Below are 57,671 nucleotides of genomic sequence, written 5' to 3' on the forward strand. Positions count from 1 at the left end.
CGCGCCACAGGGCGACTCCGACGTCGCCACCCCGCACCGAGTGCTCATCGCCGAAGATGAGGCGCTCATCCGGCTCGATCTCGCCGAGATGCTGCGTGAAGAAGGCTATGAAGTGGTGGGGGAGGCCGGCGACGGCCAAGAGGCCGTGGAGCTGGCCGAGCAGCTCAACCCCGATCTGGTGATCATGGACGTGAAGATGCCGAGGCGCGACGGCATCGACGCCGCGGCCGAGATTGCCTCCAAGCGCATCGCCCCGATCGTGGTGCTGACCGCGTTCAGCCAGCGCGACCTGGTGGAACGTGCCCGCGACGCGGGTGCCATGGCGTACCTGGTCAAGCCGTTCTCCATCAACGACCTGATTCCGGCCATCGAGCTGGCGGTCAGCCGCTTCAGTGAGCTGTCGCAGTTGGAACGCGAGGTCGCCACCCTGTCCGACCGGCTGGAGACCCGCAAGCTCGTCGAGCGTGCCAAGGGCCTGCTGCAGTCCAAGCAGAACATGTCCGAACCCGAGGCCTTCAAGTGGATTCAGCGGGCCGCGATGGACCGCAGGACGACCATGAAGCGGGTGGCCGAGGTGATCTTGGAAACCCTGGATCCGCCAGCCGAGGCCGACCCCAGCTGACTCTGCTACGGCCGGGTTAAATCACGTCGGGATTTGGTAACGGATTGGTCACGACCACGGCTCTGGAAGTCGCGTACCTGCCTAAAGGGTTACCGTCTGGTGTCGGCTGCCCACGGGGTCCGGCAACCACACCGAAGTCCACGACAGAGGAGCTTCTCGATGATGACTGGGACTCTCGCCAGAGCCTTTGCGGTTCTGGGAGTCGCTTCCCTCGCGTTGACGGCCTGTTCGTCCAGCAGCGAGTCGACAGAAGAAACCGCGGCCTCCGAATCCGCTGAGGCCACCAGCGCACCTGCTGAGGCCGAGGTCGTTTCGACGGATTGCGAACCGCCGCAGGCCACTCCGGGTGCCACTCCCGACACCGCGCCGCTGAAGATCGGCACCCTGCTGCCGGAGACCGGCACGCTGGCCTTCCTGGGACCCCCTGAGGTGGCGGGCGTTCAGGTCGCCCTCAACGAGGTCAACGAGGCCGGCGGTGTGCTCGACCAGCCCGTCGCGCTGGTGACCGGCGACTCGGGCGACACCACCACCGACACCGCCAACGCCACCGTCGACCGTCAGCTCGCCGAGGGCGTCGACGTCATCATCGGTGCCGCTTCGTCCGCGGTGTCGCTGAAGGTGATCGACAAGATCGCCAGCGCGGGCGTGGTCCAGATCTCGCCGGCCAACACCTCCGACCAGTTCGTCTGCTACCCGGACAAGGGCATGTACTTCCGCACCGCCCCCACCGACGTGCTGCAGGCACAGGCACTGGCGCAGTTGATCACCGGTGACGGCGCCCAGCGCGTCGCCATCCTGGCGCTCAACGACCCGTACGGCACCGGCCTGGCCGCCAACACGGTCAGCGATCTCGAGGCCGCAGGCATCGCCTCGGACCAGATCACCAAGATCATCTATGACCCCAACGCCCAGTCCTTCAACGCCGAGGTCGATCAGGTCAAGGAGTTCAACCCCGACGCCGTGGCCGTCATCGGCTTCGAGGAGACCGCCAAGATCCTCACCCGTATGCACGAGGTGGGCATCGGCCCGTCAGACGGCATGCTGACCTACGGCACCGACGGCAACATGGGCAACGCTCTCGGTGAGGGCATGGGCCCGGGCCTGCTGGCCGGCATGAAGGGCACCACCCCGCTGACCGACGTCGGCCCCGAGTTCGAACAGCGTCTGCTGGCCGTCAATCCCGCACTGGTCGACTTCAACTACGCCGGTGAGTCCTACGACGCGGTGATGATCGCCGCCCTGGCAGCCGAGCAGGCCAAGTCGACGGCCGGCGTGGACATCGCGGCGAACATCAACGCGATCACCGCGGACGGCACCAAGTGCACCACCTTCGTGCAGTGCCGCGACCTGATCCGCGCGGGCACCGACATCGACTACGACGGTGTGACCGGCCAGCTGGCCTTCGGTCCTGCCGGCGAGCCGTCGGTCGGTTCCTACGGCAGCCTGCTGTTCGGACCGGACAACAAGCTCACCACCGAGGATTACATCATCGTCGAGAGCTGAGACCGCACAGAGAAACGGGCCGGAGCTGCCAAGCTCCGGCCCGTTTTGGTTGTCTCGGTTCAGGATTCGTCGTAGCCCGGCCCTCTCTCCCTCTCGTGCCTCGAGCTCGTCGACCGGGCTAGGTTTCGCGGCTGCCCGCCAACGTGCCGAGATACAGCTCGATCACCTTGGGATCCTTCATCAGGTTCGTGCCGCTGTCGGTGTAGGCGTTGGTGCCTTGGTCCAGCACGTACCCGCGGTCGCAGATCTGCAGACAGCGGCGCGCGTTCTGCTCCACCATGATCACCGAGACGCCTGCCGCGTTGATCTTCTTGCAGCGGATGAACACCTCGTCCTGGAACATCGGGGACAGGCCCGCCGACGGCTCGTCGAGCAGCAGCACCGAAGGCTCCATCATCAGTGCCCGGCCCATGGCCACCATCTGCCGCTCACCGCCGGACAATGCGCCGGCTTTGACCTTGCGTCGCTCCGACAGCAGCGGGAACAGTTCGCTCACGAAGTCGAACCGCTCGGCGAACTTCGATCGGCGTAGGTAGATCCCCATCTCGAGGTTTTCCTCGATGGTCAACGACGGAAACACATTCCGGTTCTGCGGGACGTAGCCCACGCCTTTGGTGACCAGTACGTGCGCCGGTGCCGACGTGATGTCCTCACCGCGCAGTCTCACCGAGCCCGACCGCACCGGGATGAGCCCGAACATCGTTTTGAGCAGGGTCGACTTACCGGCGCCGTTGGGGCCGATGATGCCGACGATCTCGCCGTCGCGCAGGTAGAAATCGCAGCCGCGCAGGATGTCCACGCCGGGTATGTATCCGGCGATCAGTTGGTCGCCGCGCACCAATGCTCCCTCGGCGAGGCGCTGATGCTCTTCCGGTGTGGCGGCCCGTTCGGCGGGAGTGAGTTCGGTCATGACTTACTGCCTTCGATGGTGCCGGGATCCTCGGACAGGTCGCCACCGGATTCCAGTGTCTCGGCTTCGGCGGCCTCGATCTGCTCGGCGAGTTCGGCGGTGGCGCCGGTGGGATTGCCCTCGTCGTCGAACTCGAGTGCCTGATCGTGGTGGCTGCCCAGGTAGGCGTCCACCACGGCGGTGTTGGACGACAGCTCATCGGGGCGTGACTCGGCGATCACCGAGCCCTGCGCCATCACCACCACCCAGTCGCTGATCTCACGGATGACGTCCATGTCGTGTTCGACGAACACCACCGTCATCCCGTCGTCGCGCAGCGACTTCACGTGTTCCAGCAGACTCTGGGTCAGTGCGGGGTTCACGCCGGCCATCGGTTCGTCGAGCATGACCACCTTGGGATCCGACATCAGCGCACGGGCCATCTCCAGCAGCTTGCGTTGCCCGCCGGACAGGGAGCCCGCCATGTCATCGGCCTTGGCATCCAGCTTGAACCGCGCCAGCATGGCGTGCGCGCGTTCGGTGATCTCCGCTTCCTGCTTGCGCCAGGTGAACGGCAGCAGGGCGTTGAGCATGCGTTCGCCGGTCTGGTGCGAGGCACCCAATCTCACGTTCTCCAGCACGGTCATCTTGGACAGGGCCTTGGTGAGCTGGAAGGTGCGCACCACCCCTTTGCGGGCCACCTGGTGGGGACGCTGGGTGTGAAAGTCCGTGCCGTCCATGGTCCATGACCCGGTGTCGGGACGGTCGAATCCCGTGATCAGGTTGAAGAACGTGGTCTTGCCCGCTCCGTTGGGGCCGATCAACCCGGTGATACAGCCTCGCTGGATCTCCAGATGGGCGACGTCGACGGCCTTGAGTCCGCCGAACGACCGAGAGATGTTGTCCACCACCATCACTGGATCGGGTTTGGCTGAACCCGGAACGGAGTCGATGCCGGTGAAGATGGCGGCCCGTTCCTCGGCGGACAGCACCTTGTGGGCAGAGTCGGTGTCAGCCATCGAGTTGCACCTCCCGTTTCTTGCCCATGATCCCTTGTGGTCGGTACACCATGAGCAACGCGATCAGGATGCCCAGAAGGATGAAGCGGATGGCACCCACCTGGGCATCGGTGAACGGCAGCAGCGGGTCGGGCCCGGAGATCGCTTGGCGCAGCAGCGCATCGGGAATCGCCAGCAAGAACCAGAACAGCATGGCGCCGATCACCGGGCCGAACACGGTGGCAGCGCCTCCCAGCAGCAGCGCGCCGAAGGCGTAGAACGTCTGGGCGGTGGAGAAGAAGTCCGGGTGCAGCGATTTGGTCTGCAGGGCGTTGAACACTCCGCCCAGGCCGCCGATCATGCCGCCCAGCACCAGCGCCTGCAGCTTGTAGACGAACACGTTCTTGCCCAACGCACGGGCGGCGTCCTCGTCTTCACGCACCGCCTTGAGCACACGGCCCCACGGGCTGTGGGTCAGCAGGTAGACGAAGCCGCAGAGCAGCAGCACCAGCGTCCAGCCCACCACCATCGCCCACAGGTCGTCACCGACGAACTTCAACCCCAGCAGTGAGTACTGCTTGCCGGAGTCGAACGGGCTGAAGGCAGTGAACGGGTCGGCGTAGCCGAACAGGCCGTTGGTGGATCCGGTCACCGGGTCGGCGGCGGTGGATCGGAACACCAGTCGCAGGACCTCGGCGGTGGCGATGGTCGCGATGGCCAGGTAGTCGGCTCGTAGTCGCAGCGTCGGGATACCGAGCAGCACCGCCAGTAGGGCGGCGCCGGCCAGGCCCACCAGGACACCCACCCACAACGGCTGCTGATAGGTGACGGTCATGATGCCGACGCCGTAACCGCCTACCAGCGCGAAGCCGATCTGGCCGAAGTTGAGCAGGCCGGTGTAGCCGAAGTGCAGGTTGAGCCCGATCGCCAGCAGGGCGTAGAAGATGGCCGACGGCCCGATCAGCTGAGCCAGCGCCACTTGAAAAGCACTCATGATGTCCATGGGTCAGCCCTCACCCGATTCTTTCTCGGGAGCCCAGGATGCCCTGGGGTCTGACGATCAGGATGATGATCAAGATCAGCAGGCCTCCGACGTACTTCAGGTCAGGGTTGATCACCAGCGTGGACAGCTGCACCAGCAGACCCACCACGATGCAGCCCAGCAGCGCGCCGTAGGCCGTGCCCAGGCCGCCGAGGGTGATACCGGCGAACATCAGCAGCAGCAGTTTGAAGCCCATCTCCCACTGCACGCGGCCGCCCAGCTCCGACATCGCCAGCAGCACGCCGCCGAGTGCCGCCAGGGCCCCGCCCAGGCACCACACCAGGGTGATGACGCGTTCGACGTTGATACCGGAAGCGGCAGCCAGGTCCTTGTTGTCCGAGACCGCCCGCATGGCCTTGCCGATGGCGGTCTTCTGCAGCATGACGGCAACGCCGACCAGAACCACGACGCTGATGATGATGGTCATCAGGTTGATATCGGTGATCGCGACCGGCCCCCACTGCCGCTCAGCGCTCACCGGGTAGTCCGCGAAGGCCTGAGAGCGATCGGAGAACATCGCGAGGATCAGGTAGCGCAGGCTGATGGCCAGGCCGATGGAGACCACCAGCTGTGGAATGAGCCCCACCCTGCGTTTTCGCAAGGGCTTCCAGACTCCGGCGTTGTTGAGCCAGCCGACACCGATACCCACCACGATCGCCAGCACCGAGGCCAGCAGCAGCGGCATCCCGAACGACACGTTGAACACCCAGGCGAACACCGCGCCGATGGTGACCATCTCTCCGTGCGCGAAGTTGGTCAGCCCGGTGGTGCCGAAGATCAGGCTCAGACCGATGGCCGCGACGGCGATCACCAGTCCGAACCGAAGCCCGTCGATGGACAGCCGGATGATGCGTTCGTAGAGCGGCGTCTCGATGGAGGTGCGCACCTCACCGAAAGTGAAGACCACGGTGTTGGTGCGTCCCGCGGTGATCTCTCGGTTGACGGTGCCCTGGACGCTGACGCCTTCGGGCAGCGTGTCCGCAACCACCTCGAAGGTGTAGCTGCCGACCGGGAGCTCGAAGGTCCACCGGCCGTCGGTGCCGGATTCGCCGGAGCCGGTGTCGGTTCCCGCCGCGTCGAGCGCACGTACCGTGGCGCCCGCGACGGGTTCACCCGAGTTCACCAGCCGACCGGCGACGGTGGCCGTTTCGGTTTCGGTGTCGGGCGCGGGTTCGGCGCCCGCCTGGCCTGCACACAGCAGCGCGGCCCATGCGGCGAGCATCGTCAGCAGAACGGTTCGCACAAAGAACATGTGCCTCACCCTTCGACCGACCTTGCGCGCTGCGTTCTCCTCGACGAGCCTGAGCGCACTACTGGACCTCCGTTGCGGTTGGTCTTTCGAGGGTAAGAAGCGATGGTCGGCACTGTATAAGTTTCGGCAGCAACAAGTGGCGTGGAGCAATGACAGGCATGTATCTGTTGTGTTTCGGATGCCCTGACTGACTTTGGCATGATTTTGTCGCTGCCTGACACTTCTGCCACTCCTGTCGCATTGTTGCAGGATGCAGCCTTGAGCCATGACACTTTTGATCGTTATCGCCCTGGTGTTGGCGGTGTTGGCGATCGCCGGAATCGCTGACCTGACGCCCGATACCCATCGCGAGACCACCCAGCACGGCGGCTTCGATTTCTGAACGGCGCGCGCCGCCGGACGTCTACTCCCCGCATGACGCGTGATCGTTGACTATGTTTACCGTCTAAGTGAGTGATCGACTCCGGAGGTTGCACATTGCGCGGTCGCAGCGTCAGTACGGCGTTGGGATGTGCGCTGACGGTGGCAATCATGTTCGTAGTGACGGGATGTTTCGGCCAGGGACAGGGATCCGGGCTGCGCATCGTCGGAGTGGCACAGATCAATCAGAACGGCGACACCGTCGCAAGCTCCGCCGATCCGCCCGCAGCTGTCGATCCGGCGGGCAGTGGCGACGCGATCTGCCCGCCGCTGTCCATTGCCGTGGCGGGGGCGTTGGAGGGCGTGGAATCCGGGCCGGGCATCGACATCGAGAACGGCATCCAGCTCGCGGTCGACAAACACAACGACGCCAACCCCGGCTGCCAGGTCCAGCTCAAGACCTTCGACACGCAGGGTGATCCGGGGCGCGCCGAGGAAGTCGGCCGTCAGATCGTCAACGACGCCTTCACCATCGGCATGATCGGTCCCGAGTTCTCTCAGTCCGCTCAGGCCACCGGCGCCATCTTCGACAACGCCGGCATGGTGGCGGTGACGGCGTCGGCCACGTCGGTGGCGTTGGCTGACAACGGTTGGCGCACCTTCTTCCGGGGCCTGGGCAATGACGGCGTGCAGGGCACTGCCGTCGCCAATTACCTCAAGCGGCAGTTGGGAAGTGGTCGCGTCTGTGTCGTCGACGACGGGTCCGAGTACGGCATCGGTCTGGCGTCGGCTGTGCGCGAGACCCTGGGCGCCGTCGCCGACGGGCGGTGCAACGTGTCACTCGGCGCTGACGAGCAGGCCATCGCCGACGCAGTGATCACTATCGGTGGCCAGGCGCCGGATTCGGTGTTCTTCGGCGGGTATTTCGCCCAGGCGGCCACCCTGGTGCGGCAATTGCGCGACGCCGGCGTGACGGCCACGTTCGTCGGCGGCGACGGCGTCAACGACGCCCAATTCGTCAGTGAAGCCGGTGATGCGTCAGCGGATTCGGTGATCTCGTGCTCGTGCGCCCCGGCGCCGGAGAAGTTCGTCCAGGAGTACACCGCACGCTTCGGTCGAGAGCCGGGGCCGTTCAGCGCGGGCGGCTACGACCTGGGGACCGTGCTGCTGCAGGGAATCGATTCCGGCGCCATCACACGGCCGGCTCTGCTCGAGTTCGTCCGCAACTACGACGGGCAGGGCCTGCAACGCCGATACCAGTGGACCGATGCCGGTGAGCTCACCAGCACCCTGATCTGGATCTACGAGGTCCAGCAGTAGCCTCAGCGTCGAGATCCCGTACGTAGCGGCCGGATCTGTGAACGTGAGCGTCCGAGTGCGATAGTTTGGGACTGCGGATCAACGTCTCACTCGGGCGCGGGAGCGCTCGGGTGTTCATCGCAGCTGAGCCGGGGGAGGCAAACGTGTCGAGCTCCGTTCGTGGCGTCGTGGACAGTGCGGCCATCGCCCTGGGCGCGCGCGTCCGGCATACCCGGGGATTGCGCGGAATCACGTTGCGTGAGATGGCTTTTCGTCTCGGTGTCAGCCCGGCCACCATGAGTGCTGTCGAGAACGGGCGCACCGGGATCAGCCCGCTTCGGCTGACCGAACTGGCCCGCGTCCTGGAGGTGTCGGCCGACGACTTACTGACGCCTCTGCCGCAGACCGGCTGCCCGGCCGAACAATCGACGACCGATGACGCGGCACTGCGGGACTGGCGGCGCTACGACCGGTTGGCGTTCGACGGTCCTCTGGGGGCCGCGCTCGAGGCGTTCCTGGACGTCGGTTACCACGGCTCGACCATGCGCGACATCGCGCGACGGGCCGGTCTGTCGGTGCCCGGCATCTACCACCACCACGCCAGCAAGCAGGAAATGCTGTTCAGTATCCTCCATTTCACCATGGCCGACCTCACCCGACGCTGCGAGCTGGTGCTCGCCGAGTCCGAGTCGGCGGTCGACAGGTTCAGCCTTCTGGTGGAGAACCTCGCGCTGTTCCACACACATCGCCGTGACCTCGGTTTCATCGGCGTCGTGGAGATGCGCAGTCTGGAAGAACCTGATTACTCACGAATCATGCTCATGCGCAACAAGGTCCAGGAGATGGTCACCACCGAGGTGGAGCGCGGCCGTCGGGAAGGCGCCTTCGTCGTCGACGAACCCCGCGAAGCTGCCCGCGCGGTCGTAACCATGTGTACCGGTCTGGCACAGTGGTTTTCACCCGGTGGATCCGCGTCGGCCGAGGAGGTGGCGCGCCGGTACGTCGGGTACGGCTTGCGCCTGGTGTGCTGTCAACGCGCCTAACGCGCCACGATCACCGACGATCCGTGACCGAACAAACCCTGGTTGGCGGTGACGCCGACGGTGGCGCCTTCGACCTGCCTGCCCGTCGCTTGCCCCTTGAGCTGCCAGGTCAATTCGCAGACCTGCGCGATGGCCTGTGCCGGAATGGCCTCACCGAAACAGGCCAGGCCGCCGGACGGGTTCACCGGCACCCGGCCGCCGATACTGGTGGCGCCGCTGCGCAACAGCTGCTCGGCCTCACCTTTGGCGCACAGCCCCAGGTGTTCGTACCAGTCCAGCTCCAGTGCTGTCGACAGGTCGTAGACCTCGGCGAGGCTGACATCCTCGGGGCCGATACCGGCCTCGGCATAGGCCGCGTCCAGGATCTGATCTTTGAACACCCGGTCGGGGCCCGGCACCACGGCCGTGGAATCGGTGGCGATATCCGGCAATTCGGGAAGATGCTGCGGGTACTGCGGCGTGACGGTACTGACCGCGCGCACCGACGGCACACCGTTGACCGAGCCGAGGTGCTTTTCGGCGAAGGACTTGCTGGCCACGATCAGCGCGGCCGCGCCATCGGACGTCGCGCAGATGTCCAGCAGCCGAAGGGGATCGGCCACCATCGGGCTGGCCAGCACGTCCTCGATCGAGGTCTCCTTGCGGAATCGGGCATTCGGGTTGTCCAGGCCGTGGCGGGCGTTTTTCACCTTGACCGCGGCGAAATCCTCCAAGGTGGCGCCGTAGAGATCCATCCGGCGTCGGGCCAGCAGCGCGAAGTACACCGGATTGGTGGCGCCGATGAGGTGGAACCGCTGCCAGTCCGGATCGTTGCGGCGTTCTCCGCCCACCGGGGCGAAGAAGCCCTTCGGCGTGGTGTCGGCCCCGATCACCAGTGCCACATCGCAGAACCCGGCCAGGATCTGGGCGCGGGCGCTCTGCAGTGCCTGAGATCCGCTGGCGCACGCGGCGTAGCTCGACGACACCGGCACGCCGTTCCAGCCCAGCTTCTGCGCGAACGTCGCGCCCGCGACGAAGCCGGGGTAGCCGTTGCGGATGGTGTCCGCTCCGGCCACCAGCTGGACCTGTCGCCAGTCGAGACCGGCTTCGGCCAACGCCGAACGTGCTGCCACCACACCGTATTCGGTGAAATCACGGCCCCATTTGCCCCACGGGTGCATGCCCGCACCCAGGATGTACACCGGATCCGGGCTCATGGCAGCCTCCAGGCGTAGGTGACGCGTTCGATGCCGTCGTCGTCGGTGTAGAGGGTCTCCAGCGTCAGTTCCATCTCGACGCCGATCGCGAGATCCGCGGCCAGCGTGCCGTCGACGACCTTGCCGAGCACGATCAGTCCTTCGTCGGCGAGTTCCACCGCGGCCACCGCGAACGGCTCGAACGGATCCGGTGACGGGTACGGCGGTGGGGGCGCGTAACGGTTCTCGGTATAGCTCCACACCTTCCCGCGCCGGGACAGCGGCACCTGTGCGAGATCGTCGCCGTCGCAGGCGGGGTTGGGGCAGTTGTTGGCCCGAGGCGGGAACACGTAGGTCCCGCACTGGTGACACTTGCCGCCGATCAGGTACGGGAGCCCGGACCCGTCGGTGGCGAACCACCCGTCGATCGCGGGTTGCACAGAAGCTGACACAGAGGGGAGCTTACTTACATCAGGCCCAAAACTGAAACGTGTTGCAGTTTTGGGCCGGTGGGACGTCGTTCGGTTGTCGGACGGGATGCCTAGAGTTAGTCCGGTGAGTCCAGCCAAGACAGCATCCGCCAAGGCGCCCGACCATGCGCCCGGAGACCAGAAGCCCACGTTGATGCTGCTGGACGGCAACTCCCTGGCGTTTCGGGCGTTCTACGCGCTGCCCGCGGAGAACTTCAAGACCCAGGGCGGTCTGACCACCAATGCCGTCTACGGCTTCACGGCAATGCTGATCAACCTCCTGCGTGACGAGGGTCCCACCCACATCGCGGCGGCTTTCGACGTCTCGCGGCAAACCTTTCGTCTCGAGAAGTATCCCGAGTACAAGGCGGGCCGCTCGGCCACGCCGGACGAGTTCCGCGGTCAGATCGACATCACCAAAGAGGTACTGGCGGCTCTCGGTATCACGGTGCTCGCCGAAGTGGGATTCGAGGCCGATGACCTGATTGCCACCTTGGCCACACAGGCCGAGGCTCAGGGTTACCGGGTGCTCGTGGTCACCGGTGACCGTGACTCGCTGCAGCTGGTCAGCGATGACGTCACCGTGCTGTATCCGCGTAAGGGCGTCAGCGAGCTCACCCGGTTCACGCCCGAGGCGGTCCAGGAGAAGTACGGCCTGACCCCCAAGCAGTATCCGGACTTCGCGGCGCTGCGGGGCGACCCGAGTGACAACCTGCCCGGCATCCCCGGCGTGGGGGAGAAGACAGCCACCAAATGGATCGCCGAGTACGGCTCGCTGCAGGACCTCGTCGACAATGTGGACAAGGTCAAAGGCAAAGTGGGCGACGCCCTGCGGGCGCACCTGTCCAGCGTGATCCTCAACCGTGAGCTCACCGACCTCATCAAAGACGTGCCCCTGGCGCAGACGCCCGACATGCTGAAGATGCAGCCGTGGAATCGTGACCAGATCCACCGGCTGTTCGACGACCTCGAATTCCGGGTACTGCGTGACCGGCTGTTCGACACCCTCGCATCGGCTGATCCGGAAGTCGAGGAGGGGTTCGACGTCCGAGGCGGCCTGCTGCAGCCGGGCACCCTGGCGGCCTGGCTGGCCGAGCACAGCCTCGGTCACCGCTTCGGCCTTGCGGTGGTGGGCACCCACCTCGCGTTCGACGCCGACGCCACCGCGCTGGCCATCGTCGCCGCCGACGGTGACGGCATCTACCTCGACACCGCCAAGCTCACCGAGGATGACGAGGCGGCGCTGGCCGCCTGGCTGGCCGATCCGGGCCCGCCCAAGGCGCTGCACGAGGCCAAGCTCGCCATGCACGACCTGGAGGGGCGCGGCTGGAAACTGGCCGGCGTCACCTCCGACACCGCGCTGGCTGCCTACCTGGTGCGCCCCGGGCAGCGCAGCTTCGCCCTCGACGACCTGTCGGTGCGCTACCTACGCCGCGAATTGCGCGCGGATACCCCGCAGCAGCAACAACTCTCGCTGCTCGACGACGAGGACGACGGGGTGGACGAGCAGGCGATACAGACGTTGATCCTGCGCGCCAACGCGGTGGGGGATTTGGCCAACGCCCTGGATGAGGAACTGGCCCGCATCGACTCTTCAGCTCTGCTGAGCGACATGGAGTTGCCGGTGCAGCGCGTGCTGGCCGAGCTGGAGACCAACGGCATCGCCGTCGATCTGAAGCTGTTGGCCGAGCTGCAGAGTGAGTTCGCCGACCAGATCCGGGACGCCGCCGAGGCGGCGTATGCGGTGATCGGCAAGCAGATCAATCTCGGCTCGCCCAAACAGCTGCAGACGGTGCTGTTCGACGAGCTCGAGATGCCGAAGACCAAGCGCACCAAAACCGGGTACACCACCGACGCCGACGCGCTGCAGGGCCTGTTCGACAAGACCGGGCACCCGTTCCTGCAACATCTGCTGACCCATCGCGACGTCACCCGGTTGAAGGTCACCGTCGACGGCCTGCTCAATGCCGTGGCCTCCGATGGTCGCATCCACACCACGTTCAACCAGACCATCGCAGCCACCGGCCGGCTCTCGTCCACCGAACCGAACCTGCAGAACATCCCCATCCGCACCGACGCGGGTCGACGCATCCGCGACGCGTTCGTGGTGGGGCCGGGTTATGCCGAGCTGATGACGGCTGACTACAGCCAGATCGAGATGCGCATCATGGCGCACCTGTCCAAGGACACCGGGCTGATCGAGGCGTTCAACACCGGTGAGGATCTGCACTCGTTTGTCGCCTCGCGCGCCTTCGACGTTCCTATCGACGAGGTCACCCCCGAGCTGCGCCGCCGGGTCAAGGCCATGTCGTACGGCCTTGCCTACGGGTTGAGCGCCTACGGCCTGTCGGCTCAGCTGAAGATCTCCACCGAAGAAGCCAAAATCCAGATGGAGCAATACTTCTCGCGGTTCGGCGGCATTCGTGACTACCTGCGTGATGTGGTGGATCAAGCGCGTAAGGACGGCTACACCTCGACGGTGTTCGGGCGGCGCCGGTACCTGCCGGAGCTCGACAGCAGCAACCGCAATGTCCGCGAGGCCGCTGAGCGTGCCGCGCTCAACGCACCCATCCAGGGCAGCGCCGCCGACATCATCAAGGTCGCGATGATCAACGTCGATACGGCGATCAAAGAGGCGGGGCTGGCCTCGCGCATCCTGTTGCAGGTGCACGACGAACTGCTGCTCGAGATCGCTGACGGTGAACGCGATCAGGTGGAGGCGCTGGTGCGCGACAAGATGGGCAGCGCCTACGCCCTGGATGTTCCCCTCGAGGTGTCAGTGGGCTACGGCCGCAGCTGGGATGCCGCCGCTCACTGATCGCAGGTGGCGGGCCGCAGCCAGTCGACCGCCCACACTGTGACGGCGGCCAAGGCCAACGCGCCCCCGAGCAGCGACGAGCCCGCCCACCCATGGGCGGTGTACACCGCGGTGGTTGCGGTGGCGCCCGCTGCCGAACCCAGTGCGTAGAAGATCATGTAGCCACCGATCACGCTGCTGGTGCGCTCGGGATGTGCCGTGGTGAGCACGTGTTGGTTGCTGACATGTACCGCCTGCACGGCGAAGTCGAGCAGCACCACGCCGACAACAAGCAGCCACAGCGATGTCGGTGCCTGCCCAATGGCGCCCCAGGACAACACCAGCAACGTCAGTGCACCACCGGTGACCAGTCGAACCAATCCGGTGTCTGCCCAGCGGCCCGCGCGGGCAGCACCCACCGCTCCGGCCAGGCCGATGAGACCGAAGAGGCCGATCTGTGCCGCGCTCAACTGCCACGGGGCCGAGGTCAGGGGCAGCGCCAGGCCGCTCCACAGCGTGCTGAACGAGGCGAACAGAAGGAATCCGATCGCGCCGCGGATGAGGAACACACGGTCGCCGAACAACCGGCCCAGTGAGGCGAGCGTCTGGCAGTAGGTGCTGCGTACGGGTCGAGGGTCGGGCGGCAGGAGTCTCAGGACCACAAACGTCAGGGTGATCATCCCCGCGGCGAGGGCGGCGTAGACGCCGCGCCATCCCACGGTGGAAGTCAGCGCACCGGCGGCTACCCGCCCGCCGAGGATGCCGATCACCACGCCCGCGGTCACCACGCCGATGGTGCGGCCACGTTCGGACGGGCTGGCCAGCGCGGCGGCGTAGGCCACCGTCGTCTGGACGACGGCGGAGAACACGCCGGCAGCAGCCAGTGCGGTCACGAGCAGCCAGGCTGTCCCGGCGGTCGCGGCCAGCGACACAGCAGTCGCGGCGAGCGCCAGGTGTGCGGCGATGAGTCGGCGTCGGTCGAACAGATCGCCGAGTGGAACCAGTGCGGCAAGGCCTATGAGATAGCCGAGCTGGCCGGCTGCAACCACCATCCCCAGCCGGTCCTGCGGCAGCCCGAGCTCGGCGCCGATCTCGGGGAGGATGGGTTGAGCGGCATAAACGGTCGCGACAGCGACGGCGCAGACGGAGGCCAACAGAATCCTGAACCGGCGGTCGGGGCCCATCCAAACCCTTTCGATAAGTTGCATTTTGAAACCATTCAGACGCTACGGCAGAATGGTTGCAATCGGCAACCGATGAGGAGGTGTGATGATCGACGCTGAGGCTGTCGACCAGCCGGTGTGGACCGACCCCACGTGCCCGGTGGCGCGCACTCTCGACCTGGTGGGGGACCGTTGGAGCCTGCTTCTGGTTCGCGACGCCATGGACGGTGCGCGTGCTTTCACCGACTTCCAACAGCGCACCGGCATCGCGCGCAACATCCTCGCCGACCGGTTACGACGACTGGTCGAACGTGGAGTCTTCGAACGGGAGGTGGGGCCGTCGGGCAAACGGCAGATCTACACACTCACCGCGGCTGGACGCGATCTGTTCACGGTGGTGGTGGCACTGCGTCAATGGGGCGAACGCAACACCCTGGTCCCGGGCGAAACGTACTCGGTGCTCGTCGACCAGAACGGAGTTCGGCTCCCCGAGCTGCGACCGCTGGACTCGCGCGGGGCGCGGGCCGATCTCGAGACCACCTCGGTTCGCAAGACGGATTGAGCGGGGCTCAGCGCGTCGGCGGTACCTGGAAGGCGGCCAGCGACTGCAGCGCGGGCGTATTGGATCGGACGGTCCGCAGCCAGTGGGTCTCTTCGCCGAACAGGGCCATCACCCGGTCGTCGGCGGACCCGCGGTCGATGCGGTCTTTGACAAACGCCAGTTCCACCACCTGGGCCGCGAAATCACGCACCGTCTTGCCCGCGGCCTTGCCATGGGAACGGGTCACGGCCGCGACGGCCACCTTCCGTGACTTGATGGAGCCCAGCCAGCTCGCCTCGTTGGCTGTGATCAGCCCCGCTGTCACCATGCCGGGCAGCTTCTCGGCGACCACCTTCTGTTCCCGTCGGCGCGCGGCGATGCTCAGCCAGATGGCCAGCGCGAAGATCGGCACCATCCACAGCACGTAGACCAGCAGATAGGTGCCGAAGCCCAGCACCGCCGAGCCGTTCCACAGCGCGTGCATGATCACCGCGCCCGCGTACCCCAGCAGCAGATATCCGGCCTTGGCCAGGACGTTGCGCTGTTTGAGAGCGAAGTACACCCCGATACCGATCGCAGTGGTGAACAGCGGATGTGCGAACGGGGCCATCACCAATCGCAGCGCCGCGGTCACCAGGGCATCACCCAGTGATTCGCCGCCTGCGATGTAGAAGATGTCCTCGAGCCAGGCGAACCCCGCGGCCACCAGGCCGGCGTACACCAGGCAATCGACCAGGGAATTGAGTTCGTGGCGGCGACGGCCGGTCATCATCAACAGCAGGAACGCGCCCTTGGCTGCCTCTTCGATGATCGGGGCGGCGATTGCGGTGGTGCGCCAGTCGCTCTCGGCGCCCCCGCTGACCACCGCTCCGAACACCATCTCAAAGATCACCGACACCACGATGGCGACGGAGGCGCCCCAGATGAACGCGAGCACCAGCAGCCGCGGAGGCTCAGGCTCGAAACGGTCCAGCCACAGGTACGCCAGCACCACTACCAGCATGGCCAGGGTGGACAACACGAAACCGATTGCGGTGCCGACCGGGTTGACCGCGGTGAGCAGGATCACCAGCAGCCCTGCAATCGTGCCCAGCCCGATGATCAGGGCAATCGGGGCTCCGACTTTGCGGACGCGGCGGGGAAACGGTGGCAGGAATGCCGGTGCTTGCGACGGGCTCGCGGGGGTGTGCACGTCAGCAGATTAGCGGTGCCACCTAGTGATGGGAGGGTGGGTTTGTCCAGGCAGTGCCCTGTCGAGTAACCTCGACAGGTATCTGTGTGCGTTTCGTGCTCAGGTCACCGAGCTCAACCTGCCCCTACTACCCAACCTGTCCGGAGCTATCCACCATATGCCAAGTCCCGTCGCCACCTCGCCGCAAGTAGCCGTCAATGATATCGGCTCGGCTGAGGATTTTCTCGCCGCCATCGACAAGACCATCAAATACTTCAACGATGGCGACATCGTCGAAGGGACCATCGTCAAGGTTGACCGTGACGAAGTCTTGCTCGACATCGGCTACAAGACCGAAGGTGTCATCCCTTCGCGCGAACTCTCCATCAAGCACGACGTCGACCCCAATGAGGTTGTGTCCGTCGGCGATGAGGTCGAAGCCCTCGTTCTCACCAAAGAGGACAAAGAAGGCCGACTGATCCTGTCCAAGAAGCGCGCTCAGTACGAGCGTGCCTGGGGCACCATCGAAGAACTGAAGGAGAAGGACGAGGCCGTCAAGGGCACCGTCATCGAGGTCGTCAAGGGCGGCCTGATCCTCGACATCGGTCTGCGCGGCTTCCTGCCCGCGTCGCTGGTGGAGATGCGTCGTGTCCGCGATCTGCAGCCGTACATCGGCAAGGAGATCGAGGCCAAGATCATCGAGCTGGACAAGAACCGCAACAACGTGGTGCTGTCCCGCCGTGCCTGGCTGGAGCAGACCCAGTCCGAGGTCCGCAGCGAGTTCCTCAACCAGCTGCAGAAGGGTGCCATCCGCAAGGGTGTCGTCTCGTCGATCGTCAACTTCGGCGCGTTCGTCGATCTCGGCGGCGTCGACGGCCTGGTGCACGTCTCCGAGCTGTCGTGGAAGCACATCGACCACCCGTCCGAGGTTGTCCAGGTGGGCGACGAGGTCACCGTCGAGGTGCTCGACGTCGACATGGACCGCGAGCGGGTTTCGCTGTCGCTCAAGGCCACTCAGGAAGATCCGTGGCGCCACTTCGCTCGTACCCATGCCATCGGCCAGATCGTGCCCGGCAAGGTCACCAAGCTGGTGCCGTTCGGTGCGTTCGTCCGGGTCGAAGAGGGCATCGAGGGTCTGGTGCACATCTCCGAGCTGGCTGAGCGTCATGTCGAGGTGCCGGACCAGGTTGTCGCCGTCGGCGATGACGCCATGGTCAAGGTCATCGACATCGACCTCGAGCGTCGCCGGATCTCGTTGAGCCTCAAGCAGGCCAACGAGGACTACACCGACGAGTTCGACCCGTCGAAGTACGGCATGGCCGACAGCTACGACGAGGCCGGCAACTACATCTTCCCCGAAGGCTTCGACGCCGAGACCAACGAATGGCTCGAGGGCTTCGACAAGCAGCGCAACGAGTGGGAGGCCCGGTACGCCGAGGCCGAGCGTCGCCACAAGATGCACACTGCGCAGATGGAGAAGTTCGCCGCTGCCGAGGCGGAAGCCGCCAGTCGGCCCGCGACCAGCGGAACCACCTCGTCCAGCTCGGGCGAGTCCGCTGGTGGATCGCTTGCCAGCGATGCCCAGCTCGCCGCACTGCGCGAGAAGCTCGCCGGTAACGCGTAGCAGCACAAAGACACTCAATTCGCCGAGTGAAGCCGCGCAGTACGTCTTCGGACGTACTGCGCGGTTCTTTTTTCGCACCTTCTAGATGAGGCAGGACAGTGCTGCGGATCGGTTTGTCGGGTGGTATCGGTGCCGGAAAATCCACCGTCTCAAGGACTTTCAGTGAGCTCGGGGGAGTCATCGTCGATGGTGACGTGATCGCCCGCGAGGTCGTCGAACCCGGCACGCCAGGGCTGGCGGCGCTTGTCGAGGCCTTCGGCCACGGCATCTTGGCGCCCGACGGTGCTCTGAACCGTCCTGCGTTGGCCGCCATCGCGTTCGGTGACGAGCAGAAGCGCCAGACTCTGAACGGGATCGTCCACCCCCTGGTGGGCAAGCGGCGCTCCGAGCTCATCGAGGCCGCAGCCCCTGACGCCGTGATCGTCGAAGACATCCCGTTGTTGGTGGAATCCCGGATGGCGCCGATGTTCCCGTTGGTGATCATCGTCCACGCCGACGAGGACGTCCGTGTTCGGCGGCTCATCGAGTACCGCGACTTCAGTGAGGACGATGCCCGGGCGCGCATCAAGGCTCAGGCCACCGTCGAAGAGCGCGAAGCCGTCGCCGACGTGTGGCTGGACAACGCCGGCTCCGCGGAGGAGCTCGCCGAGCAGGCGCGCACGCTCTGGCATCACCGGATCCTGCCGTTTGCGCACAATGTGGAGCACCACACTCCGGCCGTTGCGGCGTCGCTGGTGGTGCCGTATGACCCCGAGTGGCCGAAGCAGGCGCGGCGGGCGGTGGCGCGGCTCAACACCGCCTGCGGGCACCGAGCCCTGCGGATCGACCACGTGGGGGCGACGGCGGTGGCCGGCCATGAGGCTGCTGACGTGCTCGACATCCAGGTGACGGTCGATTCGCTGGCCACCGCCGATGAGCTCGGTGACGCATTGCTGGCGGCCGGCTATCCGCGTGTCGAGGACGTCACCGGAGACCAGCAGCTGGATTCAGACACCGATGAAGCTCTGTGGCACAAGCGCTTTCATGGCTCGGCAGACCCCGGTCGCCCGGCGAATGTCCATCTGCGCGTCGACGGGTGGCCCAATCAACGGTTCGCGCTGCTGTATCCGGACTGGGCGGCGGCCAATCCGGGGGAGTCCGGTGACGACATCTACGCCCGGGCGTGGGCGTGGGCCGATGCCACCGGCTGGCGTCCCTGAATCAGGCGGGCGGCAGAGCCGGATCCACTGGCTCGTCGGGCGGCGGCGGTGGTGCGGGCACGCCGGCCACCGGCGCTTCACAGGTCAGCGACCCGAAATCGGGGTCGTCGCGCTGCGGCAGTACCCGGGGTGCCACGAAGTCGTCGGCCTGTGCCACCAGCTGGTCGTCTATCAGGATCTCGCAGTGCAGGTTGGCGGAGTACGGCCACTGGATGGACAGCCGCACGTTGGCCGTCCCGGAGGCCGGCAGCACGGTCTGCGTCTCGAACACGCGCCCGGGCACCATGGTGGGGTTTTCGGTCTGGATGCGGTTGTCCTGGGCGGCCCAGGTGACGCTGGCGCCTCGGGACACGCCGTCGACACGGGTGCGGTAGGTGACGTTGTGCAGCACTTCGGTCGACGGGGCGGGCTCAACCGTGGGGGTGTCGGTGACGGGCTCCGCGGAGGCGACGCCGGGGGTGAACACAGCAAGCAGTAGCGCGGTGGCGGTAACCACGCGTACCGGGGAGTTCATGATCGCTGACACTATGCCTTCATCGCCAGGAGAGATTCATTCCGTTACTCGCTAGCCAAGCTAACAGATTATGCCCGTGTGCGGTCAACCCCGCGGTGGTGGACACCGCGGTATGGATTGCCTTTTCCGCAGTCCGGGCGCTGATCAGGCCCGCTTTGTGGGCCTCCAGCAGTTCGTCGACGTCGAGCAGTTCAGTGCTTCGATCGGTGCGCACCACCAGGTCGAGGTAGTGGTCGACTGTCCGCCAGACGTCGCCGTCGACGGTGATCTCGCCGATGTCGAGATAGAAGTCCTGATCGCGCTCGTGCCCGGCGTTCCAGTGGAAGACATTCGCGCGAAGATCGAGTGTGGGCAACAACCACGACTCCAGGTGATGGAACTGAGCGCGGCCGGGCGTCGGGCGGGCCATGTACAGGCCCCAGGGTTCACGCACGAAGACGTCGACCGCCCGGACGAACCCCTTCGGGTCGACGTTGGTGCGGGCGGCCAGGTCGAATGTCTCGTTCTTGGGTGGATGGATACGCCCAGCCTAGGCGAGGGAATCGCAGCTGTCGGTGCGTGGTTCTAACCTGGTGAACATGGCTTTCGCAACCGAACATCCCGTACTCGCGCACTCGGAGTACCGACCCGCCGCCGACGCGGTGGACGGCCTGCTGCGCGCGGGCGGCCAGTTCGAGGTGGTCAGTGAGTACCAACCGGCTGGGGACCAGCCCGCTGCCATCGAAGAGCTGGAACGTCGTATCCGCGCCGGTGAACGGGACGTGGTGCTGCTGGGTGCCACCGGCACCGGTAAGTCGGCCACCACTGCCTGGCTCATCGAGCGGCTCCAGCGGCCCACCCTGGTGATGGCGCCCAACAAGACACTTGCCGCTCAGTTGGCCAACGAGCTGCGCGAGATGCTGCCCAACAACGCCGTCGAGTACTTCGTCTCGTACTACGACTACTACCAACCCGAGGCGTACATCGCGCAGACGGACACCTATATCGAGAAGGACAGCTCGATCAACGACGACGTCGAGCGGCTGCGCCATTCGGCCACGTCCAATCTGTTGTCGCGGCGCGATGTGGTGGTGGTGGCGTCGGTGTCGTGCATCTACGGTCTCGGCACGCCACAGTCGTACCTGGACCGCTCGGTGGAGTTGAAGGTCGGCGACGAGGTGCCGCGGGACGGGCTGCTGCGTCTGCTGGTCGATGTGCAGTACACCCGCAACGACATGTCCTTCACCCGGGGCACCTTCCGGGTGCGGGGCGACACCGTCGAGATCATCCCGTCGTATGAGGAACTGGCGGTGCGCATCGAGTACTTCGGTGACGAGATCGAGGCGCTGTACTACATGCACCCACTCACCGGTGATGTGGTCCGCCAGGTCGATTCACTGCGGGTCTTCCCGGCCACCCATTACGTGGCGGGCCCGGAACGGATGGCCATGGCCATCTCCAGCATCGAGGCTGAACTCGAGGAGCGCCTGGCTGAGCTGGAAGGTCAGGGCAAACTCCTCGAAGCGCAGCGACTTCGGATGCGTACCAACTATGACCTCGAGATGATGAAGCAGGTCGGCTTCTGCTCGGGTATCGAGAACTACTCGCGGCACATCGACGGCCGGGGTCCGGGCACCGCACCGGCGACGCTGATCGACTATTTCCCCGAAGACTTCCTGATGGTGATCGACGAGTCCCATGTCACGGTGCCGCAGATCGGCGGCATGTATGAAGGCGACATGTCGCGCAAGCGCAACCTCGTCGACTTCGGTTTCCGTCTGCCCTCGGCGGTCGACAACCGCCCGCTGACGTGGGAGGAATTCGCCGACCGCATTGGGCAGACGGTGTATCTTTCGGCCACTCCGGGCGACTACGAGATCAGCCAGGCCGCAGGCGAATTCGTCGAGCAGGTCATCAGGCCCACCGGCCTGGTGGATCCGCAGGTGATCGTTAAACCCACCAAGGGCCAGATCGACGACCTGATCGCTGAGATCCGGCTGCGCACCGAGCGTGACGAACGCGTGCTGGTCACCACCTTGACCAAGAAGATGGCCGAGGACCTCACCGACTATCTGCTGGAGATGGGAATCCGGGTGCGTTACTTGCACTCCGAGGTCGACACCCTGCGGCGGGTGGAGTTGCTGCGGCAGTTGCGCCTCGGTGAGTACGACGTGCTGGTGGGCATCAACCTGCTGCGTGAGGGCCTGGACCTGCCCGAGGTGTCGCTGGTGGCCATCCTCGACGCCGACAAGGAAGGGTTCCTGCGCTCACCGCGCAGTCTGATCCAGACCATCGGCCGCGCGGCCCGCAACGTCTCCGGCGAAGTGCACATGTATGCCGACAAGATCACCGACTCCATGAAAGTCGCCATCGAAGAGACCGAGCGTCGCCGGGAGAAGCAGGTCGCCTACAACAAGGAGCACGGCATCGACCCGCAGCCGCTGCGGAAGAAGATCGCCGACATCCTCGACCAGGTGTACCGAGAGGCCGATGACAGTGACACGGTGGAGGTCGGCGGGTCCGGTCGCAACTCGTCACGCGGCCGCCGAGCGCAGGGGGAGAAGGGCCGAGCGGTCAGCGCCGGCGTCTTCGAGGGCCGCGACACCTCCAGTATGCCGCGGGCCGAGCTGGCCGACCTCATCAAGGACATGACGGAACAGATGATGGCCGCGGCCCGCGACCTGCAGTTCGAACTCGCCGGCCGGATCCGCGATGAGATCGCCGATCTGAAGAAGGAACTTCGCGGGATGGACGCCGCCGGACTGAAGTAGGCCGATTTGAACTGAACTGCGGTTGAGGTTCTACCGTCTACGGCGTGAACGAAACCGGGACGTGGCGTCAGCTGCTTGGTCCAGCCAACGTGGGCACGTCGACTGTGCTCGCAGGTGGTGTGGCGCTGTATGCCACCAATGAATTCATCACCATCAGCTTGCTGCCCAGCGCAGTCGCCGACATCGGTGGCCAGCGGTTCTACTCGTGGGTCACCACCGTGTACCTGGTGGCATCGGTGGTTGCCGCCACCACCGTGAGCCCCATTCTCACGCGCCTCGGTCCCCGAGTGTCCTACCTGGGCGCCATGTCGGTGTTCGCCGCCGGCACGGTGCTGTGCGCCTTGGCGCCCGCCATGGAGGTGCTGCTGGTCGGGCGGACGGTGCAGGGCCTGGGTGGGGGAGTGCTGGCGGGGCTGGGCTACGCGGTGATCAATGCGGCTCTGCCGCAGGCATTGTGGACAAAGGCGTCGGCGCTGGTGGCGGCAATGTGGGGAGTGGGCACCCTGCTGGGGCCGGCCGCGGGAGGGCTCTTCGCCCAATTTGGCCTGTGGCGGTGGGCTTTCGGATTTCTGTTGGTTGCCACCGCGGCTGTGGCTGTACTGGTTCCGTTCGCGCTGGCGGGCCGACGCCCGGGCGAGGAGGTGGCCCCGTTCCGCATTCCGATCTGGTCGCTGCTGCTCTTGGGTGCGGCGGCATTGACAGTGAGCGTGGCAGGCATACCGCGCAACCTGGCGCTCACCGCGGCCCTGCTGCTGCTCGGCGTGGCCCTCATGGGCATCTTCCTGGTGGTGGATCGCCGGGTAAAGGTATCGGTGTTGCCGCGCAGTGCTTTTGGGCCGGGACCGCTGAAGTGGATCTATCTCTCGCTGGGTGTGCTGATGGCTGTGACCATGGTCGACATGTACGTGCCGCTTTTCGGCCAGCGGTTGGCGCATCTGGTGCCCGTGGTGGCCGGTTTTCTCGGCGTCGCGGTGTCGGTGGGTTGGACAACCGGGGAGATCGCCAGCGCCTCTCTGCGTTCGCCATCAACAGCCAGGCGCGTGGTGGCGGTGGCGCCGGCGGTGATGGCCGTCGGTCTCGGAACGGCCGCCGCGACGCAGATGGTCGATGCCCCGCCCTGGGTAGTCGCGATCTGGGTGTTTGCCCTGTTGACGATGGGCGTCGGCGTCGGGATGGCCTGGCCGCACCTGTCCGCATGGGCGATGGCCGGCGATGCCGGCGACAGCGGAACCGCGGCGGCGGCCATCAACACTGTGCAACTGATGTGCGGTGCTTTCGGTGCCGGGCTGGCCGGAGTGGTGGTGAACCTGGGCCACGGCGGTGACGAGTCCGCTGCACGGTCGATGTACGGGGTGTTCGCGGTACTGGCGCTTGTCGGCGTAGTGGCGACGGTGCGAGCTACTCGGCCTGCTCGTCTAGTTGCCGCAGCGCTGTGACGCCGCTGATCTGCGCCAACACTGCCGGCGCCTGCAGAATGCCGGACCCGGACAGTGCCATCGTCACGCCCACCTGAGCAGCGCCCGACGACGGTGTGTCGGTCGGCAGGTCGGATGCCAGTTCATTGAGTCGCCAACGGTGCCGGTCGCAGATCTGCAGCACCTGCCGCATCACGCCCGCGTTGTCGGTATAGGTCAGGTGCAGTCTGATGGTGCCGCGCAGCCGGGCGTTGAGTCGACGCGCCACCGGGGCGAAGCCGAGGACGATGACGAAGTGCAACACCGTCACCGTGACGGCCAGCAGCAACAACCCGGCGCCTGCGGCCATGCCGATCGCGGCGCTTTCCCACACCGCCGCGGCCGTGGTCAGGCCGTGCACCGCCCCGCGGCGGGTGATGATCAATCCGGCGCCGAGAAAGCCTATGCCAGAAACGATCTGGGCGGCGACCCGAGACGGGTCGACCTCGACGGTGCCCGCCGCGAGGACATCGTGGAAGCCGTACTTGCTGACCAGCAGGATCAACGCCGCCGAGGTACCCACGATGGCCTGGGTCCGCAACCCCGCACTCTTGCCCTGGATCTCGCGCTCCAGGCCGATCAGCGCGGTGAGCGTAAAGGCCACCAGCAGTTCGATGATCTGCCGGCTGCCCTGCCCGGGCCCATCGAAGAATCCGGCCTCGGCCAGCAAAGTCTGCATTTGCGAACGTTATCCCGTTCCGTTGGGATCACGCAGATTCCAACGGTGTTGCGCGTCGCTGCCGTTTGGCACAGTCATCGGTAGTGCGGGTGTGGCTGAGTGGCAAGGCACCGGCCTGCAAAGCCGTTTACACGGGTTCGAATCCCGTCATCCGCTCGCACAGCGGGGCGTCATCGCCGAACCTGGTACCTCAGGTGCGCGACACCGGGAGCCTCAAGCACCCGGACCAGGTCGAGGTGGGGATTGCCCGGCGCAAAGCCCTCGAAGAGGCGTTCCCCGGATCCGAGGATCTCGGGGCTCACTTGCAGATCGATCTCGTCGACAATCCCCGCCGCCAGTGCCTGGCGGGCGCATGACGCTCCACCGGCGATCGAGATGGGCCCACCCGCCGCGATCTTCGTCGCTTGCCGGTAGGCGGACTCGATGCCGTCGGTGACGAAGAAGAACGTGGTGCCGCCCTTCAGCTCGATCGGCTCATGCGGGTAGTGGGTCAGGACGAACACCGGGCAGTGGTACGGCGGTTCCTCGCCCCACCAGCCGTGCCAGTCCGAGGATCCCCACTCGCCGCGGACGGGGCCGAACATGTTGCGCCCCATGATCGTCGCCTTCATGTCGTCCAGCATCTCCCCGGCAACCTGCTTGTTCACCGGATGGTCTGCGGCAGGCCCGATGTGCCAGGTGTGCAGTTTCTCGCCACCGACACCCAGTGGGTTGTCTGCGGACTGGTCGGGTCCGGCGACAAAGCCGTCGGCGGAGATGGACATCGAAAGGTTCGTTCTGCTCACGAGTGCCTCCGGTGCGGTGCTGTCGAGGGTGCTGATGTCACCTGGTTGGACACCGACAGACCGCAAAACTCATCGAGTAGAGGCCCGGGGAGAACCAGAGGGGATCGGCGCTCAGGGGGCCGGGGGCACCAGCGGTGCGGCAGGCATGCCGGGCAGCGGTCCCAGCCACTCGCCCTGCATGGGCGCCGTCGATGTGCCCGGCGCAGTCAGTGAGATCGTTCCCGGTGGCAACGGCGGGCCGCTGCCGGCTCCGGGAGGTGCACCGGGTGCCGGTACCGGCGGCGCGGTGAGTGCCCCCATCGGATTCTCGGTGTGGAAGGTCTGCCACATGTCGCCCAGATAACCCACCGGCTCCTGCATGGAGCCCGGGCCGTAGACCGGGTTCGGTATCGGGGGCACCGGTGGAGGTCCGGGTTCGGCGCTCGCGGTCCCGGCCGTCAACGCACCGAACGCGACGCAGGCGCCACCTACCAGGAGTCTGACCGTCATAGCGCCAGGCTACCGGGCCAGTCCGCGCAACAGCACCGCCAAACCCCATTCGAAGGCGTCGTCGGCCCTGGTCGGCTTGGGTGCTCCAGTGGCCAGCGCGGCAGCCAGGTCCGGGCCCACATCGGCACTCGCCGTCCACGGTTCATCCGGTGCGGCCAGGTCCAGGGCGGACCCCAGCACATAGTTGTCGATCAGCGTGATGGTCCGCAGAGTGTCCGCGGCGGTGAAGCCGGCGCGCGCCAGCGTCACCGCCACCGCGTTGTACATGATTAATGCCTGGGTGCTGTTCACCGCATGGATGGTCAGCAGGGGGATCAGCCGCGGATAGCGGGCGAAGCTGTCGCGGTAGGACCGCATGATGTCGGCAAGGGTGTCGGCCCACGGCCGCTCCGGGTCGTCGGCGGGCAGTTTTACCCCCGACATGGCGCGTTCGCGCAGCAGTTCGACGATCTGATCGCGCCCGGACACGTGGTTGTACAGCGAGGACGGCCGTACGCCCAGCTTGTGGGCGAGCGCGGGGATGGTGAATCCGCCCGTCGAATTGACCAGCTCCAGTGCCACGACGGCGATGCGGTCCGCGGAGAGCAGCGGTACCGGGGGTCTACCCATGTCACGTCCCTTGCGCTCGGCTGTGGTTGGTATCACACTAAACGAAACTCATTCGTTTTAGGAGATGGATGCTCACTGTCATGGCCGCTGCGCCCGATCCACTGTCACGGACCACCACGTCCGACCGGCCGCCGCTTCGGGTGGCATTGGTGCAGCACCGGTGGCGCCCGGACCGCGCCGAGCTGCTCGATGTCCTGCGCGGCGGCATCGCGCAAGCTGCCGCCGAGGGTGCACGGGTGGTGTTCCTGCCGGAGATCACGCTGCTGCGGTATCCGGCGGACGTGGCGGCGGGGGTGAATGCCGGTGCCCTCGCCGAGCCGCTCATCGGCGGGCCGACATGGCAGTTCGCCGTCGAGGCCGCCGCCGCCCACGGGATCTACGTGCACGCCTCGCTGTACGAGCGGGCCGACGGCGGCGACGGGCTGGGCTTCAACACCGCCATCCTGGTTTCGCCGGCGGGTGAACTGGTGGGGCGCACCCGCAAGATGCACATCCCGATCTCGGCGGGCTACTACGAAGACACCTACTTCCGGGCCGGGCCGGCGGTCGACGACGCCTATCCGGTGTACCAACCGAACGGCTTGGACGCGCGCATCGGGATGCCGACCTGCTGGGACGAATGGTTTCCCGAGGTGGCGCGCGCCTACTCCCTCGGCGGGGCCGAGATCGTCGTGTACCCCACAGCCATCGGATCCGAGCCGAAGTTCCCTGCCTTCGACACTCAGCCGCTGTGGCAGCAGGTGATCGTTGCCAACGGCATCAACAGCGGACTGTTCATGGTGGTGCCCAACCGCACCGGCGACGAAGGCACTCTGTCGTTCTACGGCTCGTCATTCATCTCCGACCCCTATGGCAGGGTGCTGGTGCAGGCTCCCCGCGACGAGGAGGCGGTCCTGGTGGCCGACCTGGACCTCGACCAGCGCCGGGACTGGCTGGAGCTGTTCCCCTTCCTGTTGACCAGGCGGCCGGACTCCTACGGCGCACTCACCGAACCCGTTGACACCCAACATCCTTACGGTGCCGGCCACGCCGCGACGGCGGTCGTCAAGTGAGCGCCACACTGTTCACCAACGGGGTGATCTGGACGGGTCCGGCAGGGGAGACCGACGCCCTGCTGGTCGCCGATGGAGTGGTGCAGGCCCTCGGGGACGCCGCCCGGGCCGGCGCGGGTGACGCCGAGGTGGTGGACCTGGCCGGCGGCTTCCTGATGCCGTCCTTCGGTGACGGCCACGCACACCCGCTCTACGGTGGGCTGGAAGCGGCGGGGCCGTTGGTGCGGCCTTGCCGCTCGGTTGACGAGATCGTCGAGACGGTCGGAAAGTACGCCGCCGAACACCCCGACCAGGAGTGGATCCTGGGCGCGTCCTACGACTCGAGCCTGGCGCCCGACGGCCTGTTCGACGCCCGCTGGCTGGATGCGGCCGTGCCCGACCGTCCGGTGGTGCTGCGGGCCTGGGACTACCACACGGTGTGGTGCAACTCGGTGGCCTTGGAGCGTGCCGGCATCACCGCCGACACCCCGGACCCGCAGATGGGTGAGATTCCGCACCGTGCAGACGGTTCCGTGTTGGGCACACTGCGCGAATGGGGAGCCGTCGACCTGGTGATGGCGGCCGCACCTCCTCGCGACGAGGAGGTGCGGGTGGCCGCGCTGCGCACCGCCGCGGACTACTACACCGCCCGGGGCGTCACGTGGGTGCAGGACGCCTGGGTGGAGCCCGCCGACGTCGACACCTACCTCGAAGCGGCGCGGCGCGGCGAACTGGGGGTTCGGTTCAACCTCGCGCTCTACGCGGATCCGCGGCACTTCGACGCGCAGATCGAACGGTTCGCCGAGTCCCGCCGCCGTGTCGACGAACTCGATTCCCCGTATCTGACCTGTCAGACGGTCAAGTTCTTCGCCGACGGTGTGGTGGAGAACGAGACAGGTGCGCTGCTGCAGCCCTACTGCTCGGGTCTGCACAGCCACGGGATGACGGTGTGGGAGAACGATTCGCTGGCCGAGGCCGCCCGCCGAGTCGACGAGCTCGGCCTGCAGATCCACATTCACGCCATCGGCGACGCCGCCGTCCGCCAGGCGCTGGACGCCATCGAATACGTGGTGCGAAACAACGGAGTTCGGGATCGCCGTCCGGTGATCGCGCACAACCAACTGGTCGATGACGCCGACATCAGCCGCTACGCGCAGTTGGGTGTCATTCCCAACATGCAGCCGTTGTGGGCGCAGCTCGACGACCTGATGACCGAACTGACGATCCCGCGGCTGGGCACTGAGCGGGCCGACAAGCAGTACCGGATGAACACGCTGTCGGGAACGGGTGCCGCCCTGGCGTTCGGTTCGGATTGGCCGGTGTCCTCGGGGGCTCCGCTGGACGGCATCGCCGTCGCGGTGTCGCGGCGCACGGTGGACGGTGAGCCGGCGGATGGGTGGACGGCGCAAGAGATTCTGCCCATCGAGGCCGCGTTGCTGGCCGGCACCGCCGGGGTGGCCTACCAGGCATTCGCCGAAACAAGTTGGGGCCGAATAGAACCGGGCGCCAGCGTGGATGTGGTGTGGCTGGATCGCGACCCTCGCACCGCAACGCCTCTGGACATTCCGGCCATCCGGATCTTGCGCACCTATCTGCGCCACCAACTCGTCTTCACAGCAACACACTGAAGGGATTCCCATGTCATCAACAGCGCCCGCGAATTCCGCGGCCGGCCAGCCTCTTCCGGGTGACAACGAGGGCAGGCTGCGTCGCGCACTCGGGTTCCCTCGCTGACGCTCTTCGGGTTGGTCTACATGGTGCCGCTCACCGTGTTCACCACCTACGGCATCGTCACGGTGGAATCCGGTGGCAGAGTGCCGCTGTCCTACGTCTTCACCCTTGCGGCGATGATCTTCACCGCCCGCTCGTATGCGCGCATGGCGGGGGCCTACCCCGTCGCCGGCTCGGCGTACACCTACACGCAGAAGACGTTCGGCGCCCCCGTCGGCTTCCTGGCCGGCTGGTCACTGCTGCTGGATTACCTGTTCCTGCCGATGCTCAACTACATGGTGATCGGGTTGTACCTGAACGCCGCTGTGCCCGCGATTCCGCAGTGGGCCATCATCATCGTCACCATCCTGGCGGTCACGGTGCTCAACATCGTCGGCATCGTCTCGGTGGCCCGAGCCAATGTGCTGATCATCGCGGTTCAGGCTGTCTTCATCGTGGTGTTCCTGGTGATGTCGGCAGTGGCGATCTCCGGTTCAGGCACCGTGGATGTCATGGCGCCGTTTGCCGGTGACGGTAGCGCCGGCGGACTGGCGCCGGTGCTGGCCGGTGCGGCCATCCTGTGTCTGTCGTTCCTCGGATTCGACGCGGTGTCAACACTTTCCGAGGAAGCCAAGGATGCCAAGCGTGATGTACCGAAGGCCATCATGCTGGCTACGCTCATCTGCGGTGTGCTGTTCATCGTCCTGGCGTACGTCGCCCAGCTGGTGTTTCCGTCCAACGCTTTCGCCGATGTCGACTCCGGCTCGCTGGATGTCATGACTGCCGCCGGAGGCGCGTTCCTGTCGGCGTTCTTCACCGCCGCCTACGTCGCCGGTGCCGCCGGCTCGGCGCTCACGTCCCAGGCTTCGGTGGCGCGAATCCTGTACGCCATGGGCCGTGACGGTGTGCTGCCGCGCAAGGTGTTCGGGCATGTCTCAGTCAAGTTCAGCACACCCACCTGGGCCATCCTGGTGGTCTCGGTGATTTCGTTGCTCGCGGTCGTGATCGACCTCGCGCTGCTGGCCTCGGTGGTGAGCTTCGGTGCGCTGGTGGCGTTCTCGGCGGTCAACCTGACGGTGATCAAGCACTACTTCGTCGACGCCGGTGAGAAGAACGTGCTGAACAACCTGGTGCTGCCCGGTATCGGCTTCGTGCTCACGGTGTGGCTGTGGACCAGTCTGTCGAGTTCCGCGCTGACCATCGGGTTGATCTGGCTGGGTCTGGGCTTCCTGTGGTTGGTAGCGGTCACCCGGGGGTTCCGGCGGCCCACCCCGGTGCTGGACATGCGCGAGTAGCCCCACGCAGAAGTGCTCGACGGCGCGGCGTCCCCAGGTACTCGGGGCGCCGCGCCGCCGTTGTGTGCGGGGCTGGCAGCGACCCTGGTTTGCTGCTAAATGGCTAACGTGTATTTACCTCGTCCGATTTGCGGTGCCGCCGCGTAGGTCCCGGATGTGGGACGCGCGACACGCCGATGGGACGGTCAAGGTGTTCCGCTCAACAGGCAAAACCCCTGTAGACGGTGGCGTCCGGTAACCGGATCGCCACTCCTTTGCAACGGTTCCATAAACCTGTGAATTGTCGCGCCGGCAAAGCAGCAAACCCTGGATACGTTCTGCCGCGAACACCGCTGTACGAGAAGCCGGGGAGAACATGTCAAAGACCACGAATCGCATCGCCATAGGCGCCGCTGCGACTGCAGGGTGTCTGTGGGCGGTTCAGCTCGTCACCCCGTTGACGATGATGCTCGCCGAGGCTCCTGCCAGTCCCGGCATCCCCTGTGTGGGAATTCTCAAGGACTTCGGTCCCGCGACTCCCGGCACGCCGGGCTCGGTGGAGAACATCACGACAGCAGTCCCCGGTGTCGGTTCACCCGGGATGGGCCCTGAGCAGCTTCTGCGGTCGACCACCAATTTGTTGCCAGGTTCGCCCGGGCTGCCCGTGACCGACGCAGCGGACTCGACCGCGCGGGTGACCCCGAACCTGCCTGGTTATCCCGGTGGGCCTGCCCCGACCTCGACCAGGGCTGCGCTGCCGGGCGTCCCCGGCGCCCCCGGCGGCCCCGCGGTCACCTCCACCTCCGGTGGAACTCCGCCACTCCCAGGCAGTCCCGGTTCCCCCGGGGTGGAGTCGACGACGGGTGTGTTGCCGGGTGGTCCCGGTACCCCGGGTGGCTCCGCCGCCGTTCCGACATCCGGTGCCATCCCGGGTGGCCCGGGCGGTCCCGGTGCTCCCGAGGTCGCGTCGACGACGGGTGTGTTACCGGGTGGTCCCGGTACCCCGGGTGGCCCTGGCGTCACCTCGACATCTGGTGCACTCCCTGGTGGTCCCGGCACACCCGGTGCGCCGCTGGTTGATTCCTCCGGCGCTGGGCTGCCTCCGGGCCCCGGCGGTCCGGCCTTGCCTGCCATCGACTCCTCCGCGGGCGTGCTTCCGCCGGCCCCCGGTGCTCCGGCGATCCCGACCGGCGGCGCCATCGACACCGCGCTGCCTCCCGGTGGTGCGCCGGTCCTCGACGCAGCAGGTGCCGGCGCCCCCGGCGCCGAGGGCGCCCCGATCGCTGATGCGGGTGCCCTGGGTGCCGGCGGAGGTGTCGGAGCGGGTGAAGGTCCGGGTGGCGGCGCCGGCGCTCCTGCCGCTGCCCCCGGCATCGAAGGCTTGCCTGTGATGGATGCCTCCGCCGGTATCGCCCCGGCCGCGGAGGGCGCGCCGCCGATCCCGACGGGTGGTGTCATCGACACGGGACCGCCTCCGGCTCCGCCGATCCCGGCCGCCCCCATCGTCGACAACGGTGGCGTCGTCGCACCTCCGGGACCCGGCGTTCCCGGCGCCCCCATCGTCGACAACGGTGGTGTTGTCGCACCTCCGGGACCCGGCATTCCTGGCGCGCCGATCGTCGACAACGGTGATGTGGTGGCTCCGCCCGCTCCGGGCGGTCCCGGTGTTCCGTTGGCTGACAACGGTTCTGGTGCTACACCGCCCGCCCCGGGTGCTCCCGGTGTTCCGGTGGTCGACAACGGTGGGGTGGTGGCCCCGCCCGCTCCGGGTGCTCCAGCTGTTCCGTTGGCTGACAACGGTTCTGGTGCCACGCCGCCGGCCCCGGGCGCGCCTGGCGCACCGGTGTTCGACAGCGGCGCTGTGGTCCATCCGCCTGCCCCGGGTGCTCCCGGCATCCCGGTGGTGGACGCCGGCAACATCGTGGCCCCGCCCGCTCCCGGCGTCCCCGGTGTACCGGTGGTCGAAACCGGAAACGTCGCGACACCTCCGACACCTCCGATGCCGGGTGGACCGGCCGGAGACAACGGGGTGGAGTTCACCCCCGGTACGCCGCCCACCCCGGGCGAGCCGCTGGTCGAGACGCACCAGATCGTCACCCCGGGTACTCCGGGCACGCCGGGTGAGCCGAGGATCACGCCCTACATCGGCTTGAACCCCGGCGAGCCCCCCACTCCCGAGCTGCGTACCGTCGAGCCGCCGAGCATCAACATCCCGCCGGGCGGCAGCTACCCGGCCACTCCGAGCTTGCAGCCCAACAATGTCTCGACCCCGCCTGTGCCGGGTGGTCCGGGCGCGCCGATCGTGGATTCCGGCAGTATCTCCACCCCGCCGCTGCCGGTCGACCCCGGTGTGCCGACGTTGGAGAACACCGGAATCTCGACACCGCCGGCTCCCGGTGTCCCGGGGGCTCCCGTGGTCGACAACGCCGGTGTGGTGACTCCGCCCGCTCCGGGTGCGCCCGGCGCGCCGGTGGTCGAGACCGGAAGCATCGACACTCCGCCCACCCCGGGAACCCTGGTGTTCCGGTGGTGGACGACGGTGGTGTGGTGACGCCGCCGGGACCCGGTACGCCTGGTGTTCCGGTGGTGGACGACGGTGGTGTGGTGACGCCGCCGGGACCGGGTACGCCTGGTGTTCCGGTGGTGGACAACGGTGGTGTGGTGACCCCGCCGGGACCGGGCACTCCAGGTATCCCGGTTGTCGACAACGGCGGCCTGGTGACCCCGCCCGGACCGCCTGCCCCGGCTGTGCCCGCCGGTCTGCCCGGTGGCGGCGCCGTCCCTCCGGGCGGTCTGCCCGCGGGTGCTCCCATCGCCGACGCCGGTGGTGCGCCGATCCCTCCGCCCGGTGCTCCGGGTGGCGCCCCGATCGCCGACGCCTCGGCGCTGGCCGCTCCGGCCGGAGGTGCCGGTGAGGGTGCTGGAGCTGGTGGCGGTGCCGGTGGCGCCGCGGGTCTGCCTGGTGTCCCGGGTGCGCCGATCTCGGATGCTTCCGGCGCGCCTATCGCTGATGCCGCCGGTGTCGGCCAGCCCGTTGGTGCTCCCGCGGTGGTCGGCGGACCGCCGGCGGGGATCCCGACCGGAATCGGAATCGGGAACCCGCCCACGCCGGGTGTGCCCGGTGGTGGTGTGCCGACGGGTGTGCCGGGTGTGACTCCGCCGGGGCCGGGTGTGCCGGGCGGTGGTGTGCCGACGGGTGTGCCGGGTGTGACTCCGCCGGGGCCGGGTGTGCCCGGTGGTGGTGTGCCGACGGGTGTGCCGGGTGTGACTCCGCCGGGGCCGGGTGTGCCCGGTGGTGGTGTGCCGACCGGTGGGCCTGCCGCGGTTCCTCCGAGCCCGGGTGGTCCCGGCACCAGCATTCCGACCGGTATCCAGATCAACACGCCCCCAACGGGTCCGGTCTCCGGGACATCGGCTGCCACCGACCTGGGTCTGACGACGCCGCCGGCACCGGGAACTCCCGGCGCGCAGGTGTTCGATCAGGCGTCGCAGATGCCTCCGGGTGTGCTGCCGGTGCTGGGTACCACGTCGTCGTGGGTCACCAGCCTGATCCCGCAGCCGACTCTGGGTGCTCCGCCGGCGAATGCCTCCGGATTCGCGAGCCTGTTCCCGCAGCCGGGTCTGGACCTGCCTGAGATCCCAGGCATTCCGGTGCCGCTGCCCGACAACATCCCGCTGAATCCCACCAGCTTCATCTGTGAGGGCACCAGCTGGTCGGCGACCGCCACGGACGCTGATGGCGTGACCCTGCCGGGTACCCCGCCGGCGGACCGCCGCGAGGGTTGGGGCTGAGCTCGGATGATGCCGCCCGCAGCTGTAGCAGTCAGCTGCGGGTGGTGTCCGGGATCAGAAGCGACAGAAGCCAACTGACGATGGACAGCACGATCGCGCCCCAGATCGCGGTCCACCAGAACTCGTCGACGTCCAGGCCCCAGTGGGTGGTGTTGCGGGTGATCCAGGAGGTGACCCACAGCATCCACGCATTGATGACGATGTGGATGAGGCCGAGCGTCAGGATGTAGAGCGGGATGGCGATGAACTGGACGATGGGCTTGATGATGGCGTTGACAAGCCCGAATATCACTGCCACCACGAAGATGATCCCGACGCGCGCTGCGGTGCTGTCCTCGCCACCCACGAAATAGATGCCGGGGACCAGCAGCGTGACGACCCACAGGGCGAATCCGGTGATCGCGGACCGAAGCAAGAACAGCGTCATGCAGTGATCTTGGCATGTGGGGAAACCGCTCGTGGCAACATCTTTCGCCCCCGACGGACAGGCCTCGAGTTGTGTTGTCCGCCAAGTGGTCCGGCTCACCGTGGGATCTCCACTGTGGTGGGGGCAACGTGGAGGCTGAGATGTTTGACACGTGTCGGCAAGCTCACCCGACTGGTTGGTGCACCGCTTTTTCTGCAGGTCGGGAACACAATCGGCGTGCGGATCCGGGCGTATGTGTCCGCCAAATGTGCCCGATGCCCACTGGTAACGGGTTACTGTTTCGGTTGGCGTTGTAACCGGAACGGTTGTGATCGAACTTCTTGGAGGGTATGGATGAGCGGCTACAAGACCGTGGTGGTCGGCACCGATGGCTCGGATTCTTCGCTGCGTGCCGTCGATCGGGCGGGAGCTCTGGCCTCGGATCCGGACGCGAAGGTCATCATCGCCACCGCTTACTTCCCGTCTGCCGAAGACTCCCGCGGCGCCGACATCCTCAAGGACGAGGGCTACAAGCTCTCGGGTAACGCGCCCATCTACGCGATCCTGCGTGAGGCCAAAGACCGTGCCAAAGCCGCAGGTGCGGCCAACATCGAGGAGCGGCCCATCGTGGGTGCTCCCGTCGACGCCCTCGTCGAACTGGCCGATGAGGTCAAGGCCGACCTGCTGGTGGTGGGCAATGTCGGGCTGAGCACCATCGCGGGTCGCCTGCTCGGTTCGGTGCCTGCCAATGTCGCACGGCGGTCCAAGACGGACGTTTTGATCGTGCACACCACCTAGGTCGCGGGTAGGTCGGCACCGCGGTCCAAAACGGACGTTTTGATCGTGCACACCACCTAGGTCAGAATCCTCGGTCGCGCCATTCGCCGAGGTGCGGGCGCTCCGTGCCCAGGGTGGTGTCGTCACCGTGACCCGGGTAGACCACCGTCGCGTCGTCGTAGACGTCGAACACCTTGGTGGAGACGTCGCCGAGCAGCGTCTCGAAATCTCCGGGCTGCCAGGTCTTGCCCACCCCGCCCGGGAACAGGCAGTCACCGGTGAACAGGTGGGTGACCCCGCCGGTGGCCTCGCCGCCGAGGGCCAGTGCCACCGAACCCGGAGTGTGGCCGCGCAGGGCGATCACGTCGAAGGACAGCTCACCGATGGTGAGAGTGTCCCCGTCGGCCAACACCCGGCTGGGCGGCACCGGCAGTTCCTTGCCGTCGACGGCGCTGGCCGCGGTGGGCGCACCGGTGGCCGAGGCCACCGCTTCCAGCGCCTGCCAGTGGTCGTGGTGCTGGTGGGTGGTGACGATCAGCGCCAACTTCGGGGCGTGGGCCTCGAGCACCTCGAGCAGGGTCTCGGCGTCGTTGGCAGCATCGATGAGTAGTGACTGCCCGGTCCGGGAACACGTCACCACGTAAGCGTTGTTGTCCATCGGGCCCACCGACACTTTGACCAGGGAGGCCGCAGGGAGTGAGCGCCGGGCTCCGGTGCCTGGTTCGACATGGCCGGTGTACTGGTCATCGATGACGGTCATGGTGGTCAGGTTACTGCCCACCGGAAACTTGTCGGTAGGGGCACATAGCATGGACGGCAACGTCTGTGACGGTTCCGGGGAACCGGTCACGAACTGCAGAAACAAGCTGAAAGGTACCGGGTGGCAGAGCGCCTGATCGTCAAAGGTGCGCGTGAGCACAACCTGCGCAGTATCGACCTCGACCTGCCCCGCGACGCCCTCATCGTCTTCACCGGGCTGTCGGGGTCGGGCAAGTCGTCGCTGGCGTTCGACACCATCTTCGCCGAAGGACAGCGCCGCTATGTGGAGTCGCTGTCGGCATACGCCAGGCAGTTCCTGGGCCAGATGGACAAGCCTGACGTGGATTTCATCGAGGGCCTGTCGCCCGCGGTGTCCATCGACCAGAAGTCGACCAACCGCAATCCGCGGTCCACCGTCGGCACCATCACCGAGGTGTATGACTACCTGCGTCTGCTCTATGCCCGCGCCGGCAGCCCGCACTGCCCGGTGTGCGGCGAGAAGATCGCCAAGCAGACTCCGCAGCAGATCGTCGACCAGGTGCTCGCCATGGAAGAGGGCACCCGCTTCCAGGTTCTGGCGCCGGTGGTCCGCACGCGCAAGGGTGAGTTCGTCGACCTGTTCGAGAAGCTCAACAGCCAGGGCTACAGCCGCGTCCGGGTGGACGGCACGGTGTATCCGCTGACCGATCCGCCGAAGCTGAAGAAGCAGGAGAAGCACGACATCGAGGTGGTCGTCGACCGCCTCACGGTCAAGGCGTCCTCCAAGCAGCGCCTCACCGACTCGGTGGAGACGGCTCTGGGCCTGGCCGACGGCATCGTGGTCCTGGAATTCGTGGACCAGGAGGAGGGCGCGGCACACCGCGAGCAGCGCTTCTCCGAAAAGCTGGCCTGTCCCAACGGGCACGCCCTGGCGGTCGACGATCTCGAACCTCGGTCGTTCTCGTTCAACTCGCCCTACGGCGCCTGCCCGGAGTGCACGGGTCTCGGTATCCGCAAAGAGGTGGACCCCGAACTGGTGGTCCCGGATCCGGAGATGACGCTGGCCGAGGGTGCGGTGGCGCCGTGGGCCATGGGTCAGACGGCCGAGTACTTCACCCGGATGATGTCCGGCCTGGGCGAAGAGCTGGGCTTCGACGTCGACACGCCGTGGAAGAAGCTGCCCGCCAAGGCACGCAAGGCCATCCTCGAGGGCTCGGATCACCAGGTCCACGTCCGGTACAAGAACCGCTACGGCCGCACCCGCTCGTACTACGCGGACTTCGAAGGGGTCATGGCGTTCCTGCAACGTCGCATGGAGCAGACCGACTCCGAGCAGATGAAGGAGCGCTACGAGGGCTTCATGCGCGATGTGCCGTGCCCTGTGTGCAACGGTACCCGCCTCAAGCCGGAGATCCTGGCCGTCACGCTGTCTGCGGGTGACCTCGGCGAGATGTCCATTGCCGAGGTGTGTGCGCTGTCCATCGCGGACTGCTCGGACTTCCTCAACGCGCTGACGCTCGGCGCCCGCGAGACCGCCATCGCCGGCCAGGTACTCAAAGAGGTGCAGTCCCGGCTGGGATTCCTGCTCGACGTGGGTCTGGACTACCTGTCGCTGGAGCGCGCCGCTGGCACCTTGTCAGGTGGTGAGGCGCAGCGCATCCGGCTGGCCACCCAGATCGGTTCCGGGCTGGTGGGCGTGCTCTACGTCCTCGATGAGCCGTCCATCGGTCTGCACCAACGCGACAACCGCCGCCTCATCGAAACCCTCACCCGCCTGCGGGATCTCGGCAACACGCTGATCGTCGTCGAACATGACGAGGACACCATCGCGCACTCGGACTGGGTGGTCGACATCGGCCCGGCCGCAGGTGAACACGGCGGCACCGTGGTGCACAGCGGGCCGTACCCAGACTTGCTGAAGAACTCGAAGTCCATCACCGGGGCCTACCTGTCGGGCCGAGAGAGCATCGAGGTGCCCGCCATCCGCCGCCCGGTGGATCGCAAGCGCCAGCTCACCGTGGTCGGCGCTCGCGAACACAACCTCAAAGAGATCGATGTGGCGTTCCCGCTGGGCGTGCTCACCTCGGTCACCGGGGTGTCGGGTTCGGGTAAGTCCACGCTGGTCAACGACATTCTGGCGACGGTGCTGGCCAACAAGCTCAACGGTGCCCGTCAGGTGCCGGGCAGGCACACCCGGATCAACGGGCTCGACCATCTCGACAAGTTGGTGCGAGTCGACCAGTCGCCCATCGGCCGCACACCGCGGTCCAACCCGGCCACCTACACCGGGGTGTTCGACAAGATCCGCACCCTGTTCGCGGCCACCACCGAGGCGAAAGTCCGCGGTTACCAGCCGGGGCGGTTCTCGTTCAACGTCAAAGGTGGTCGCTGCGAAGCATGTTCGGGTGACGGCACCATCAAGATCGAGATGAACTTCCTGCCGGACGTGTACGTGCCGTGCGAGGTGTGTCACGGCGCTCGGTACAACCGGGAAACCCTCGAGGTGCACTACAAGGGCAAGACCATCTCCGAGGTGCTGGACATGCCCATCGAGGAGGCCACCGAGTTCTTCGAGCCCATCAGCTCGATTCACCGGTACCTCAAGACCCTGGTCGACGTCGGCCTCGGCTACGTCCGATTGGGGCAGCCGGCGCCCACGCTGTCCGGTGGTGAGGCTCAGCGCGTCAAGCTGGCTGCCGAACTGCAGAAACGTTCCACCGGCCGCACCGTGTACATCCTCGACGAGCCCACCACGGGTCTGCACTTCGAGGACATCCGCAAGCTGCTGAGGGTGATCAACGGCCTTGTCGACAAGGGCAATTCGGTCATCGTGATCGAGCACAACCTCGATGTCATCAAGACCTCGGACTGGGTCATCGACATGGGCCCCGAGGGCGGGTCCGGCGGCGGAACCGTGGTGGCCGAAGGATCGCCGGAAGACGTCGCGTCGGTACCGGAGAGCTACACCGGCAAGTTCTTGCGGGAAGTGCTGGACGCGCCGGCGGCCAAACCCGCTCCGAAGAAGACGACCCGTAAGCGCAAAGTCAGCGCATAGCGATTGATTTGGACAGTGCGGACGGGAACCGGGGGTTCACCCTGGTTCCCGCCAGCCAGTCGGTGAGCTCGGCGGCTTTGCGGTCCAACGCTTTTCGAGCTCCGGACCCGGGGTCCTCGAGCAGGTGAAGTTGCACCCTGCCGCTGGTGTCCTGATTCCACGCGCCGATCGCGCGGCCGTCGTACCAGACGGTGGGCCCGGCGTTGCCGTTGGTGTCGAACAACTGGCCGCGGTGGCCGCCCAGATACCAGTCCCGTTCGAACCAGCCCATCACGGTGACGTCGAGGCTGGGCAGCAGCGCCACCCAGTGCTCCGGCGCGGTGTCCGGCTCTTCATCATCGGCCAGCACGTATCCGGGAGTGCCGTCCAGGTCGACCTCCACCGCCCCGATGGCGGCCAGCGCAGCGCGGCTCGCGGTCAGGGTGCTGCCGAACCACCACTTCAGGTCCGTGACAGTGGCGGGCCCGAAAGCTCGCAGCCAGGTCCGCACCAGCTCGGCGCGGGCCTCATCGGCGGGCAACCGGTCAACACGTCCCACCCACTGCTCGGCGCTGACCCAGCGTGGCCTCGAGGTGATCCAGGAACCGTCGTTGGGACCGCGGACGATGTCTCCGTGCACCGACATGACAGTCATGACGCGTGGTGCGATATGCCCGGCGCCGCCCCAGGTCTTTCCCGGGGCCGGATCGTAGGTTCCGGTGAGCTCCGGCAATGCTGTGCGCAGTTGTGTGGCGCTGGCCTCGCCGTGCTCGGCGAGGTGTGCGAGCACCGCCGTGGTCGCGGTCTTCAGCCAGGCGGCACCGTCGGCGGCCACGCCATTGGCTTCGACATCGGCGATGAGCCGCCGCCGCTCGTTGTCGGCCACCCGAGCGCTGGCGCCCGGCAGCACCATCGCAAGGTCAGGGGAGTTGACCAGCCACAGCGTTCGTCGCATCGCCAGCTGTTTGACCAGTCTGCGGTGCTGGTACATCTCGGCGTCCAGGGCGTCCACCGTGAATCCCGGCCGCCGGGCCCACAGTGACAGGTACGGCGTGGCCGGATCGGTAGCATGCCAGCCCACCAGCGCCGTCGTCATCTCCGGGATCGGGAGTTGTCCATCCGGTTCAGCGAGGAAATGGCGGTGCGCCAACCGGGCCCGGCGCTCGGCTTCGGTGAACGTCCTCAGCTGTCGTCCGACTTCATCTGCTCGCGGATCTGCGCCAGGCGTTCCGCCGCGGCCCGCTGTCGCGCCTCGTACTGCTCGTCGACACTGCGGCCTTCGGGAGTGGCAGCGTCCAGCTCGGCTGCGCCGATCGCGGTGCCGTATCGCGTCTCGATCTTCTCGCGCACCATGTCGAAGGTGGGTACACCGCCCGGGGTGTAGCCGGTCTCCTCAGGGGCCACCGGCACCGGTTCGGCTGGGGGCACCAACTCGGCGTCGATGATCGGCTGCTCGACAGGTTCGTCCGGCATGACCTCACCGTACCGCCGGCACCGCCGTGAGCTGACCTCACGACGCCCTAACGCCACGTCCGGGCACGATGGTCTGATGCGAGTTCTCGTGGTGGAAGACGAACAACTGCTGGCCGACGCGATCGCCTCCGGGTTGCGGCGGCACGCCTTGGCGGTCGACGTCGTCTATGACGGCGAGGCTGCCCTGGAGCGTGCCACGGTCAACGACTACGACGTGATCGTGCTCGACCGTGATCTGCCGCGCCGCTCCGGAGACGACGTCTGTGTGGAGCTGGCTCGGACCGGCGCCGCCGCCAGGGTTCTGATGTTGACCGCCGCCACCCGCGTCGAGGAACGGGTGGCCGGACTGGGGCTGGGGGCCGACGACTACCTGACCAAACCGTTCGCCTTCGCCGAGTTGGTGGCCCGGGTGCAGGCATTGTCGCGACGTGCCCGTCCGGCGGCGCCGACGGTGTTGGAGCGCGCTGGGATCCGGCTGGACCCACACAGCCACGCGGTGTCGCGTAACGGGACGCCGATCACGTTGTCACGCAAGGAGTTCGCGGTGCTCGAAGAGTTGCTCAGGGCCAACGGCGGGGTGGTGTCCGCCGAGCAGCTGCTGGAGAAGGCCTGGGATGAGAACGTCGATCCGTTCACCGGCGTGGTGCGCTACACCATCATGATGGTCCGCAGAAAACTCGGAGATCCTTCGGTGATCGACACCGAACCTGGTGTGGGATACCGGCTTTCATGAAACGGTCGACCATCCGCTGGCGACTGGCCCTGCTCTACGGAGGCGCCTTCTTCCTCGCCGGGGCAGTACTGGTGGCGCTGATGTACTTCAACCTTGCGCAGTCGATGGACCGCCGTCCCGGCGCCGCCGTCCAGGGATTGGTGCGCCAGTTCCTCAGCCGTAATGAGCTTCCCGACAAACCATTGGCCAATGACTTGTTCTCGGCCATCGTCGCGCAGGCAGAGCAGGAGCGCCGCGAGACCCTGCGCACCATGCTGGTGTGGTCGCTGGTGTCGCTGGGCGCCACCGGCATCGCCGCCGTCGGATTCGGCTGGCTGATGGCCGGGCGCGCGTTGGCACCGCTGCAGGACATCACGGCCACCGCCCGGCGAGTCGCTGACCGCAACCTTCACGAACGCATCGCCCTGAGGGGGCCTGATGACGAGATCAAGGACTTGGCGGACACTTTCGACGCCATGCTGGAACGGCTGGATCGTGCCTTCGACGGTCAACGTCGTTTTGTGGCCAATGCCTCCCATGAGCTGCGTACGCCGTTGACCATCAACCGGACATTGATCGAGGTGGCTCTCGACGACCCCGACGTCTCGGAGGACACCCGCCGCCTGGGTGCAACCCTGCTGCAGGTCAACCAACGCAACGAACGCCTGATCGACGGCTTGATCACGTTGGCGAGCAGTGAGGAGGGGTTGGCCCAGCGGGTGCCGGTGGATCTTGCGGAGGTGGTGCAGCGCGCCGTTGCCATTGCTCAGCCGGAAGCCGACCGAGTGGGCGTCGAGGTGTCGGTGTCGACATCGGATGTCACCGCCCTCGGCGACCCCGTGCTGCTCGAACGGCTGGCGCAGAACCTGGTGGACAACGCGATCCGGCACAACACATCCAGGTCGGGATGGGTGAGGGTGACGGTGCGTGACGGTGCACAGTTGACGGTCGAGAACTCCGGGCCCGTCATCCCGGCTGCCGCGGTCGACGGACTGCTTGAACCTTTCCGCCGCTGGGGCGGCGATCGGATAGCCGAATCGGGGGACAACAGCACCGCCCGAGGCGCGGGCCTCGGGCTGTCGATCGTGCGCTCCATCGTGCGCGCGCACCAAGGCAGTCTGCGGGTGACGGCCCGCGCCGAGGGTGGTCTGGCGGTGTCGGTGGCCCTGCCTGCTCAGTAGCTCGGGCAGGTTTCGGCAACTCGCGCCATGCGCGCCATCATCTGCTGACCGGCAGGTGTGGCCCGCCTCTCCTCGGCGATTCTGGCCATATCGGGGTTGCGGTCCAGGAATCCCTGGATGCGAGCCTGCCGTTGATCCACCGGCAGGCTGAGCAGTTCCTGGATCCGGTTCTGGGCGTTGGTATTACCGGCAAGTCGATCAGCGGCCTGCGGTGCTTCGACTCGCAGAGCCGCCTCGATCTGTGCGTAGCTGCAGGTGGTCTGGATCAGCGGACCGTCCAGTGGCAGCGCCTGGGCCGTCGGCGTCGCCACCGTCGCAGCGGCAGCCAGCGCGACCAGACTTGTCATGGCGATCCGGCTGGGTCTGGGCATTGGGTTCTCCTTGAACTGTGGGGATCACCAGTTCACCAAACCTGCTGTTGGAGCGGCGTTAGGACGCCAACGTGCCTGCTCCGGACGGGGTGTGCACGGCATCGGCCAGCCACGGCAAGGTCTGGGAGAACGCTGCGGTGGCGAAGGTCCAGTCATGGTTGCCCGGCATCGTGACCACCGAGCAGGTGATGTTTTCGGTGCGCGCCACGGTGCTCAAGGCCTGTGCGGCCTGTGCTTGGGTTGCCTGGCCGAATTGGGCCAGCGGGCTGACGAACAGTCCGGCCTCCGATGTGTACGGTCCGTGACGTGTCATCACCGTCGTGGGGTCGAAGCTCGCCTGTGCCGCGGAATCGCCGCCGTACAGTCGGGCCAAGGTCTGCTCCGGCGTGCCCGCATTGGGCGCCAGGTCGCCGGCTATGTCTTCGAACACACTGAACTGATCGGGGTGCATGGTTGCCAGGTCCACGGCACAGGTACCGCCCATCGACCAACCGGCGACGGCCCAGCCGGTCCGGTCGGGGCTGACTCCGAAGTGTGAAACAACATACGGAACAACGTCTTTGGTGATGTGGTCGGCCGCATTGCCCCGTGGTCCGTTCACGCATTCGGTGTCATTGTGGAAGGTGCCGACGGCGTCGACGAACAGCACCACCGGCGCATTGCCGTGGTGGGCGGCGGCGAAGGTGTCCAGTGTGGTGATCGCGTTTCCGGCACGCATCCAGTCGGCCGGGGTGTTGAACTCGCCGCCGATCATCACCACGGTCGGAAGCTGCGGCGGGGGACTGGTGGCGAACCACGCCGGCGGCAGGTACACGAACTCGTCGCGGTGGGCGAAGTGCGAGGCGTCGCCGGGGATACTCACCTCGACCACGCTGCCCTTTGCCGGAAGTCGATGCTGTTCGCGCGTATTGGCAACCAGTGCACTGACTCCCGTCGCGTCGATCTGGTCCGGCAGCGGCCCGGCGGTGAGCTGGTTCCATCCGGCCTGCACGTCCGGCACGTAACCCACCCAGAGGTTCACGCTCAGTGCTGCACTCACGACGCAGAGCAGGACCGCTGACACCGATGCCGCGCGGCGCCACCCTCGTGCGCTTCGCCAACCCAGTACCAGCACGCCGATAGCCACGCCGGTCAACCCGACCCAGGCCCAGAGACCGCCCGGCGGGGGTGTGCCACCCCAGCCTTCGTCAGCGATGTACCAGTACAGCCACAGCGTCAACGCGGCGCCGGCGAGCACACTCAACGGCACGAACACCCGACGCCAGCGTCGGGTCCGCCAGCCGACGGCAGCCACCAGCGTCGCGGCGGCCACCGCCTGTGTCACAAACGGCACTACACCGTGCAGCAGCGAAATGGGCACGTAACAATCGTGACCCGCGATCCTGACGGGTCGCTGCGAGCCTGCTGTGAGCTAGCGAGGTTTTGCCAAGGGGAAGGGCAGTGTCTCGCGGATGCTCCGCCCGGTGATCATCATGACGATGCGGTCCACACCCATGCCCAGCCCACCGGTGGGCGGCATCGCGTATTCGAGGGCCTGTAGGAAGTCCTCGTCGAGCTCCATGGCCTCGGGGTCGCCGCCTGCGGCGAGCATGGACTGCTCGTGCAGCCGCTTGCGTTGCAGCACCGGATCGGTGAGTTCGCTGTAGGCGGTGCCCAGTTCGACACCCCAGGCCACCAGATCCCAGCGTTCGGCAACGCCCGGCTTGCTGCGGTGCGGACGTGTCAGCGGCGACACCGAGGCGGGGAAATCGGTGTAGAACGTCGGCGCCTCGGTGCGGTCCTCCACCAGGTGCTCGTACATCTCCAACACCACTGCGCCTGCATCCCAATGAGTTTGGTAGGCAATGCCGGCGGCGTCGCACAGCTTGCGCAGCGCGGGCACGTCGGTGTCGACGTCGACGTGCTCACCCAGAGCGTCGGACACCGCGTCGTGCACGGTCTTGACCGCCCACTGTCCGGAGATGTCCACCGGTTCCAGGCTGCCGTCCGGTCCGGGGCGCATGATGACGTGCTCGCCGTTGGCGGCCATGGCGGCGTTCTGGATCAGTTCGCGGCAGCCGTCTATCCACACCAGGTAGTCGGCGTGCGCTTGGTAGGCCTCCAGAAGGGTGAACTCGGGATTGTGGCTGAAGTCCACCCCCTCGTTGCGGAATGCGCGGCCCAGCTCGAACACCCGCTCCACCCCGCCGACACAGAGTCGTTTGAGGTACAGCTCGGGGGCGATCCGGAGATACAGATCCAGGTCGTAGGCGTTGATGTGGGTGGTGAACGGCCGGGCGTTGGCGCCGCCGTGGATCTGCTGCAGGATCGGTGTCTCGACCTCGAGGAATCCCTTGTCGAACAACGTCTCCCGGATGGCGTGCAGCACCTGGCTGCGGGCCCGGATCAAGTCGCGGGCCTCGGTGTTGATGGCCAGGTCCACGTAGCGGGCGCGCACGCGGGCCTCCTGGTCGGTCAGGCCCTTCCACTTGTCCGGCAGCGGGCGCAGGCACTTGCCGATGAGCCGCCACTTGCCCACCAGGATCGAACGGGTGCCGTTCTTGCTCACACCCATCGTCCCGCTGACCTCCACCAGGTCGCCCAGGTCGATGGCGGCGGTGAAATCGGCTGTGCTGAGCACCGATTGGTCCAGCAGCACCTGTGTTTCCCCGGACCAGTCACGCAACTGCGCGAACAGCACGCCGCCGTAGTCACGCAGTCGCAGGATGCGTCCGGCCACTGTGACACCGGTGCCGTCGGGCTCGGCCAGGGCCGACGCCACGCTGTGGCTGGGTTCCTGGCCCACCGGGTAGGCGTCGACACCGTTGTCCTGCAACCACTTCAGCTTCGCCATCCGGACCCGGACCTGCTCGGGCAATCGAGGTGTGCCGGTCTCCTGGGACGGATCCTCAGGCAGTGCGGCGGCGTCCGGGGTGCTGCCGTCCCCGTGTAGGGCACCCGTCTTCGCCAGCGCCTCGGGTACCGCCGAGTGCTGACCGGTGTGCTGTTTGTTGCGCCGACTGAACGGCAACACCAGGAAGCCCTCGGCGATCACCGACGCCACGCCGACGCGTGGGGCCAGCCGGGCGTCCTCGTAGCAGGCGAAGCGCGGCACCCATTCCGGTTGGTACTTCATGTTGGATCGGTACAGCGTCTCCAGCTGCCACCAGCGGGAGAAGAACACCAGCAGGGCTCGCCACAGCCGGGCCACCGGTCCGGCGCCCAGTTGTGCGCCTTCCTCGAACGCCGAGCGGAACATGGCGAAGTTCAGCGAGATCCGGGTGATGCCCTGGTTCTCACCCTGCAGGCAGAGCTCGCTGACCATCAGTTCGACGGTGCCGTTGGGGGACTGCCGTGAGCGCCGCATCAGATCGAGGGACACCCCGTTGCTGCCCCACGGCACCAGCGACAGCATGGCCACGACTTCTTCCTTGTCGCCCTCGTGACTGACTGCTTCGGCCAGCAGGCAATCCGCGTCGGCCGGATCACCCAGCCGGCCCAGCGCCATGGAGAACCCGCGCTCGGTCTCGGTGTCGCGCCAGGCGTCGGCGCGTTCGATCACCTGGGCCATTTCTTCGGCGGACAGTTCGCGGTGGCGGCGTATCCGGACGGTCAGCCCGGCACGACGGGCCCGGGTGACGGCCTGTCGCACCGGTTTCATGTCCGGCCCGGACAGCCTGAAGCGATCCGGGTACAGGATTGCTTCGTCACCGAGTTCCAGCGCGTGCAGTCCGGCATCGCGGAACGCCTGTGCCGCCTGCGCGCTGGCACCCATGACTCCGGGGGCCCAGCCGTAGGTTTCGCACAGTCGCAGCCACGTTTCGATGGCGCCCGGCCATGCCCGGGGATCACCCACCGGGTCACCGGAGGCCAGGCACACCCCAACTTCCACGCGGTACGTGATCGCCGCCCGGCCGTCGGGGGAGAACACCACCGACTTGTCGCGGCGAGTGGCGAAGTAGCCCAGGGAGTCGTTCTTGCCGAACACCTCCAGCAGCCCGCGGATCGCGGATTCGTCCTCGCCGGTCAAAGCGTTGTCGGCTTGTTGTGAACGAAACAGCACGATCGCGGCGACCATCAGCGCCAGCGCCCCGAACAGGCCGAGCAGTGCATTGACGACGCTGCTGGGATGCTGGCCGTCGAACGCCCCGCCGTCCACCCCGGCGAAGGCCACCACACGGTTGATCGAGTAGGCAAGCCGGTAGTCGCGCTCCAGGCTGCCGGGGAACAGTTCCAGCAGCCCCCAGCCCACCATGATGCCCAGTGCCATTCCGGCCAGCAGCGTCGCGACGGCCTTGAACAGCGCGGCGCGGCGCACCCGCGCCCAGAACTGCTTGTGGGCAATCACCAGGAAGGCGATGGCGGCAGCATGGAAGATCAAGCCGATGACCTCGCCGAGATCCTCGCGGATCGACTCGTCGCCGCTGACCAGATCGCCGATGTTCACGATGATCGCCGCCACCATGTACAGCAGCAGGATCCACCAGGCGATGCGTTTGCGCGCCGCCAATGCCGCAGCCAGCAGCGCCAGCACGAATGCCCACGCGAAGCTGGTGTCGGGGAAGTTGAAGATGTAGTCGTCGACGAACTCGCGGGGAATCCTGATCACGTGCCGCACCACCGGCGAGACGCTGGCCAACAGCGACAACGTGGCGATGACGCCGACGGTCCAACCGGCCGCCGCGGGGACCCAGTGGTAGCGGGAAGGTGTTCGGCTCACCGTACGGTCGACGAGGGTCATGGCCGGGAGGATATTCGCTGGCTCGACAAATAGTGCGGAGAAACCCTGGCCACGGCGCGGCCGGCTACCAGACCGGGCCGGTGTATTTCTCGCCCGGGCCCTTGCCCGGTTCGTCCGGGTGGGCGCTGGCTTCCCGGAACGCCAGTTGCAGGCTCTTGAGCCCGTCGCGCACGGGTCCGGCGTGCGGGCCCAGGTACTCGACCGACGCCGTCACCAACCCGGCCAGTGCGGTGATGAGCCGGCGGGCCTCGTCGAGGTCGCGGTAGGGGCTCTCGTCGGGGTCGGGATGGGAGAGCCCGAGCTTCTCGGCGGCGGCACTCATCAACATCACCGCTGATCTGGTGATCACCTCGACGGCGGGTACCTCGGCGAGTTCGCGAACCTCCTGAGCGTCCGCGGGTGCAGCGATTCTGGGATCTTCCGTCATGCCTGATAGACTTCCATGCGCGACCGTCCCGGCTCACGCCAGGGACAGCAAGTGGAGTCCCACTCCCACCGTTCACCGCACAGGTGCAACGGTCCGGTCACCGACATCCTAGATGTCGCTTCTGCGTCATGCGCAGGCGGTTTGTTCCGCGACCGGTCGGCTTTGGGCCCTGCTACGTGCAGGGCTTTTTTGCTGATGATGTGGTGTTCCCGGCTGTTTTGCGGTCAAAGACAGTGGAACAACCAGGGAGGCCCCATCAGCACTGAGACCCGCATCAACGAGCGCATCCGCGTACCCGAAGTCCGTTTGATCGGACCGGGTGGCGAGCAGGTCGGCATCGTGCGCATCGAAGATGCTCTGCGCGTCGCCGCCGATGCCGATCTCGATCTTGTCGAAGTGGCGCCAGACGCCAAGCCGCCGGTCTGCAAGATCATGGACTACGGCAAGTTCAAGTACGAGACGGCACTCAAAGAGCGTGAATCTCGCAAGAACCAGCAGCAGACCGTCGTCAAGGAACAGAAGCTGCGTCCCAAGATCGACCCGCACGACTACGAGACCAAAAAGGGTCACGTCGTCCGCTTCCTGGAAGCAGGGTCCAAGGTCAAGGTGACCATCATGTTCCGCGGACGTGAGCAGTCCCGGCCCGAGTTGGGTTTCCGACTGCTGCAGCGCCTGGGCGCCGACGTCGCCGACTATGGCTTCGTCGAGACGTCCGCCAAGCAGGACGGCCGAAACATGACGATGGTGCTGGCACCGCACCGCGGTGCGAAGACTCGCGCCAAGGCAGCTCAGGACGCGGACACCACTCCCGCTCCTCGCTCTGGCGGCGCGGAGGCACAGCCCACCGATAACCCAGACACCACCCAGCAGAACTGAGGACCACATGCCCAAGGCAAAGACCCACAGCGGCGCTTCCAAGCGTTTCCGCACCACCGGCACCGGCAAGGTCGTGCGGCAGAAGGCCAACAAGCGCCACCTGCTCGAGCACAAGGCCACCAAGCGCACCCGTCGTCTCGACGGCCGCACCGTGGTTGCGGCCACCGACACCAAGCGTGTCAAAGCGATGCTCAACGGCTAGACCCACTGACCTTCTGACCGATTTTTAGATAGAACGAGGAACATCCATGGCACGCGTCAAGCGCGCAGTCAACGCCCAGAAGAAGCGGCGCACAGTACTCAAGGCGTCGAAGGGTTACCGCGGGCAGCGGTCACGCCTCTACCGCAAGGCCAAAGAGCAGCAGCTGCACTCACTGACCTACGCCTACCGGGATCGCCGGGCGCGCAAGGGTGAGTTCCGCAAGCTGTGGATCTCGCGGATCAACGCCGCGGCCCGTGCCAACGACATCACCTACAACCGGCTGATCCAAGGTCTGAACCTGGCCGGTGTCGAGGTTGACCGCAAGAACCTGTCGGAGATCGCCATCAGCGATCCGGCCGCGTTCACCGCACTGGTCGAGGTCGCCAAGGCCGCTCTGCCCGCTGACGTCAACGCGCCCGCTGGAGAGGCTGCCTGACGCTCACCGAGCGCTCCAACCGGGTGGCTGCCGCGCTGAAGCTGCAGAAACCTTCCGGACGTCGCCACGCCGCACGTTTCCTCGCTGAAGGTCCCAACCTCGTCGAGGCAGCGCTGCGGCGTGGTCTCGTTGAGGAGGTGTACGTCACCGAGGCCGCGTTGGAGCGCTTCGCTGCGCTGCTGGATGGTGTGTCCGTCCAGCTGGTCACCGAGCGCGCCGCGAAGGCGTTGTCGGACACGGTGACTCCCGTCGGCTTGGTGGCGGTATGCCGCCTGCCGTCGGTGTCGCTCGCCGACGTGCTCCAGGGCTCGCCCCGTCTGGTGGCGGTGGCCGTAGAGACCTCCGATCCCGGTAATGCCGGCACCTTGATCCGGCTGGCCGACGCCATGGGCGCTTCGGCCTTGGTGTTGGCCGGCAACAGCGTCGACCCGTACAACCCGAAGTGCCTGCGATCCTCGGCGGGCAGCATCTTCTCGATTCCCGTGGTCGAAGCCCCTGACACGCTGGGTCTGATCAACGATCTGGTGGGCGCCGAGTTGGTGGTGATGGCGACGACGTTGGACGGAGAACGATCCTTGGACGACGTCGATCTCGGCGTGCCGACGGCCTGGCTGTTCGGTTCGGAGGCGCACGGATTACCTGTCGAGGTGGCTGCCGCTGCCGATGTCCGGGTGAGCATTCCGATGTCCGGTGGCGCTGAGAGTTTGAATGTGGCTGCGGCCGCGGCAATCTGCCTGTATCAGAGTGCGGCCGCGCACCGGGCCGCTCAGTAGTCACATCCGCCCGCGGGCGGAGTGCTTTTCAGAATGCCCGCCTCTGAGCGACATCTCAGCGACAACCGACTACGCCGCTTCGCGCCACCCGGTAGTGGCGCATCTCCCAGCGCAACGCATCCGAGACCGCCTTCGACGGCCGGCCGACAATGTCGAAGCCCTGACAGGCCAGCCCGGCAACGAGTTCATCAACGGTTGACGGTCCATGGTCGAACAGATACGTCGTCAGTAGGTACCGCAACTCGATGCCCCGCACCGGTACGCCGTTGGTCATGTCAGCGCCCTGGCACGGGCGCCCGACATTTCGGTTTGTCGCTGATTTGTCGCTCAGAGCCGGGCATTTTCAAAGCGTTCGACCTGCAGGCCGCTCTCAGTGCTCCCGCAGAAGGCCCTTGGCGACGTGGGTGATCTGCACTTCGTTGCTGCCTGCATAGATCATCAGCGACTTGGCGTCACGGGCCAGCTGCTCCACCCGGTACTCGGTCATATAGCCGTTGCCACCGAAGAGCTGCACCGCCTCCATCGCCACGTCGGTGGCCGCTTGAGAGCAGTAGTACTTGATGGCCGATGCCTCCGCCAGTGAGATAGCCGCTCCCGTTTGCCCGGCCTCGATGACGCGGAACAACATGTTGCGCACGTTCATCCGGGCCACTTCCATGTTGGCCAGCTTCAGCTGGATCAGTTGGAACTGGCCGATCTCCTTGCCCCACAGGGTGCGGGTGCGGGCGTAGTCGACCGACAGGCGAAGGCACTCTTCGATGACGCCCAGCGCCATCGCTGCCACACCGATGCGTTCGGCGGAGAAGCTGGAGCGGGCGCTGTCGCGGCCGTCTCCGGAGGCGTTGTTCTCGGTTTCGCCGAGCAGCCTGTCACGACCGAGGCGGACGTTGTTGAAGAACAGCTCGCCGGTGCGGGATGAGTGAATACCCATCTTGCGCAACGGTTTCGACTGGACAAACCCCTCCATGCCCCTGTCCAGGACGAAGGTCAGAACCTTGCGGTCTCGTTTGTCGATACTCGGGTCGCCCTCGTCCAGCTTTGCGTACACGACGACGACGTCGGCGTCAGGACCGTTGGTGATGAATGTCTTCTGGCCGTTGAGGATGTAGTCGTCACCGTCACGCACCACATACGATTTCATGCCGCCGAAGGCGTCGGATCCCGAATCGGGTTCGGTGATGGCCCAGGCACCCACCTTCTCGTAAGTGACCAGCTCGGGTAGCCAGCGTTCCTGCTGTGCCAACGTTCCGCGGCTCTGGATGGTCGGAACGGTGAGGCCGAGGCTGACACCCATGCCGGTCACCACGCCCATCGACACCCGGCAGAGTTCGCTGATCACGACAAAGCCCATGCCGCCCTGCTCGCCACCGAACATCCCGCCACCACCGCCGGACTTGGACTCGCCGCCGTCGCGCAACCTGGTCAGCCGTTTTTCCAAGGACTCGCGTGCCATCACGTCGATTCCGAAGGAGGTGAACAGTTTCCGGATGATCGGGTAGGGCTCCATCTCGCCGCTTTCCAGGGCGTCGACGTGCGGTCGGATCTCCTTGTCGACAAACTGGCGCACGGCGTCACGCACCGCGAGGTCAACGTCGGACCACTCGATCATTGAAGGTGTCTCGATTCGGTTGTGTTGTATCGGTCAGATCATGCTGCCGAACGTCGGCCCCTGGCGGGGCGGAATCCGGCCAACGAGAACGTCGTGTGCACGAAGGTGCCTGCGGTCTCGGTCAGCACCTTCGGGATGGGGGAGCGGCGTTTGGGCACATAGTGCATCGGCATGCCCTTGCGGTCGCGCGGCGGGTCCATGAAGAACGGCGCCTCGACCAACGGCGCGTCGGGGCTGTCCTGACCGGAGGCCCGGCGATACGCCGCCAGTGCTCGGGGATGCAATCGGATCTCGTCGGGCACCACCAGGAACGCCACCTGCACTGCCTTGCCGAACAGCCGCAGCAGCACCTCGTCGCTCGGGGTCCAGCGCATGCCGGCCTTCTCGCGCAGACTCTCGTCGAACAGTCCGGCGGCGATCCACCGTTGCCCGGCCACCATCGGTTTGAACAGCTGATCCCACACCGGGGTGGGCATCAGCACGAACTTCGGCTTCGGGATTCGGATGGTGAAGATGTCGCGCGTCGCCCGGTTGATCTCCAGCTCGTCGCGGCAGGTGCGCTCCCAGTACTCGCAGAAGTCCTCCCACGTCTGCGGCACCGGTCGCATGCTCATGCCGTACTGCCGGTACCACTGGATGTGCTCGTCGAACAGCTGCCGCTTCTCCGCCTCGGTGAGCCCGCCGCAGAAGTACTCTGCCGTCTTGAGGATCAGCACGAAAAATGTGGCGTGGGCCCAGTAGAAGGTCTCCGGGTTGAGCGCGTGGTAGCGGCGACCATGGGTGTCGACACCTTTGATGGTGGTGTGGAAGTTCTTGATCTGCGCTCCGGTCTGGCTGGCCCGGTCACCGTCGTAGACGACGCCCATGATCGGGTAGACCGACCGTGCCACGCGCTGCAGGGGCTCACGCAGCAGGATCGAATGGTCTTCGACACCGGCGCCCAGTGATGGGTACATGTTCTGGATCGCCCCGATCCACACCCCGAGCAGCCCGGTGCGCAAGTCGCCGAAGTACTTCCAGGTCAACGAATCTGGGCCCAGCGGATCAGCCGGGTTGTGTTGGGTCATCCTGCCTCCCGTCTGTGCGAGGTGCAGATGACGATAGTGCTGACAACCGGGGTTGTCCATGGTTGGCGGGGTTTGCTGATCAGGCTGTTACTGAGGTGATACCGAGGGCGGATGATGATCTTGATGAATAGCGCTGGTTGCGCGTGGTTTTTACTTGCGTGCCGTGGCTGACGGTGATGTAACAAGAGCTCTGAGCCTGGAATCGCCGAGCCGACCTCGGTGTAAATCCTCACCGATGACGTTCTGCGGCAACAACTTCAGCGAAGCGCTGTTCGAGTCCAGCCCTAGAGGTTCATGCAGAGACGACGCGCGTCGTAGATGGCCGAATGGACGCCTCGATGCGATACGGCGTCGCCAATCCGGAACAACTGAAATCCACTACCAGCAGAGGCCTGGGCAATACCTGTCTTGAACAGTTCGAGATCAACCTCACCTCGGTTCGTCGATTTCTCGCGTAGCTGTTCGTAAACGTCGGTGTTGGGTTCGGTGCCTTGCTCCACCACTACGACGTCTGCGACGAGCGTCGAGGTTTGATCGGTGTAGATGTGCATCAGGCTGACCGAAAGCTTGCCGTCAGTTTTGGTGACTGACCGCACCTCGTTGTTGGGAACAACCGTGGCGCCCGCTGCGAAGAGAATCCGCTTGAAATCGGGGATGATGGTGTGCCCTACCTCGAAACCGATGTCTCCGTCGACAGTGACGATTTCGACGGTGTTGCCTTCGCCACTCAACAAGTGCTCGGCCGCCGTGAGCGCCTGTTCGCCACCGTGGTCGTCATAAACAAGGTATGCCGTATTCGATCCCGGCCCGCGGCTCAAGACGTCCACCGTCGTCTGTACGAGATGACCACCGCCGTCGGGGAGATCGGTTCTGTGCAACCCGCCCGTAGCGACGATGACGACGTCCGGCTCGAGCGCCAGAACATCCTCTCCGTCGACATAGTGGTCTACCTTCAGTTCGGCTCCGGCATGGCGGGCTTCGGCGGCGAGCCACTCCGTGATAGACCGCTTCTCCGATTGTCGGTGGGTCCTAGACATGGGAAGCACCTGTCCACCGAGCTGAGAGGATGCTTCGAACAGCGTCACGCGGTGACCGCGTTCGGCGCTGACGCGCGCCGCTTCCAGGCCACCGGGGCCTCCGCCGACCACGACGACGCGCAACGACACAGTTGACGGTGTCGTCAGGTGGGGGATCGTCTCCTCACGACCGGTGGCGGGGTTGTGGATGCACAGCGTCTCCGCGCTCAGGCATTGGCTGGCTCCGACGCATGGCCGTATACGTTCTTCCTGACCTGACTCGAGCTTGCGAACGATGTGCGGATCGGCGATGTGCGCGCGAGTCATACCAACCATGTCCACGAGATTCTCGCGGATGGCGTAGCGAGCGGTTGCCAGGTCGGCGATTCGGCCCGCATGGATCACGGGTATGTCGACGGACGCCCGGATGCGAGCGGCGACCGGCAGGTGACCCCCTAGCTCACGGCCAGTCGGGGGGATGAGGTCGGCGAGCTCGCGGTGGGTGAAGCCACTGCCGTAGACCACTGAGAAGTAGTCGACCTGACCGGTGCTTGCGAATCGCTGCGCAATCCGGACGCAGTCGTCGGGGCTGATGCCGGTGGCTGAACCCTCGTCGCCAGGAATGCGCAGGCCGACGACGAATTCGGTTCCGACCGCCGCTCTTACCGCGGCGAGCACCTCCAGGGCGAATCTCATCCTGGATTCGAGATCACGGGTGCCGTACTCGTCATCGCGGTAGTTGGTTCGATCGGCGAAGAATTGGTCCAGTAGATGACCTGCGTGTGCAGAGATCTCCACTCCGTCGAGGCCGCCGGCCTGCGCGCGCAGTGCTGCTTCGACGAATTTTCGCTGTACGCGTTTGAAGTCGAAGTCTTCCATCGTCTTGGGGTAGCTGCGGTGCGCCCGTTCCCGCACTCCGGATGGACTGATCGTCGGTAGCCACGAACCGGACTTGTCATCGCCACGACGCCCGAGGTGCGTTATTTGCACGAAAGTCTTCGCCCCGTGGCGATGGAGACGATCTGCGAGGTCTTGGTAGAACGGCACGATCTCGTCCGAACTGGCATCGAAGGCTCCGAAGTGACTGCGGGAGTCGGCATCGACGTAGCTGGAACCGCCGAACATGACGAGGCCCGCACCGCCGCGAGCCTTTTCCTCTTGGTAGAGCGCGTAGCGGAGGCCAGGCTGGTCGTTGATGTCCAGATAGCCGGCGGGAGCGTGCCCGCTACTGAAGATGCGGTTCTTGATCGTGACCGAGCCGATCGTCAGCGGCTCGAGCAGTGGGTCGGGCATGAGCGTCCTAAGGAAGGCGGAGTGCATTACCGTTCGATGTCCTATTGTAGGACAGTAGATCGTCCCTGTCTTTCTGGAGCGCCTTCGGCGGTAGCTGTTCCTCGAACCCGCTGATCGGTGCAGTCTCTTCGACTTCCTGCGCTTCGGGGCGGTTGCGACGAATAGTTCAACTGTCATACAGTCGTACGGTGAGCAGGGGCGTCCTGTGGCATGGCAAGGGAGCGGCAGGCTCGTAGCCGTCACGGCCAGGTCGGCCGTCGCTGGCGGCTTCGGTCGTCGGCCCCAGATCTCCTGTGTCTCGGGTGGTCAACATCGCATCACTCGACCCGACCAAGGAGGCATGTCATGACCACCCTTGACCAACCGCAGAAGAACGCGGCGGCGCTCGCCGCGGTACCGACCGGTCTGCTCATCGACGGCAGCTGGCGACCTGCCCGCGACGGCGCCCGCATGGACGTCGTCAACCCAGCCACCGAGCACGTCATCGCCCAGGTGGCCGATGCGGGTCTCGACGACGCGCTGGAAGCGGTGGATGCTGCGGTCCGCGCACAAACCCTCTGGGGCACCACGGCGCCTCGCGTGCGTTCCGAGCTGTTGTACCGCGCATATGAGGAGGTCATGCGGCGGCAGAACGACCTCGCATTCATCATGACCTCTGAGATGGGCAAGCCGTTCGCCGAGGCATGCGGGGAAGTCGCGTATGCGGCCGAGTTCTTCCGATGGTTCGCAGAGGAGGCGGTGCGCGTTGGCGGTGACTTCACGCAGCGTCCCGACGGTTCGGCGCGCACCATAGTGATGCGTCAACCGGTCGGGCCGTGCTTGCTGATCACTCCGTGGAACTTTCCGATCGCGATGGGTGCGCGGAAGATCGGTCCAGCCCTCGCTGCCGGCTGTACCGTTGTGCTGAAGCCGGCTCCGCAGACTCCGCTGACGAGTCTCGCGCTTGCGCAAATTCTGCAGGACGTCGGTCTACCGGACGGTGTGGTAAACGTCATCACGACCTCGCGGGCGGCTGAGGTCGTCGAGCCGATACTCACCGGCGGGTCGATTCGCAAGCTGTCTTTCACCGGCTCGACCGCCGTGGGCAAACTGCTGCTGGAACAGGCGGCCAAGCAAGTTGTCCGCACGTCGCTCGAACTCGGCGGAAACGCTCCCTTCATCGTGTTGCCCGATGCCAACCTCGAGGTGGCCGTGGAGGCCGCTGTGCAGGCGAAGATGCGCAACATGGGGGAAGCCTGCACCGCCGCCAACCGGATGTTCGTGCACTCCTCATTCGTCGACGAATTCGCGCGGGCTCTCGCGGATCGGATGACCGCCATGCCGGTGGGTAACGGAATGACCGACGGCGTTCAGGTCGGCCCCATGATCGATGCGGTCAGCCGCGACAAAGTCCTTCGCCTGATGACAGACGCGATCGCACGCGGCGCGACGGTGGTCGGTGGCGGTCACGTCCCGGGCGGCATCGGTTACTTCATCGAGCCGACGGTGTTGACCAATGTCCACCCCGACTCTGACCTGACCTCCACCGAGATCTTCGGGCCCGTTGCCGCGATTCAGAGTTTCGAGACGGTCGAGGAGGTCATCGCCAAGGCCAATGCCACCGAATGGGGGCTTGTCGGTTACGTGATCACCCAGGACGTCGACCTTGCTCTCGAAGTCGGCGAACGCTTGCAGGTCGGCATGGTCGGCCTGAACACGGGCCTCGTGTCTACGCCCTCAGCCCCGTTTGGTGGTATCAAGCAGTCGGGCCTCGGTCGCGAGGGTGGCCGCCTCGGGATCGAGGAGTTCCTCGACGTGAAGTACATGGCGATGCCCATTCGGGCGCGAGGTCGCGCTTGAGCGTGCGCGCTACGGCGCCGCGCGGACCGACGTCCGCTCGCATGTCTGCGGCCACTGCCTGGTTCGCTTGCTCGGTCGGGGATGTCGCGAGTGTTTCGCTGCCGCAGGCGTCATGGGCACGCATGACGGTCCTGTTACGAGTCACTCCACTGGCCACGGATCGGTTGCGAGGGTCTTCTGCATGGGTTAGAACTGTTCTACAACTCAACAGTACGGCGAAAATGAGCAGTCTATTGAGGTACACCCCCAAAAGGAGCCAGAGCATGAAGAGAGCCACCGGGCCTCGCAACCGCATCGTCGGCGCAATCGCTGCTGTCACACTTGTGTCGGTCGTGACTGCATGCGGTGGCTCCACTGGGGACACCGCTGCCAGCAGCGCACCCTCGGAGAAGATCCAGGAGATCGCCGATCTCGTGCCGCCGTCGATAGCGGAGACCGGCACGCTGAAGATTGCCGCCGCCGCGTATGCACCGGCAGTCATCGCAC

At 66.1% G+C, this 57,671-nt stretch carries 50 protein-coding genes, 1 tRNA gene and 1 pseudogene (2 of these 52 only partly in view); 26 read left to right on the forward strand and 26 right to left on the reverse strand.

Annotation, left to right across the window (positions count from 1 at the left end):
* Both BVC93_RS24440 and BVC93_RS24445 read left to right on the forward strand, forming a co-directional pair.
* Positions 1-622: the 3' portion of an ANTAR domain-containing response regulator gene (locus BVC93_RS24440; RefSeq protein ID WP_083739704.1), read on the forward strand. Its footprint begins 5 nt before the window's first position; only the last 622 of its 627 coding nucleotides appear in the window; its start codon lies beyond the left edge, outside the window; it ends in the stop codon at positions 620-622.
* 159 nt (positions 623-781) lie between these two features.
* Positions 782-2,125, forward strand: a complete 1,344-nt coding sequence (locus BVC93_RS24445; protein WP_083739705.1) for an ABC transporter substrate-binding protein — start codon at positions 782-784, stop codon at positions 2,123-2,125.
* Between the two features lie 118 nt (positions 2,126-2,243).
* Here the strand turns inward: BVC93_RS24445 and BVC93_RS24450 are convergent, their stop codons facing one another.
* From BVC93_RS24450 to BVC93_RS24465, 4 genes are read right to left on the reverse strand one after another with little or no spacing between them, the layout of a single operon-like run.
* Entirely contained in the window at positions 2,244-3,035 is a 792-nt protein-coding gene (locus tag BVC93_RS24450) for an ABC transporter ATP-binding protein (protein WP_083739706.1), read from the reverse strand.
* A complete protein-coding gene (locus tag BVC93_RS24455; RefSeq protein ID WP_083739707.1) occupies positions 3,032-4,033 on the reverse strand; it encodes an ABC transporter ATP-binding protein in 1,002 nt (333 codons plus the stop codon). Before BVC93_RS24455 ends, BVC93_RS24450 begins: the two co-directional genes overlap by 4 nt.
* Positions 4,026-5,015 (reverse strand): branched-chain amino acid ABC transporter permease, encoded by a 990-nt coding sequence (locus BVC93_RS24460; RefSeq protein ID WP_083739709.1) that lies wholly within the window; start codon positions 5,013-5,015, stop codon positions 4,026-4,028. Before BVC93_RS24460 ends, BVC93_RS24455 begins: the two co-directional genes overlap by 8 nt.
* A gap of 10 nt (positions 5,016-5,025) precedes the next feature.
* Complete coding sequence (locus BVC93_RS24465) at positions 5,026-6,306, reverse strand: branched-chain amino acid ABC transporter permease (RefSeq protein ID WP_157517061.1); 1,281 nt, start codon at positions 6,304-6,306, stop codon at positions 5,026-5,028.
* 531 nt (positions 6,307-6,837) lie between these two features.
* Between BVC93_RS24465 and BVC93_RS24470 the strand changes: the two genes are divergently transcribed.
* Positions 6,838-7,986: a branched-chain amino acid ABC transporter substrate-binding protein gene (locus BVC93_RS24470; RefSeq protein ID WP_083741305.1), complete on the forward strand. Its 1,149-nt coding sequence runs from the start codon at positions 6,838-6,840 to the stop codon at positions 7,984-7,986.
* A 143-nt stretch (positions 7,987-8,129) separates the two neighbouring features.
* A complete protein-coding gene (locus BVC93_RS24475) occupies positions 8,130-9,008 on the forward strand; it encodes a TetR family transcriptional regulator (protein ID WP_192860090.1) in 879 nt (292 codons plus the stop codon).
* On the opposite strand, the gene BVC93_RS24480 is transcribed toward BVC93_RS24475, so the two are convergent.
* Together BVC93_RS24480 and BVC93_RS24485 are read right to left on the reverse strand one after the other, a co-directional pair.
* Positions 9,005-10,204, reverse strand: a complete 1,200-nt coding sequence (locus BVC93_RS24480; protein WP_083739711.1) for a lipid-transfer protein — start codon at positions 10,202-10,204, stop codon at positions 9,005-9,007. The two genes, BVC93_RS24475 and BVC93_RS24480, sit on opposite strands and share 4 nt — an antisense overlap.
* On the reverse strand, positions 10,201-10,635 hold the full coding sequence (locus BVC93_RS24485) for a Zn-ribbon domain-containing OB-fold protein (RefSeq protein ID WP_083739712.1): 435 nt from the start codon (positions 10,633-10,635) through the stop codon (positions 10,201-10,203). The genes BVC93_RS24480 and BVC93_RS24485 overlap by 4 nt, the downstream gene beginning before the upstream one ends.
* 85 nt (positions 10,636-10,720) lie before the next feature.
* Here BVC93_RS24485 and polA point away from each other — a divergent pair, with 85 nt between their 5' ends.
* The gene (gene polA / locus BVC93_RS24490) at positions 10,721-13,471 is read left to right on the forward strand and encodes a DNA polymerase I (RefSeq protein ID WP_192860091.1); all 2,751 of its coding nucleotides are present in this window, start codon (positions 10,721-10,723) and stop codon (positions 13,469-13,471) included.
* Here the strand turns inward: polA and BVC93_RS24495 are convergent.
* On the reverse strand, positions 13,465-14,634 hold the full coding sequence (locus BVC93_RS24495) for an MFS transporter (RefSeq protein ID WP_083739714.1): 1,170 nt from the start codon (positions 14,632-14,634) through the stop codon (positions 13,465-13,467). The genes polA and BVC93_RS24495 overlap by 7 nt on opposite strands.
* An 85-nt stretch (positions 14,635-14,719) precedes the next feature.
* On the opposite strand from BVC93_RS24495, the gene BVC93_RS24500 reads away from it, so the two are divergent.
* On the forward strand, positions 14,720-15,175 hold the full coding sequence (locus BVC93_RS24500) for a winged helix-turn-helix transcriptional regulator (RefSeq protein ID WP_083739715.1): 456 nt from the start codon (positions 14,720-14,722) through the stop codon (positions 15,173-15,175).
* A gap of 7 nt (positions 15,176-15,182) precedes the next feature.
* Here the strand turns inward: BVC93_RS24500 and BVC93_RS24505 are convergent, their stop codons facing one another.
* Positions 15,183-16,346 carry a PrsW family intramembrane metalloprotease gene (locus tag BVC93_RS24505; RefSeq protein ID WP_083739716.1) on the reverse strand — a complete coding sequence of 388 codons (1,164 nt, stop codon included), beginning with the start codon at positions 16,344-16,346 and terminating at the stop codon, positions 15,183-15,185.
* 157 nt (positions 16,347-16,503) lie between these two features.
* Here BVC93_RS24505 and rpsA point away from each other — a divergent pair, with 157 nt between their 5' ends.
* The gene (rpsA, locus tag BVC93_RS24510) at positions 16,504-17,949 is read left to right on the forward strand and encodes a 30S ribosomal protein S1 (RefSeq protein ID WP_083739717.1); all 1,446 of its coding nucleotides are present in this window, start codon (positions 16,504-16,506) and stop codon (positions 17,947-17,949) included.
* A 98-nt stretch (positions 17,950-18,047) separates the two neighbouring features.
* Complete coding sequence (gene coaE, locus BVC93_RS24515; RefSeq protein ID WP_083739718.1) at positions 18,048-19,148, forward strand: dephospho-CoA kinase; 1,101 nt, start codon at positions 18,048-18,050, stop codon at positions 19,146-19,148.
* Between the two features lies 1 nt (position 19,149).
* Here coaE and BVC93_RS24520 read toward each other — a convergent pair whose 3' ends face one another.
* Together BVC93_RS24520 and BVC93_RS24525 are read right to left on the reverse strand one after the other, a co-directional pair.
* Positions 19,150-19,662 carry a hypothetical protein gene (locus tag BVC93_RS24520; RefSeq protein WP_083739719.1) on the reverse strand — a complete coding sequence of 171 codons (513 nt, stop codon included), beginning with the start codon at positions 19,660-19,662 and terminating at the stop codon, positions 19,150-19,152.
* Positions 19,663-19,681: 19 nt separating this feature from the next.
* Positions 19,682-20,182 carry a DUF402 domain-containing protein gene (locus tag BVC93_RS24525; RefSeq protein ID WP_083739720.1) on the reverse strand — a complete coding sequence of 167 codons (501 nt, stop codon included), beginning with the start codon at positions 20,180-20,182 and terminating at the stop codon, positions 19,682-19,684.
* Positions 20,183-20,240: 58 nt separating this feature from the next.
* Between BVC93_RS24525 and uvrB the strand changes: the two genes are divergently transcribed.
* Together uvrB and BVC93_RS24535 are read left to right on the forward strand one after the other, a co-directional pair.
* The gene (uvrB, locus tag BVC93_RS24530) at positions 20,241-22,412 is read left to right on the forward strand and encodes an excinuclease ABC subunit UvrB (RefSeq protein WP_083741306.1); all 2,172 of its coding nucleotides are present in this window, start codon (positions 20,241-20,243) and stop codon (positions 22,410-22,412) included.
* 44 nt (positions 22,413-22,456) lie between these two features.
* Positions 22,457-23,848, forward strand: a complete 1,392-nt coding sequence (locus tag BVC93_RS24535; protein WP_083739721.1) for an MFS transporter — start codon at positions 22,457-22,459, stop codon at positions 23,846-23,848.
* Here BVC93_RS24535 and BVC93_RS24540 read toward each other — a convergent pair.
* Complete coding sequence (locus BVC93_RS24540; RefSeq protein WP_083739722.1) at positions 23,811-24,545, reverse strand: MgtC/SapB family protein; 735 nt, start codon at positions 24,543-24,545, stop codon at positions 23,811-23,813. The two genes, BVC93_RS24535 and BVC93_RS24540, sit on opposite strands and share 38 nt — an antisense overlap.
* An 85-nt stretch (positions 24,546-24,630) precedes the next feature.
* Here BVC93_RS24540 and BVC93_RS24545 point away from each other — a divergent pair.
* A tRNA-Cys gene (locus BVC93_RS24545) sits at positions 24,631-24,701 on the forward strand.
* 14 nt (positions 24,702-24,715) lie between these two features.
* On the opposite strand, the gene BVC93_RS24550 is transcribed toward BVC93_RS24545, so the two are convergent.
* The 3 genes from BVC93_RS24550 to BVC93_RS24560 all read right to left on the reverse strand — a co-directional run bounded on the left by BVC93_RS24550 (position 24,716) and on the right by BVC93_RS24560 (position 26,428).
* Entirely contained in the window at positions 24,716-25,330 is a 615-nt protein-coding gene (locus BVC93_RS24550) for a dihydrofolate reductase family protein (RefSeq protein ID WP_083741307.1), read from the reverse strand.
* A 111-nt stretch (positions 25,331-25,441) separates the two neighbouring features.
* The gene (locus BVC93_RS24555) at positions 25,442-25,819 is read right to left on the reverse strand and encodes a hypothetical protein (protein ID WP_083739723.1); all 378 of its coding nucleotides are present in this window, start codon (positions 25,817-25,819) and stop codon (positions 25,442-25,444) included.
* Between the two features lie 9 nt (positions 25,820-25,828).
* Complete coding sequence (locus BVC93_RS24560) at positions 25,829-26,428, reverse strand: TetR/AcrR family transcriptional regulator (RefSeq protein ID WP_083739724.1); 600 nt, start codon at positions 26,426-26,428, stop codon at positions 25,829-25,831.
* Positions 26,429-26,496: 68 nt separating this feature from the next.
* Here BVC93_RS24560 and BVC93_RS24565 point away from each other — a divergent pair, with 68 nt between their 5' ends.
* The 5 genes and pseudogenes from BVC93_RS24565 (at position 26,497) to BVC93_RS24590 (ending at position 34,235) form a co-directional block, all read left to right on the forward strand.
* Entirely contained in the window at positions 26,497-27,480 is a 984-nt protein-coding gene (locus BVC93_RS24565; RefSeq protein WP_083739725.1) for a nitrilase-related carbon-nitrogen hydrolase, read from the forward strand.
* Positions 27,477-29,087: an amidohydrolase gene (locus BVC93_RS24570; RefSeq protein WP_083739726.1), complete on the forward strand. Its 1,611-nt coding sequence runs from the start codon at positions 27,477-27,479 to the stop codon at positions 29,085-29,087. Before BVC93_RS24565 ends, BVC93_RS24570 begins: the two co-directional genes overlap by 4 nt.
* Positions 29,088-29,097: 10 nt before the next feature.
* Positions 29,098-30,464, forward strand: a pseudogene (locus tag BVC93_RS24575) (APC family permease).
* 355 nt (positions 30,465-30,819) lie between these two features.
* On the forward strand, positions 30,820-32,994 hold the full coding sequence (locus BVC93_RS33250) for a hypothetical protein (protein ID WP_157517062.1): 2,175 nt from the start codon (positions 30,820-30,822) through the stop codon (positions 32,992-32,994).
* Positions 32,970-34,235, forward strand: coding sequence for a hypothetical protein (locus tag BVC93_RS24590; protein WP_083739729.1), 1,266 nt, complete (start codon positions 32,970-32,972; stop codon positions 34,233-34,235). Before BVC93_RS33250 ends, BVC93_RS24590 begins: the two co-directional genes overlap by 25 nt.
* Positions 34,236-34,266: 31 nt before the next feature.
* On the opposite strand, the gene BVC93_RS24595 is transcribed toward BVC93_RS24590, so the two are convergent.
* Positions 34,267-34,662: a phage holin family protein gene (locus BVC93_RS24595; RefSeq protein ID WP_083739730.1), complete on the reverse strand. Its 396-nt coding sequence runs from the start codon at positions 34,660-34,662 to the stop codon at positions 34,267-34,269.
* Positions 34,663-34,995: 333 nt separating this feature from the next.
* On the opposite strand from BVC93_RS24595, the gene BVC93_RS24600 reads away from it, so the two are divergent.
* On the forward strand, positions 34,996-35,439 hold the full coding sequence (locus BVC93_RS24600; RefSeq protein ID WP_083739731.1) for a universal stress protein: 444 nt from the start codon (positions 34,996-34,998) through the stop codon (positions 35,437-35,439).
* Positions 35,440-35,500: 61 nt separating this feature from the next.
* On the opposite strand, the gene BVC93_RS24605 is transcribed toward BVC93_RS24600, so the two are convergent.
* On the reverse strand, positions 35,501-36,178 hold the full coding sequence (locus BVC93_RS24605; RefSeq protein WP_083741308.1) for an MBL fold metallo-hydrolase: 678 nt from the start codon (positions 36,176-36,178) through the stop codon (positions 35,501-35,503).
* Between the two features lie 120 nt (positions 36,179-36,298).
* Here BVC93_RS24605 and uvrA point away from each other — a divergent pair, with 120 nt between their 5' ends.
* Entirely contained in the window at positions 36,299-39,211 is a 2,913-nt protein-coding gene (gene uvrA / locus BVC93_RS24610) for an excinuclease ABC subunit UvrA (protein WP_083739732.1), read from the forward strand.
* On the opposite strand, the gene BVC93_RS24615 is transcribed toward uvrA, so the two are convergent.
* Entirely contained in the window at positions 39,201-40,376 is a 1,176-nt protein-coding gene (locus BVC93_RS24615; protein WP_083739733.1) for a winged helix DNA-binding domain-containing protein, read from the reverse strand. The two genes, uvrA and BVC93_RS24615, sit on opposite strands and share 11 nt — an antisense overlap.
* A complete protein-coding gene (locus BVC93_RS24620) occupies positions 40,373-40,663 on the reverse strand; it encodes a hypothetical protein (protein WP_083739734.1) in 291 nt (96 codons plus the stop codon). The genes BVC93_RS24615 and BVC93_RS24620 overlap by 4 nt, the downstream gene beginning before the upstream one ends.
* A 76-nt stretch (positions 40,664-40,739) precedes the next feature.
* Between BVC93_RS24620 and BVC93_RS24625 the strand changes: the two genes are divergently transcribed.
* Positions 40,740-41,396 carry a response regulator transcription factor gene (locus BVC93_RS24625; protein WP_083741309.1) on the forward strand — a complete coding sequence of 219 codons (657 nt, stop codon included), beginning with the start codon at positions 40,740-40,742 and terminating at the stop codon, positions 41,394-41,396.
* Positions 41,393-42,556, forward strand: coding sequence for a sensor histidine kinase (locus BVC93_RS24630; protein WP_083739735.1), 1,164 nt, complete (start codon positions 41,393-41,395; stop codon positions 42,554-42,556). Before BVC93_RS24625 ends, BVC93_RS24630 begins: the two co-directional genes overlap by 4 nt.
* Here the strand turns inward: BVC93_RS24630 and BVC93_RS24635 are convergent.
* From BVC93_RS24635 to BVC93_RS24650, 4 genes are all read right to left on the reverse strand, one after another.
* Positions 42,550-42,927, reverse strand: a complete 378-nt coding sequence (locus BVC93_RS24635) for a hemophore-related protein (protein ID WP_083739736.1) — start codon at positions 42,925-42,927, stop codon at positions 42,550-42,552. The genes BVC93_RS24630 and BVC93_RS24635 overlap by 7 nt on opposite strands.
* Positions 42,928-42,985: 58 nt before the next feature.
* Positions 42,986-44,287 (reverse strand): alpha/beta hydrolase-fold protein, encoded by a 1,302-nt coding sequence (locus BVC93_RS24640; RefSeq protein ID WP_236950104.1) that lies wholly within the window; start codon positions 44,285-44,287, stop codon positions 42,986-42,988.
* Positions 44,288-44,338: 51 nt separating this feature from the next.
* Positions 44,339-47,647: a bifunctional lysylphosphatidylglycerol synthetase/lysine--tRNA ligase LysX gene (lysX, locus tag BVC93_RS24645; protein WP_083739737.1), complete on the reverse strand. Its 3,309-nt coding sequence runs from the start codon at positions 47,645-47,647 to the stop codon at positions 44,339-44,341.
* Between the two features lie 64 nt (positions 47,648-47,711).
* On the reverse strand, positions 47,712-48,074 hold the full coding sequence (locus BVC93_RS24650) for a DUF1844 domain-containing protein (protein WP_083739738.1): 363 nt from the start codon (positions 48,072-48,074) through the stop codon (positions 47,712-47,714).
* Positions 48,075-48,329: 255 nt separating this feature from the next.
* Between BVC93_RS24650 and infC the strand changes: the two genes are divergently transcribed.
* Genes infC through BVC93_RS24670 form a run of 4 tightly spaced genes read left to right on the forward strand, consistent with a single transcriptional unit; the run spans position 48,330 to position 50,361 of the window.
* Positions 48,330-48,950 (forward strand): translation initiation factor IF-3, encoded by a 621-nt coding sequence (gene infC / locus BVC93_RS24655; protein WP_236950493.1) that lies wholly within the window; start codon positions 48,330-48,332, stop codon positions 48,948-48,950.
* 7 nt (positions 48,951-48,957) lie between these two features.
* Complete coding sequence (gene rpmI / locus BVC93_RS24660) at positions 48,958-49,152, forward strand: 50S ribosomal protein L35 (protein WP_068917312.1); 195 nt, start codon at positions 48,958-48,960, stop codon at positions 49,150-49,152.
* Between the two features lie 46 nt (positions 49,153-49,198).
* The gene (rplT, locus tag BVC93_RS24665; protein ID WP_068917311.1) at positions 49,199-49,588 is read left to right on the forward strand and encodes a 50S ribosomal protein L20; all 390 of its coding nucleotides are present in this window, start codon (positions 49,199-49,201) and stop codon (positions 49,586-49,588) included.
* Positions 49,589-49,611: 23 nt separating this feature from the next.
* Entirely contained in the window at positions 49,612-50,361 is a 750-nt protein-coding gene (locus BVC93_RS24670; RefSeq protein ID WP_083739740.1) for a TrmH family RNA methyltransferase, read from the forward strand.
* 55 nt (positions 50,362-50,416) lie between these two features.
* Here BVC93_RS24670 and BVC93_RS24675 read toward each other — a convergent pair whose 3' ends face one another.
* The 4 genes from BVC93_RS24675 to BVC93_RS24690 all read right to left on the reverse strand — a co-directional run bounded on the left by BVC93_RS24675 (position 50,417) and on the right by BVC93_RS24690 (position 55,346).
* The gene (locus BVC93_RS24675) at positions 50,417-50,635 is read right to left on the reverse strand and encodes a hypothetical protein (protein ID WP_083739741.1); all 219 of its coding nucleotides are present in this window, start codon (positions 50,633-50,635) and stop codon (positions 50,417-50,419) included.
* A gap of 96 nt (positions 50,636-50,731) precedes the next feature.
* Positions 50,732-51,970 (reverse strand): acyl-CoA dehydrogenase family protein, encoded by a 1,239-nt coding sequence (locus BVC93_RS24680; protein WP_083739742.1) that lies wholly within the window; start codon positions 51,968-51,970, stop codon positions 50,732-50,734.
* A 38-nt stretch (positions 51,971-52,008) separates the two neighbouring features.
* Positions 52,009-53,037 carry an oxygenase MpaB family protein gene (locus tag BVC93_RS24685; RefSeq protein ID WP_083739743.1) on the reverse strand — a complete coding sequence of 343 codons (1,029 nt, stop codon included), beginning with the start codon at positions 53,035-53,037 and terminating at the stop codon, positions 52,009-52,011.
* A 284-nt stretch (positions 53,038-53,321) separates the two neighbouring features.
* On the reverse strand, positions 53,322-55,346 hold the full coding sequence (locus BVC93_RS24690; protein ID WP_083739744.1) for an oxidoreductase: 2,025 nt from the start codon (positions 55,344-55,346) through the stop codon (positions 53,322-53,324).
* 345 nt (positions 55,347-55,691) lie between these two features.
* On the opposite strand from BVC93_RS24690, the gene BVC93_RS24695 reads away from it, so the two are divergent.
* Both BVC93_RS24695 and BVC93_RS24700 read left to right on the forward strand, forming a co-directional pair.
* Positions 55,692-57,185 (forward strand): NAD-dependent succinate-semialdehyde dehydrogenase, encoded by a 1,494-nt coding sequence (locus tag BVC93_RS24695; protein WP_083739745.1) that lies wholly within the window; start codon positions 55,692-55,694, stop codon positions 57,183-57,185.
* A gap of 263 nt (positions 57,186-57,448) precedes the next feature.
* Positions 57,449-57,671: the 5' end (the start) of a transporter substrate-binding domain-containing protein gene (locus tag BVC93_RS24700; protein ID WP_192860093.1), read on the forward strand. It continues 728 nt past the right edge of the window; only the first 223 of its 951 coding nucleotides appear in the window; the start codon lies at positions 57,449-57,451; the stop codon falls past the right edge of the window.

This window comes from Mycobacterium sp. MS1601 (genome assembly GCF_001984215.1).
Classification (GTDB): domain Bacteria; phylum Actinomycetota; class Actinomycetes; order Mycobacteriales; family Mycobacteriaceae; genus Mycobacterium.

Bases quoted from the DNA above. Each gene is read 5' to 3' on its own strand.
- BVC93_RS24595 (WP_083739730.1), bottom strand. From the start codon at position 34,662: ATGACGCTGTTCTTGCTTCGGTCCGCGATCACCGGATTCGCCCTGTGG.
- rpmI (WP_068917312.1), top strand. From the start codon at position 48,958: ATGCCCAAGGCAAAGACCCACAGCGGCGCTTCCAAGCGTTTCCGCACC.
- BVC93_RS24520 (WP_083739719.1), bottom strand. From the start codon at position 19,662: ATGAACTCCCCGGTACGCGTGGTTACCGCCACCGCGCTACTGCTTGCT.
- lysX (WP_083739737.1), bottom strand. From the start codon at position 47,647: ATGACCCTCGTCGACCGTACGGTGAGCCGAACACCTTCCCGCTACCAC.
- BVC93_RS24455 (WP_083739707.1), bottom strand. From the start codon at position 4,033: ATGGCTGACACCGACTCTGCCCACAAGGTGCTGTCCGCCGAGGAACGG.
- BVC93_RS24460 (WP_083739709.1), bottom strand. From the start codon at position 5,015: ATGGACATCATGAGTGCTTTTCAAGTGGCGCTGGCTCAGCTGATCGGG.
- polA (WP_192860091.1), top strand. From the start codon at position 10,721: ATGCCTAGAGTTAGTCCGGTGAGTCCAGCCAAGACAGCATCCGCCAAG.
- BVC93_RS24605 (WP_083741308.1), bottom strand. From the start codon at position 36,178: ATGACCGTCATCGATGACCAGTACACCGGCCATGTCGAACCAGGCACC.
- BVC93_RS24685 (WP_083739743.1), bottom strand. From the start codon at position 53,037: ATGACCCAACACAACCCGGCTGATCCGCTGGGCCCAGATTCGTTGACC.
- BVC93_RS24500 (WP_083739715.1), top strand. From the start codon at position 14,720: ATGATCGACGCTGAGGCTGTCGACCAGCCGGTGTGGACCGACCCCACG.
- BVC93_RS24470 (WP_083741305.1), top strand. From the start codon at position 6,838: ATGTTCGTAGTGACGGGATGTTTCGGCCAGGGACAGGGATCCGGGCTG.
- BVC93_RS24445 (WP_083739705.1), top strand. From the start codon at position 782: ATGATGACTGGGACTCTCGCCAGAGCCTTTGCGGTTCTGGGAGTCGCT.
- BVC93_RS24450 (WP_083739706.1), bottom strand. From the start codon at position 3,035: ATGACCGAACTCACTCCCGCCGAACGGGCCGCCACACCGGAAGAGCAT.
- BVC93_RS24555 (WP_083739723.1), bottom strand. From the start codon at position 25,819: ATGACGGTCAGACTCCTGGTAGGTGGCGCCTGCGTCGCGTTCGGTGCG.
- BVC93_RS24465 (WP_157517061.1), bottom strand. From the start codon at position 6,306: ATGTTCTTTGTGCGAACCGTTCTGCTGACGATGCTCGCCGCATGGGCC.
- BVC93_RS24695 (WP_083739745.1), top strand. From the start codon at position 55,692: ATGACCACCCTTGACCAACCGCAGAAGAACGCGGCGGCGCTCGCCGCG.
- BVC93_RS24690 (WP_083739744.1), bottom strand. From the start codon at position 55,346: ATGCCCGACCCACTGCTCGAGCCGCTGACGATCGGCTCGGTCACGATC.
- rpsA (WP_083739717.1), top strand. From the start codon at position 16,504: ATGCCAAGTCCCGTCGCCACCTCGCCGCAAGTAGCCGTCAATGATATC.
- BVC93_RS24495 (WP_083739714.1), bottom strand. From the start codon at position 14,634: ATGGGCCCCGACCGCCGGTTCAGGATTCTGTTGGCCTCCGTCTGCGCC.
- BVC93_RS24650 (WP_083739738.1), bottom strand. From the start codon at position 48,074: ATGACGGAAGATCCCAGAATCGCTGCACCCGCGGACGCTCAGGAGGTT.
- BVC93_RS24680 (WP_083739742.1), bottom strand. From the start codon at position 51,970: ATGATCGAGTGGTCCGACGTTGACCTCGCGGTGCGTGACGCCGTGCGC.
- BVC93_RS24565 (WP_083739725.1), top strand. From the start codon at position 26,497: ATGCTCACTGTCATGGCCGCTGCGCCCGATCCACTGTCACGGACCACC.
- rplT (WP_068917311.1), top strand. From the start codon at position 49,199: ATGGCACGCGTCAAGCGCGCAGTCAACGCCCAGAAGAAGCGGCGCACA.
- BVC93_RS24620 (WP_083739734.1), bottom strand. From the start codon at position 40,663: ATGCCGGACGAACCTGTCGAGCAGCCGATCATCGACGCCGAGTTGGTG.
- BVC93_RS24600 (WP_083739731.1), top strand. From the start codon at position 34,996: ATGAGCGGCTACAAGACCGTGGTGGTCGGCACCGATGGCTCGGATTCT.
- BVC93_RS24560 (WP_083739724.1), bottom strand. From the start codon at position 26,428: ATGGGTAGACCCCCGGTACCGCTGCTCTCCGCGGACCGCATCGCCGTC.
- BVC93_RS24480 (WP_083739711.1), bottom strand. From the start codon at position 10,204: ATGAGCCCGGATCCGGTGTACATCCTGGGTGCGGGCATGCACCCGTGG.
- BVC93_RS24540 (WP_083739722.1), bottom strand. From the start codon at position 24,545: ATGCAGACTTTGCTGGCCGAGGCCGGATTCTTCGATGGGCCCGGGCAG.
- BVC93_RS24630 (WP_083739735.1), top strand. From the start codon at position 41,393: ATGAAACGGTCGACCATCCGCTGGCGACTGGCCCTGCTCTACGGAGGC.
- BVC93_RS24635 (WP_083739736.1), bottom strand. From the start codon at position 42,927: ATGCCCAGACCCAGCCGGATCGCCATGACAAGTCTGGTCGCGCTGGCT.
- uvrB (WP_083741306.1), top strand. From the start codon at position 20,241: ATGGCTTTCGCAACCGAACATCCCGTACTCGCGCACTCGGAGTACCGA.
- BVC93_RS24675 (WP_083739741.1), bottom strand. From the start codon at position 50,635: ATGACCAACGGCGTACCGGTGCGGGGCATCGAGTTGCGGTACCTACTG.
- BVC93_RS33250 (WP_157517062.1), top strand. From the start codon at position 30,820: ATGTCAAAGACCACGAATCGCATCGCCATAGGCGCCGCTGCGACTGCA.
- BVC93_RS24625 (WP_083741309.1), top strand. From the start codon at position 40,740: ATGCGAGTTCTCGTGGTGGAAGACGAACAACTGCTGGCCGACGCGATC.